Below are 57671 nucleotides of genomic sequence, written 5' to 3'. Positions count from 1 at the left end.
CGAAGTCGGCCTTGTAGTCGGACACGACATCGACGAAGTACTCCACGATCGACAGAAACTCCTCGAACGAGTCGACGCGCCGCTGCATGTACTGCACGGCGGCCACACGCACGGTGTCCGGCATGTGCATTCCGTACTGTTTCGATCGGAGGGCGGACTCTTTATCCTGAATGGCCGGGTTCTGCCAGACCATGCGGACGGCGTAGCCCATCGACTCGCGGTCGTACGGCAGGTAGTCCTTCATGACGCCGAGGATCTCGAATCCGTTGCGCAGCTGGAAGGAGAGCACCGGGTCGCGATGCAGTTTTTTCTGGATCTTGTCGACGTAGTCCTCGACCCTCGGGTATTGTTTGATCCGCCGATGGAGTGTGGGGATGCGGCCGGCGATGATGATGCCCCGCAGCCCCCAGTCCTTGCACAGCTGCTTGCGCGCGTTGTAAAGCCGCTGCCCGATGCGGAAACCGCGGTAGTCGGGGTCGACGAACACATCCATGCCGTAGAGGTAGTCGCCGTTCGGGTCGTGCCGCGAGGCAAACCCGCCTCCCGTGATCTCCACCCAGGTGTGCGGCTTCATGGCGACCTCGCCATCGACGATGAACGTCGCGCAATACCCGATCACCCGGTCGTCGTGCGTCACGACGATCTGGCCTTCAGGAAACTGCGTGATCTGGCCGCGGAGCATCGCCTCCGGATAGGCCTGCATGCCGCTGGAGGCATAGGCGCGCGAACTGAGATCGCTGATGGCCGGGATATCTTCCAGCGTGGCCTTGCGGACCGTGATCGGGGCGTTGTTCTGGGGAAAGGTGCGGGCCTTTTGGGACATGGGCTTGCGGGGATTCAGGATTCAAAAAACGGCACGAGTAATCCGGGCGATCCGCGCGCGGACCGCCTCTTCGACAGGAGGAGCAGCGTATGCGATCAGGCCGGCGTCCGGTCTTCCAGCCACTGAAGCAGGGCGGGAAGAAAGAGCAGGGCGGAGACGAGGGTGGCGCCGATGCCTACCACGGCGAGCATCCCGATCGTTTCGAGTCCGGGATGGAAGCTGAGCAGCAGGCCGGCGAAACCGATCATGGTGGTGATCGATCCCATCGCCACATGTTCGCCGGTTGATTTGAGCACGTGCCGGAGGCTGAGCCGGCCTTCTTCCATATACCGGTGGACGATATGGACGCCGGCATCGTTTCCGATACCCAGCACGGCGGGGAGCACGATGAGGTTGTAGAAGTTCAGGCGGAGCCCCAGCAACTCCATGATCAGCAGCATCCACAGCACCCCGACGATGAGCGGGACGGTGGCGAGGGCGGCCCACTTCACGGAGGAGAAATTGGCGTACATCAGCACGATCACGATCACGAGGGTGGCGAGGACCATCCAGGGCGACTCGTTGCGCATCAGGCGCAGCATGTCCGCCGCCACAAGCGACGAGGAGCCGGCGTAATAGATCGCGCCATCGGCCGTTTCAATGCGGCCGATGTCGTCGGAAAAAGCGATCGATTGCCGGCCGTCGGACAGGCCCACGGAGGGGTACACGATGATGAAGTTGCCGATGCCCCCATCCTTCGAGGTAAACCGATCCTTCAGGTATCCGGGCACCGTGCTCAGGGCGATCGGCGTCCGGGTGCCGGCGGCGCGGCGCAGCTTGACCATGCCGTCCGACGTGTCGGCGCTCAGGAACGGATCTTCGAGCAGTTCGCGGATGTGCGCGATCCGTCCCAGCTTATGCGCCTGCCCCTCGGGCAGCGTCGGGAAGCGTTCCTGCAGGCTTTCCACCTCGCGAATCGTCGGCGAGATGGTGTCGGCGGCGGCGCGCGCGCGGATGGCCTGGACGACGGGGAGCACTTCTTCCGGGCTGTCGACGACGATATAGGCCGGGTTGCGGCGTTCGCGGTCGTCAAACACGCGGCGGATGTAGTCGCGCCGCTGGTTGTAGGATTCGTACGTGGGTTCGAGGCTGCCGAAGTCGTACTCGAACGTCACCCGGGGCAAAAAGACGAGGGCGAGGATGACCGCGGCGATGCTGCCCGTGAGGATGGTGCGCACCGCGGGGAACGGCTTTTTGGAGGCCGGCTCCGGGGCGACACCCTCGTTGCTCAGGTTGAGCAGATGCATCCGCTCGAACAGCGAGATCAGCGCCGGCATGACCAGCAGCATGGCGAACAGCGCCAGCACGATGCCTGTGCCGGCGATGAATCCGAACTCGCTAAAGCCCCGGAAATCGGCGAGGACGAGCACGAACATCGCCGCCGCCGTCGTCAGCGCGCCCACGGTGATGGCCTGTCCGGTGCTCGTGAACGTGAGCTCGGCCGCATCGATGACGGAGAGGCCCATCGCCCGTTCTTCCGTATACCGCGCGTAAAAATGGATGCCGAAGTCGATGCCGAGGCCGAACAGCACGAGCCCGAGCGTCGAGGTCATGAGGTTCAGCGTCGAAAAGGCGACATAGGCGATGCCGAAGGTCCACGCCAGGCTCATGAGGAGCGGGATCGCGATGAGCAGGGCGAGCACGGGGATGCGCAGGAGGTGCTGCAGCAGCATCGGCAGCGAAAAACGCCCGCCGCTGCGCGCCCGGTAGCCTTTGTAGAAAAAGTACAGCACCACCACCATGAGCACCGTAAACACGCCGGCGCCGAACGAGCGCCGGACGTCGTTGGTGATGGCGGTGACTTCGGTGTACTGTCGAAGCAGGCGGCCGGCGGTGACGATCTGCATCTCCGGATGGAAGCTGGCCGGCGCCAGCGACGCGATCAGCGAGTCGACATCGGCATAAACCCGCTCGATAAACCGGATATTGGTGGCCGACCCCGTGGGGATGAGGCGGAGGACCAGCGTCGTGCTGTCGTCGGAAACCGGATAGTCCTTCCCGACGAGGTCCTTGTACACGCGCTCCATGGTGGCGGCCGTCGTATCGGGAGCCGGCTCCTCTTCGTCGTCTTCGAGATCGAAAAAGAAGGGATTGGCCGCCAGGCGCGACTCTTCGATCTTCTGATCCAGGAAGGTGTCGAGTTCGTCCAGCTCCGCCTCCGTCGCGAAGTAGAGCGCATTGTCCTTCACGAATTCCGTTTCGCGGCGGTAGTCGACGCGCGAGAAATCGGGTTCGTTCTGGCCTTTGCCCTGCAGGGACAGCGCCCGGGGGATGAAGGCTTCCGCGAAGCGCCGGTTCGCGTCGAACGACGGGCTGACGATGGCGATGTCGACGCCGCTTTCGCTGCCGACGGTACTGCGGAGCCGCTCGAGGGCCTTGACGCTGGGGTAGTCGGGCGGGAGCAGCTTGGAGAAGTCCGTATCCACGCGCAGCTGGGCGGCATTAAACAGGCCGAGCGCCGTGAACAGGGATGCGATGAGCAGCACCCAGAGGGGATGCTTGATGGTAAAACGTATAAGCGGCCGTAACGCCACAAAAAGTCGGTGCATAACCCTCCTTAAGACCGCCGGCGTAACCCTGCATGGGTCAGGGCGGCGCGCCGGCAGCACGCGCAACGCTCACGCGCTACCGTGGCGCGAGCGCGATGTTGTCAAAATCCCCTTCGCCGTATCCGTTTGTGTTGTCCGAGTCGCTCCAGAGGCGGATGGACAGCGGCCGGTCGGGGGGATCTTCACCGAAAACCGCTCGGTAGTCGTCGACCACGTTGCGTTCGAAGTGGAGCCACTTGCCGAAATCCTCGGCGCCGTTGGCCACGACGATGACGCGCAGCTTGTCCTGTTTGAGCACGGTGCCGACAGGGAGCGACGAGCTGTACGAGTATTTGATGCCCTTGGGGCGCTTGATGATAAAACCTTCGAACGAGAAATAAACGTACAGGCCGAGGCCGGCGTCGTTTTTACTGTCTTCGTCCTCGCGGGCGTCGGCCGGCAGCTGGAGCGCGCGCCAGTCCCACCGAAGGATCGGATGCGTGCGAACGTCCCAGTCGAAACCGTCGACTTCATTCGCCATCGTGAGGTGCACGGCTTCGCCGTGGGTGAAGGCGCGCAGAAACTTGTTTCCCTTCTCCTCCGCTACGTAGAACTTCTCGTTCTCGCGCATATGGGTCGGGTTGACCCAGACGAGCTGTTTGTCCTGCAGGTACTTCCAGCGCGTCGGCAGGCTTCCGTCGGAGTACGACTCGAAGTCGTCGATCGTGACGGTCTTGCCCGGAGGCGGTTCCAGGGTCTGGGGGGCCATGCCGGCCAGCGTGAATAGCAGCGCGACCGGCAGTAGGAGTTTTCGAGCCATGTAGTGTCGTTCTCTCGTTAGATCGACGATAGAGGTGGCAACTCGGGTACCAATCGTTCCGTGGTGGTTGCGTTCTTGAAGGGCGATGGGGGCGCCGATGTTTCCAAACCGCCCAAAAAGGATGTTATTCAGGGGGTTTTTGCCCCGGTACCCCGGACGGAGTAGTAACTGAACAGCACCAGGTTGAGCAGCTTGTCCACGGCGCTGGATACGGCCAGCATGCTGAACATACCGGCTTCGGATACGCCCAGCATGCTGGACATTTCGACGCCGATGCCGAGAAAGATGAGATCCTGGCTGGGGACGATCGGGATGCGGCTGAGGATGAGCGAGGCGGCCGCGAGGGAGAACCAGACCTGCAGGGGGACGTCGGGCATCGCGACGGTCCACTGCCCGATCCGGAGCGCCTGGCCGAGCAGCAGGCGGGCGCACTGGATGGCGAATACCGTCAGGGCGAGGCGGCGCGGCATCGCAAAAAGGTACCGGCGAAACCGGATCGCCACGGGAATGAGGAGCACGAGCACGCCGGCTGCGACGAGCGCGCCCATGAGCGCCTTGCGATCAAAGAGATCGGTGAGCCGGACGTGCCCGATCCCCAGGAACAGCGAGATGAGGGCGATCGCGATCAGCGTGGAGGCGAGCGACGAGAGGATGTTGATGTCGCGCACCGTGCGGAGGATGTTGGACAGCGGCAGGCGCAGCTGCTTTTGCGCCCAGCCGGCGAAATACACCTCGCCCGAATAGCCGAGGACGTCCTGGTTGTAGATGCGCTTCTTGATGAAAGCCGGCATCCCGAACCACAACGAATGCCCCCACGTCTTCCCGTACGTGATCACGTCGGTCAGGGGAATGGAAATGTAGACGAGCAGCCCGAAGAGATAAAAAAGCGGGTTGACCGGAAGGGTGGTCCAGATTTCACGCCACCCCACCTCGCGCAATTTGGAGAAGAGATAACCGAGTACGGCCAGCGTGAACGCGTACCGAACCGTCCGGATGGCTATCCGTCCGCCGCGCGATTCCGCAAACGCGGTCCATCGCTCGCGTAGAGATACTGTGTGCATCCTTCCTGTTTCGCTCCCGTAACGTCGGTTGTCCCGAAAGGCTCTTAGAGCCGCTTGCCGTCGTAAGGATCCACCCGGCTTTTGACGTGGTTGATATACTACCGAACCACCAAAAGCCAGGGTCTAATTTCCCTGCGCTTTATTCTAGACGCTGAAAACCGATGCGCCCTCCTGACCACGCCAAAGCGCGCCGGCTCCTGATAGGTACGATCGTAGTGTACGCCCTTCTGGTTGCTACGCACCTCGGCGAGTTCTGGCCCTTCAGTATTTATCCCATGTTCTCGCAAGGCGGCCGCACCTGGACGCGCGCCGTCGTTCGCGATGTCAGCGAAACGCCGGATTCCCTGCTCTGGCGCACAACCACCCTGGAAGACCTGCCCGGTGCGGTCTTTCCGATCAATCCCACCGGGATCAATCAGAACGACATCGCCAACTTCATCGCCAAGTCGAGCACGTGGAACGCCGAACGCGTCGCCTCGTTGCGCAAAATCTTCGGGGATAATCTCGCGAATAACTCGCTGCTTATCATGCGAGTGCAGGGGCGCCTCGACGCCTCCCGGCAGGTCGATGTGAGCTATACGCCGTTTATCGTGCTCGCGCCGGACACCACGCGTTTTAATCCGACCCTCGACATTGCATCGGACTGAACCCATGGCCACCTTTACCGCCAAACTCTTCGCCCTCGACCGCGAACTCACGCCGGGCGAAATCCTGTATCACCGAGCCTTCGAGGCCTTCATCGTATACTGGGTGGTGTATTTCGCCTGGACCTGGGGCTTCTACATCGGCCGCATCGGGGAAGTCGTCCTCCCGCTCGGCATCGCCTCGCACATCGACATCTCGTTCATGTTTAACCGGACGGCGCCGCTGGTCGTCGCCGGCCTCATGACGGCCGCCATGCTGATGGGCTTCCTCGGGAAGTGGAAATACGGCTACGCCGCCGGCCTGCTCCTGATGCACCTGCAGTACACGGCGCGGTATTGCCTCGGGGAGATATCTCACGGGTCGAACATCATCGGTTTTTGCCTGCTCGCCCTCGCACTGGGGGCGCTCGCTTACCAGAGCCGCGTGCACGCCCTGCGGTTCGCGCTCGGATTCTCCTTCTTTTTTGTCGGGCTCGGCTACTCCTCCGCCGCGCTCTGCAAACTCATCGCCACAGGTCCGTCGTGGGTCGACGGCAGCCACCTCTGGATGTGGATCGCCGAGCGAACCGTGGACACGTTCTCGATGACGGGGGTGGTCGAATACAACGCCCTCCAGGAGCTTGCGCTCAGCTACAAGCCGGTGGCGACCCTGATCCTCACGTTCGGGTTGCTGACGGAGGCTTTTGGCTTTCTCATGTGGTTTCCGAAGACGCGCCCGTATATTGCCATCCTGCTTATCGGCATGCACATCGGTATCCTGCTGTCCATGAAAATCAACTTTCCGGCGAACACCTATACCCTGCTGCTCCTCGGTTTTCCCTGGGATCGCTGGGCGGATGCGGCGCTGGAATCGTTGCCGCGGCTGCCGTTGATCGATCGGATGTCCCGGTACGACATGGAGTGGCGGTAAGGATGCGGGCACGTTGATGCGGTTATTATTTGTATCGCAGGATTTCCCTCCTGTGCGGGGCGGCATCCAGACGTACGCCGGCGAACTGGCGACGCGGTTTGCCGCCTGGTCCGACGCGTTTGTCGTCATCGCCCCCGATCATCCCCGGGCCGCGGCCTACGATGCCGGCCTCCCGTTCGACGTCTGCCGCGTCGCCACGTCGTCCGATCTCTTCCCGCTCACCGCCGTCCCCCACGTGCGCCGCCTCGCCCGGGAGCACCGGCTCGACGCCGCCTTCAGCACTCAGTGGTCTTCCGGACTCGCCGTACACCTCGCGCGCCGGTACGGGGGACCGAGCCGGCTCTTCGTCGCGGCACACGGACGCGAAGTGCTCTTCGAGCCGGAGCGGCTGCCCCGCTTTGTGCGGTCGGCCTACGACCGGATGCGCCGACGGGTCTTCGGCAGCGCCGAGCGGCTTTTTCCGGTCAGCGGGTACACCGCCGGGCTGCTTCATGCCGCCGGCGTGCCGGCGGACCGCACCACCGTGATTACGAACGGGGCGGATCCCGGACGGTTCAGCCCCATCGACGCGTCGCCGCTCCGCGAACGCCTCGACCTGAACGGGCACGCGGTCATCCTGTCGGTGTGCCGGCTGGTGCCGAGGAAAGGCATCGACACCACCCTGCGCGCGCTGCCCGGCGTCATGCGCGACGTGCCGCACGTCCGCTACCTCATCGTCGGCGACGGTCCCGATCGCCCCCGCCTCCAGGCCCTCGCGCAATCGCTCGGCGTGGAGGAGCACGTCCGCTTCATCCCCGGCATCGACAACGACGAACTGCCCCATTTTTACAATGTGGCGGACGTCGTCTCGATGCCTTCGCGCAGTGATCCACCCGACGTGGAAGGGTTCGGCATCGTTTTTCTCGAGGCGAATGCCTGTGAGAAACCCGTGGTCGGCGCGCGCACCGGGGGCATTCCGGACGCCATCCGGCACGGCGAAACCGGGCTGTTGATCGAGCCGGACGATGTCGACGCCCTCGCATCGAGTATCGTGCGGCTGCTCACGGCGCCGGAGTATGCCCGGCAACTGGGCCGGCAGGGCCGCGAGCGGGTGGTGAAGGAGGCGACGTGGGATACCATCGCCGAACGCATGTTCGCGGCGATGCATGCCGAATAACCGAGCGCATTTCCGCCCGATGTCGTAGTTTCGCGGCGCGTCCGCGTCGCGCAGGCCGGCCGCATCTCCCTTACCCTCTACGAACGCCCATTACCATCCCGGTCATGACTCGACACACCTACGAATCCCTCCAGGTAGGCGACGCCTTTTCGTTCACCCGCACCATTTCCCAGGCCGATGTGCAGGCGTTCGCGGACGTCTCCGGCGACGACAACCCGCTCCACATCGATCCCGAATTCGCCGCCACCACCCAGTTCGGCAAACCCATCGTGCACGGGGTGTTCTTGCTGGGCGTCGTGTCCAAGGTGCTCGGGCGCGATTTTCCGGGTCACGGCAGCGTCGCCGTCGCCCTGTCCGCCAAGTTTCTCCGGCCCGTCGTCGTCGATTCAGAGATTACGGTCGAGGTAAAGATTGCCGAGAAGGTGGAGAATCGAAAGCACATCCGGGCCAAGATCTACGTCTACTGCAACGGCAAAATGTGTGTTGGCGGCGAAGCAACGCTGATTCCGCCGTCCGACGCCGCCTGATCGGCCGTCTGGCATGGCTGTTGTCCGAGCGATGCCGTTGCGCGTGGCTGATCCCTTCAGCGTGGACCCCGCGCCTTCGCCTCCTGACAACGCATAGCGCGAGGTACCCATGACGACACATACCGAGCCCGCCATCGCCGAAGATCGCCTCTATCAGTTGATCCGGCTCCGTTTGATCAAGGAATTCAACACGCAGCGCGCCGGCTTCAGCAGCTACGACTTCTCCGGAATGGACTTCCGGGGGCTCGACCTCCGCGGCATCGACGCCGAAAATATCGACTTCTCGAACTGCTATTTCCGTCAGGCCGATCTGCGCGGACTCGATCTGCGCACCTGTAACCTGGAAGGCGCGAGCATCCACGCGACGAAGATCTCGGGTGTGTATTTCCCGAAAGAGTTGAGTGCCGAGGAGATCCAGCTTTCCTTCACGCACGGCACCCGCATGCGGTACCGTTAGGCCGTCGATCGGCGCGCCGCGGCCAGGCGGGTTTCGACGAGCATAGCCACGGCATAACCCGTCCCGGATGCCGCGAGCGACAGGAGGTAGGGGTGGGGCAGATCCCAGACGTAGGCGCCCAGGACCCAGGAGACGATGCCGGCGATCAGGGCGCTCATGGCGCTGACGGGTCCGCCCCAGGGCACAAACAGGCTGCACACGATCACGACGAACAAGCCGGCGCTGCCGAAGGCGGAAGCCTCCTCGACGAGGTCGTGCACCCCCTCGGCGTTCAGGGCCATGATGTAGGCGAGCAGGCCGCAGCCGGCGACCGACAGCCGGGCGACGCGTACCTTCTGCCGCTCCGTGTACTCGGGCCGCAGCGGCACGATGATATTGTGGGAGAGCATCGACGCGGCGACCAGGAGCACGCTGTCGACCGTCGACAGGATGGCGGAGACGAGGGCGCCGTTGAACAGGGCGTAGAGGACGGTGGGGAGGTGCTCCTGCGCCATGCGCGGCAGCAGTTGTTCGGGATGCTCGAGCCCGGGCATCAGGGTGGCGCCCATCAAACCGATCACGGCCGGAATCATCCCGATGGCCAGGTAGAGCCCGCTCGCCATGAAGGCCGACCGCTTGGCGACCTGCGGCGATTTCGCCGCGATGGCGCGGGTGAGCAGCTCCGCGGCGGTGACCGACCCGACGATGGGGATCGCCCAGGTTTCGATGAGGTCCATCCATCCCACGTCGGGGCCGCCGAAGAGCGCGAGTTGTTCGGGCTGGATGAGTTCGCCCAGGCCGGCGGACTGGTCCTGCATCAGCAGCACGAACAGGGTAACCAGGCCGGCGATCAGCACGATGCCCTGCAAGAGGTCCGTCCAGGCGTCCGCCAGCAGGCCGCCGAACATGGTGTAGATCACGACGATGCCGGCGGCGATCGAGATCGACATCGTCACGTCCCACCCCGACGAGGCCGACAGCACCTGTCCGAACGCCCGGATCTGGGCGGCGGCCCAGAACATCGAGCCGGGGATCATGAGGGCGATCGCCGTGCGCTCTACGAGGGTCGAGTACCGCTCCCGGTACAGGTCGGCCAGCGTCGTGAGTTTTCGCTTCCAGATCGGGATCGCGAATACGATGCCCATGAAGAGGATGCACAATCCGTAGCCGAACGGGTCGGCGCTGCCGCCGGCCAGGCCGTCGGTGTAGATCGCGCCCGCCGCGCCGATGCACGTTTCCGCGCCGAACCAGGTCGCGAACAGCGTAAACGTGGTGAGCCCGTAGCCCAGGCTGCGGCCGGCCACGAGGTAGTCGTCCTCTGTCTTGATCCGACTGGATATAAACGCGCCGATGCCCAGCTGCGCGAGGATATATCCCAGTATGGCAAGCAGCATCCAATCCATTGACATGGCCGATCGCGTTACGCGCCGGAATTAACGGTGGGGGGAGGACGCGTTCAAGGGGCCGCGTCGCGAAAGGCCGTCCAGGCGAGGCCTTCTGGGGCAATTAACCAGGTCTTGAACCCTGACCGGATAACAAGTACTTTGCTTACTTTGTGTCGCAACAACCTTAGCGTGATCTCCTATGCGCCTTTCCCATGCCGCCCGTACCGGATTGCTGGCCCTGGTTCTGGGTCTATTGCTTGTTTCTGCAGCGTTTGCCCAGCCGGGCCCGCAGCAGCAGCAAAAACCCGAAAACCTCAAGGTACTGCCTGAAGACATGCCCATCCAGCAGGTGCGCCGGGTGATGGGCGGTTTCACGCGGGCGCTTGGTGTGCGCTGTCTGTACTGCCATGTGGGGGAGGAGGGTAAGCCGCCTTCGACCTACGATTTTGCCTCGGATGACAAGGAGGCGAAAGAGGTGGCGCGCGTCATGATGCGGATGGTGCACAGCATCAACGAGGACTTCGTCAAGACGGCGCCGGGCGACGGCGAAAAGCTCAGCGTGAACTGCGAAACCTGCCATCGAGGCGTTGCGCGTCCGCAGATGCTGGAGGACATGCTGGCCGACTATGTCGCCGAGAAAGGGGTAGACGAGGCGGTGGCCGAATACAACCGCCTGCGCGAACAGTACTACGGCGGCTTCTCGTACAACTTCCAGGAGCCGACGCTCATCCGCACGGCCCAGCAGCTGCTGGACGCCGAAAACCCGGATGCCGCGCTGCGTTTCCTCGACCTCAACGCCGAGTTTTTCCCGAACTCGAGCCAGACGCATGCGGCGATGGCCGAGGCCTATCTGGCGAAGGAAGACAAGGCGGCGGCGATCCAGCACGTCGAAAAGGCGCTCGAACTCAATCCGAACGATCGCCGGCTCCAGCAGTGGCTGGAGGATCTGAAAAATCAGTAGACCGGGCCGGGTACCGGATGCTGGATTCAGGGTAACGCCGGATCCAGCATCCGCTCACCCCCGCATTTCCACGACGACGGCGTCGGCGCCGACGGCTTCGCGGACGTAGCGCAGGAGCATCTCCATCTGGTCCTGGCTCAGGACCTGGCCGGCGAGCGCCAGGCCGTACACCACGCCCCCGAGCACCACGGCGCCGGCGACGAGCCAGAGCGCCGAGGGCGTCATGTCCAGCATCCACTGGGACGCCGCGAAGAGCAGGCCCATCAGCACGAGAAAACCGGAGATGGCGTAGAGCGCCATCACCAGCGTCCAGATGTCCGGCCGCGGTCCGAAATGGCCGTTGATGATCGCGCCCGGCCGATCGCCCACGACTTCCAGGTTGAGATGCGGCGACCAGATCTTCTGGAGCAGCGGCCGCATGTTGAGATGCAGATGGTTGCCGGCCAGCGTGCCGGTGCACGGGCATTCGTCCCGGTCGAGCCGGTCCTTCAGCCGGTCCAGGGTTTCGGTGGCCGAGAATGGAACCCGCATTTCGAATCGCGGGCGGATGCGTGGACTGAGCATGCGGTTTGCCTGTACGTGGTGAACCAGTGCGTTCGGTCGACGGATGCAGGTTACCCGGGCAAACCGCGGTGTCTGTAGGGGCGCCCCTCGCAATGGGGCGGCATAGTCGGGAACAGTAGCGGAGCGGCGGCGGCATGAGGCGGTTTTCGCGCGATTTTTCGCCGGCGTACAGGCGAAAATACATCGCTCGCCGCGCCTGCGTCAATTGTGTATGAGCGGTTTTCGCGGTACTATTCTACTGTCGGGACTCTGGAATGAACGGGCTTCCGATCCTCCGATCTCAGGAACTCTGGCGCCTCTTTTCCACCAACTACTCTTATATCCGTATGAAACGCAACGCTACGATTTTGTCACTGCTGTTTCTTGTGCTCGCGGCGCTTCAGCCGGCGCGCGCCCAGGAATGCGCCCCATCGTCTGCCGCCCGGTATTTCAGCCAGGGCATCGAATCCTATGTCGGCGTCCAGCCTCAGCTGACGGAAAAAGCCCGCGTGCAGCGCGTGGCCGCCATTGAATCGCATCTGCCGGCCGACGCCGCCTCGCGCTGCCTGGCCCTCGCCGGCATGAACCTGTTGCCCGAATCACGCCGGGTGGCTGCCGACGGCGATCTGACCAGCATCGTGGATCAGGAATGGACCGGTGTCGCCTGGGTCGATACCGCACGCGTGCTTCTGACGTACTCCGACTCGGATTTCCCGTCCGAGTGGATCTCGCAAATGTGGAACGGCACGGAATGGGTGAACGAATTCCGCGCCGAGTTCACCTTTGAAAATGGAAACGAAGCCTCGTTCCTGTTCCAGACCTGGGACGGAACGGACTGGGTAAACGAGACGCGTGGTCTGAGCACGTTTTCGCCGGATGGCCTCGAGACCTCGTCGTTGTCGGAAGTGTGGGATGCGGATGCCGGCGAGTGGATGAACCTCTCGCAGTCGACGACCACGTACGACGAGGGCGCCCTGGAATCCGTTACGACGACGCAGTTCTGGGACAACGGCGTCTGGATGAATGCCTCGCGAACGACGACGCAGCTGGATGACCAGCGAAGGGAGATCGAGATCGTCTCGGAAACCTGGAATGATACGGACGAGGTGTGGGAGTCCTTCCAGTCTACACAGACGGAGTGGTCGACGGACGGCCTGACGGCTACGGCGACGACCAAATTTGTTTTTGACGGCATTGAGTTCAATTCCACGCGCATCACCACCACTTACGATGCAATCGGGAATGTCCTACAGGAAGTTTATGAGGTAGCGGATTTTATAAGCGGCGACTTCACACCGTCGTCGCGCACCACGTACGCGTACGACGGTGTCGGAAACGACATACAGGTGCTGACCGAGTTGTGGGATAGCATGGCCAGCGAGTGGGTGAATGAGGAGCTCGAAACCAACGTCTTCGACGGCGACAACGACATCACGGAGTCGATCTGGCAGGTGTGGAGCGAGGATGTCGCAGGGAAGCAGGGCGCGGCCGGCTGGCTTAACGACAGCCGCAGCCTGTACAACTACGGCACCTCGACCGCGCGCGAAGGCGTGCCGGGCGGCTTCGCCGTGTCGGCTATCGACCTGTTCCCGAACCCCACGCGTGATCGCGTGACGGTGGACGTGACGATGGCGAACCCGGGCTACCTGCTTGTGGAGGTCTACGATCTCCTGGGTCGTCGCGTGGCCACGCTCTCGGACGCGACGGCTCCGGCCGGCGTACAGCAGCTCCGCTGGAACGCCGATGGGCAACCCGCGGGTCTGTACCTGGTGCGCCTCGAAGCGGCCGGCGAGACGCAGACGCACGCGGTTACCGTGATCCGCTAGGGTCGCAACGTTTGACCGGATCTGGAGTATGCACGGAGGTGCGGGCGGTCTGCGCTGCCCGCACCTCTTATTTTTTAGCGAATCGAAGATAACATCATGGGAGCTGCAGCAGGCGCCGCCGGTGGCGCCGCGGCATCGGCCGCTATCGCGAACGCCATCAAGGCGAGCGGCGTGCTGGTGCGGGTCGAACCCGAGGAATTCATGCGCCTCCTCCGGCGCGCCGAAAACCCTTTGATCGTCTACCACGAAGGCGGCGTTTTCGCGACGAAGCATCAATATCTGATGTCGTACAAAGGCTTCGCGTTTTACGTCAAGACGAAGGAGCCGCTGTTCATTCCGGCCACGGCCGAGGTGGTGGTAGCCAATTCGATCTGGATACCCGGTTGATGCCGGCCGGAACGCGATGCGGGTCGGATGTGTAACGGAAGGATATTTCACGCGCCAGAGTATCCATGACCTTTCTGAACCCGCTTCTTTTGCTGGGGCTGCTGGCCGCCGCCATCCCCCTCATCATCCATCTCTTTAATTTCAGGCGGCCCCGAAAAGTCGACTTCAGCTCGCTGGCCTTTCTGAAGGAGCTTCAGAAAAGCACGATGCAGCGCGTACGCATCAAGCAGCTGTTGCTGCTGGCGCTGCGGATGCTGGCTATCGCGTCCCTCGCGCTCGCGTTTGCGCGTCCGACGCTGATGGGGAGCCTGTCCGGCGCGCTCGGAGGGCGCTCCCACACGTCGATGGCGCTGGTGATCGACAACTCCCGTTCCATGGGCGTACGCGATGCGCAGGGGGCCTACATCGATCAGGCCCGGGAGCTCGCCGCCGGCGTGGTGCAGTACGCGCAGACGGGCGACGAACTCTTCATCGTGCCTACGGGCGCGCTGACCGGGGGCGCCGCGGAGCCCATCACGACCCGCTCGCTCGCGCAGGATGCCGTGGAGGACATCGAGATTCAGCCGGCATCCCTCACGCTGTACGAGGCGATCGACCGTGCGCAGGGTTTGCTGGCCAACGCGTCGCACATCAACCGGGAAGTCTACGTCATTTCCGATTTCCAGCGCTACATGCTGGCCGATTCGAGTGCCCGGTCCGCCGCCGGCGACGGTGCGCGCACGTATATCCTGCCCGTCGGCGAGCGGGTGGAGCCGAATATCGCCATCACGCAGGTGCAGGTGGCCAGCCGGATCATCGAGGCCGGCCAGCCGGTGCGGATCGAGGCGACGCTCGTCAATTACGGCGACGACGACGTGGAGGGCTATGTCGCCAGCGTGTTCCTCGATGGCGAACGCGTCGCGCAGAGCGCGGCCGATTTGCCCTCGCGGGTGCCCAAGACCGTGTCGTTCACGGTGACGCCGCAGCGGAGGGGCTGGTTGCCGGGCGAGGTGCGGATCGAGGATGACGCCTTCGAAAGCGACAATGTCCGCTTCTTCACCATCAATGTGCCGGAACAGCGCAGCGTGCTTGTCGTGGCGGGCGAGGGGCATTCCACCGATTTCATCGCGCTGGCGCTCTCTCCCCAGTTGACGCGAGGCCGGTCGATCTTCAACCTGGAGACCATTCCCGAAACGGCGCTGGCGACCCGGGCGCTCGGCTCGTACGACGCCGTGGTGCTCGTCGGCGTCCGTTCGCTGTCCAGCGGCGAGGTCGGCGCGCTCGCGCAGTATGTGGCCGACGGCGGCGGAATGCTGTTTTACCCCGGCGAAGCCGGCCAGGCGGCCGATTACAACGCCCTGTTCGAAAGCCTGGGGGCTGGCCGGTTCAGCGGGTTCAGCGGCGCCCTCAACGGAGAGCAGTCGATCGCATCGTTCGACCGGGTCGACCTCGAACATCCGTTGTTCGAAGGGGTGTTCGAATCGGCAGGTTCGCCGTCCCGGATCAACGTGGAACGGCCGCTGATCGCCCACGCGATGAATTATACGCCGGGCTCGGGCAACGAACAGACCCTCATCCAGCTCTCCAACGGCTTTCCGTTTCTGCAGGAGGTGCGCCACGGCGACGGCATCGCGTTTCTGATGGCGGTGGCCCCGGATGTGCGGTGGAGCGATCTTCCCCGGCGCGGCCTTTTCATCCCTCTCGTCTACCGGTCGATGTACTACCTCACGGCGGATGAGTCCGTCGCCGGCGAGCAGCTCATCATCGGGGAGCCGGAGTCCCTGCGCCTGGCCGGTGTCGCCGATGCGGAGCCGGTGCGTCTGAAAGCCCCGGACGGGGTGGAGTTCACGCCCGAGCAGCGCAACCTGTTCGGCGCCATGCTGCTGGAGATCGATCGCTCGCTGACGACGCCCGGCATCTACGATGTCATGGCCGGCGAGGTCCTCGTGCGCCGCATTGCCTTCAACGTGCCGACCGACGAGTCCGACCTCGGGGTCTGGCCGGTGGACGAGGCAGTGGAGCGGATCCGCGGCGGGTCCGACGCGTCCGTGCGCGTCCTCGACGTGGACGCCGCCGACGGCATGGCCGGCGTGCTCCAGCGGCTGGAAGAAGAGCGGAGCGGTATCGAGTTGTGGAACGTCTTCCTGATGCTCGCGTTGGCTTTTTTGGTAGCGGAAATGCTGGTTGCCCGTCAGTGGCGGCCGGAAGCCGTATCGGCGTAACCTGCCAACCCGCAAGCGGGCTATTGCGGGGTCTTACCGTTTGCCCGGCCATGCGCCGTGTTCCCCATGATACCGTCTACTTCCATTCCGAGCATGTTGGCGGTCTTGCAGATGTCGCTGCTTGTCGCTTTTCTGCTGGCGACGGGTGCGTTGATGACCCTGGCGGCGCTGAACCGCCTTCGGGTTCGCCCGATCCGGTTCTCGTGGTATAGAGGGCGCTCGTTTATCTTCTGGCCGGGCGGTTTTCTTTTTGTCGTGCTGATCCTCACCGTCTACGCCGCGTTCGAGCAGGATTACCGGTTGATGGGGCTCGGTCTGGGCTATACGCTGGGCGCGCTGTGCTGGTGCCTGGCCGTACGGATGTCGTGCGCGGTGATGGTCACCGATTTCAGGCTCATCCGCTCGCTCGGCGATCCGCGCGATGTGCTGGACTGGCAGCGGGTGGAGGACTTTTTTGTGACCGCGGGCGAACGCTCCCAACAGTACGTCTTCTTTTTCAGGGACGATTACGGGCAGCGGATGCGGTTCGAGCTGGATGTGCCCCGCGCGCATGAAGAGCGGTTCAGAAAACTCGTCTCGCGCCTCGTGGAGAATCGCGACATGCACACGATCGCTCAGGCGTTCGGATGATGCGGCCGGGCCTTCTGCAACTCCCCGGGGCCGGCCCGGTATAAAAGCCTGCACCATTTTTCGTCGATCGCCGACCCGCGAGCCGGGCGAGCGTACGGCGGAATGATAGAGGAACTCGTTGACAGAAAGTAAGCCGCAGCAAGAGTCTGCGATTATCGTCGGCGTCGTCCACGCCGGCCATACACGCGAAGAGGTAGAGGATTCGCTCGACGAGCTGGAGCTGCTTGCCGACACGGCCGGCGCGCTCGTCACCGACCGGCTCGTCCAGGTAGCGCCCAGGATTCACGCGTCGACGTACATCGGCAGCGGGAAGATGGAGGAACTCGCCGCGCTCGCGGCGGAACGGGGTTCCGACCTCGTGATCTTCGACGACGACCTCTCGCCGGTGCAGTTGCGGAATATCGAGAAACAGGTCAAGTGCAAGCTGGTCGATCGCTCGGCGCTCATCCTCGACATCTTCGCGCGACGCGCCAAAACCGCCACCGCGAAGACGCAGGTCGAACTGGCGCAGCTCGAATACTTGCGGACGCGGCTCACGCGTCAATGGACGCACCTCTCCCGTCAGAAAGGGGGTATCGGGACGAAAGGCCCCGGTGAAACCCAGATCGAAACCGACCGCCGGCTCATCTCGAACCGCATCGCGACGCTGAAGGACCGTCTCAAGAAGATCGAGAAACAGCGCACCACGCAGCGGAAGGGCCGGCAGGCGTTCACGCGCGTCTCGCTGGTAGGGTACACCAACGCCGGGAAGTCGACGCTGATGAACACGCTGACGGACGCCTCCGTGTTCGCGGAGGATCGCCTGTTCGCCACGCTCGACGCGACGACACGGCAGGTGGCGATGGCGCCCGGCAAGGACATTCTGATTTCAGACACCGTCGGGTTCATCCGCAAGCTGCCGCACGGCCTGATCGAAAGCTTCAAGAGCACGCTGGACGAGGTGCGCGAGAGCGACGTGCTGCTTCATGTCGTCGATGTGACGCATCCCTGTTTCGAGGACCACATCAGCGTCGTCAACCAGACCCTCAAGGAGCTGGATGCACAGGACAGACCGACGCTCATGGTGTTTAATAAAGTGGACATGCTGGAGGAGCGCGGACTGCTGATGGCGCTGCGCGAAGAGTATGAACACGCTGTTTTTATTTCCGCCTTTCGCGGGATCGGCATCGAGCAGTTGAAGCAGGAATTGCTCGATCGCATCGAGGACGATTTCGAGGAGCACGTGGCGTACGTGCCGGTAACCGAATCGCGCACCATCGCGCTGCTGCACCAGCTGGCGCACGTGATGTCCGAAGAGTACCTGTACGTCACCCAGAACGGCTCGGACGCGACGCCGGTCGCCGTGGCCCGGTTAGGTTTCCGTATCGCCCGGGAGCACATGAATGAAGTGCGGCGGCTTATCGATAAGTTTGCCGGTTTTACGCCGATACCATCCTGAACGCGGCGATTTTCGCGTTCGGCAGATGTACCATCCAGCACCTGCTGTACAGCCATATTGTGCCGCCGGCAGGCGCCGCTGGCGCATAAGTGGTGATCCACAGGGTAAATATTTTGTCGCTTGCCAGAGTTGCCAGAGCCTGAAGAATTCGTTAAGCTTTTGGCCGGAGTTCAACCCCTCGGTATGCGTCTGAATTCGTATCTCAACGCTTTGTGTTGACCGGCGACGCGGTGATTGCATCGGGTGCGTCGTGTGTAACTCATCGGGAGCTGCGTCAACGAAGTAACTGTCTCCATTTCCGTAACCAGACTCAGGGGCTGCCAGGTCTTCCCGTCGTCAATGTGGCATACCGATTGTTTTTCGTACAGCGTGGTTGCTACGACAGCGTGACGGTGCTCTGTCATCCAGGAGGCTAAACCATCGTGATCGCTTCGCGATTTACCGCTTTCCCGACGTCCGCTCGCGGGCGTCGATCTACGCTACAGGAGGCTCCGTAATGACCATTCAAACGTTGATCAGTGAAGATACCCCTCCGATTCGCCCCGGCGATACGGTTGAGCATGCGCTGGGTTTGCTGCTCGAGATGCGGGTGCGTCATCTGCCCGTGGTGGATGACGAGGGTGTTCTGGTTGGTATGGTTTCCGAGAATATGCTCCTCGACGCGTTCGGACCGGATGCGCCCGTATCCTCGTTGCTCGGCCTGGCGCCGATCAGCGTCCGGCCCGATACGCACATTTTCGACGCCACGAAAGTGATCGTGGATCACGAACTGACCGCGCTGCCGGTCGCCCGTGAAAACGGGCAGTATGTCGGCATGGTCAAGCGGCACAACTTGTTCGATCAGTTTGCACGCATGCTGGCCACGCAGGAACGTGGAGCCATCATCGCGCTCGAAGTCAATCCCCGGGATTATTCACTCGCCCAGCTCGCGCACATCGTGGAGCAAAACGGGGTGAAAATCCTCTCCTCCGCCGCGGAGCATACCGCCGCCGGCGAAGAGGGCGACACCATGCGCGTCACCCTGAAGCTGAATGTGATGGATACGTCCCGCGTTCGCCATCTGCTGGAGCACTACGGTTACCACATCGTAGCGTATTTCAGCGACGATCAGGACGACGACGAATTCAAATACCGGCTCCAGGAGTTTATGCGCTACCTCGAAGTGTAAACCGGTCTGTCCGCCGCGAGGCGGAGGGATTTCCGCGTCGGACTTCGTATCGCTACTCGCGTAACATCAGGCAGGATCTCGAGATCACGTGGCAGGCATGCCCCGGACGTCTCGGGATCCTGTTTTTTTTGTGGGATGCCGATCAATCGCCGGCCGGCGCGTTCTTCCGGAATCCTCTGACCGCCGCCGCGACGAGGAACAGGAAGCCCAGCATGGCAACGATGGAAGACCCTGCCGGGAAATCGAACCGGACCGAAAAGAAGAGCCCGAAGAAACTGCCGAGCACGCTGATGATCAGCGCGGCCACGACGACGGCGCCCCGGTTGCGCACCAGCAGGATGCCGGCCACCGGTGGCACCACGATAAACGAGAAGACGGGAATCACCCCGCCGGCACGAACCGCCAGGACGATCGCGAGCCCGATCGAGAGGTAGAAGAGGAAATTCCAGAGGTCGAACACCCCCACCTCCTGCGCCTGATTGTGCACGAACCGATCCGTGAGCTGGAAGAAGGACTTTCTGAAGAGGAACTGGATCAGACCGATCAGTGCGAAAATGCCCGTCATGACGAGCAGGCTCGTTTCGGTAACCGTGAACAGGCTACCGAACAACACCTCGGAGATGTCCGCGTCGCCGTGCGCCGATTTGGAGATGAGCAGCACCGTCAGCGCCGACGTGAACGCATACACGATGCCGATGATCGCCTCCTGTTTAAGGCGTTTGTCGCTCACCTTGATGAAGGACAGGATAAACGCGCCGACCATCGTGAACAGGATGGAGATCACGGTCGGGTCGCGCTCGAAATAGCCGGCGACGGCTACGCCGAGCATCGAGATCTGCCCCAGCGCCAGATCGACGAATACGATGCCTCGCGCGACCACGTGTACGCCCAGATAGGCAAGCAACAGACCCATCACGATACTGACGAGCAGGGCGTTCAGGATAAATCCCTGGGTAAACAGGTCGAGCATAGGGCAGCAGGGAGCGCTTGGTTCAGTGAGGCGCCGCCGAGAAGGCGGCGACCAGCTTGTCGATGTTGTAGTCGAAGAGGTCGAAATACGTCTTCACCTCCTTGAACGCCTCAACCGAAGACGCCAGCGTCACCACTTCGCCGCCCGTCTTTCGGGCGACGAGCGAGGCGGAGTCCTGCTTGAAGTACGGAGGGATGATGATGACGCGAATGTGCTGGCTCTGCATCGTGGTGATGATCTTGGCCAGCTGGGACGGCGTCGGCGGTATGCCGGGCTTGGGTTCGAGGAAGTCGACGATCTCCAGCCCGAAGCGCTTCTCGAAGTAGGGCCACTGGTCGTGATACGCCATGATCTTCGTGCCGGCGTAGGGTGCCATGCGGGCCATCCAGTCGGTCATCCGGCGGTCGATTTCCTGCTCGAACTTCGCGAGATTCGCGGCGAAATAAGCCTCCCGGGCGGGGCGCAGCCGCACCAGCGCGTTGTAGATGTTGCGCGCGACGATCTTCCCGTTGAGCGGGTCCACCCAGTAGTGCGGATTGCCGTAGATATGGATGTCACCCTGCTCGCGGCTCACGCTGCTGGGCACATTGAGCAGGGCGATGTTCTCCGACGCGTCGACATAGCCCGGACCGCCCTTGAGGACTTTGTCGTTCCGGGCGCTGTTGAGGAGCGGCGGCACCCAGCCGAGCTCGAGGTCCAGGCCGGCCGTGACGAACACGTCCGCCCGCGACAGCTTGAGGATGTAGCTGGGTTTGGGATCGACGAAATGGGGGTCCTGGTAGCCGGTGGCGATCGCGAAGGCGTCGACCTGATCCCCGCCGATATATTCGGCGATGTAGCGGAAATCCGGCAGCGTCGTCACGACGTTGAGTTTGCCCTGGGCCCACGCCGGCATCGCGCCACTAGCGGCGATGAGCAGCAGAACGACCAGGCGTAAAGAGTGACGCATCATGAAGGTTGCCTGTTTAATCGGTACCCATCCTCCGCGGCGCCCGCCGCGGACGAACCAGGTAGCCGCGAATCAACGTATCCCGTAACTCGGTCCCGCATCCTAGTATTCGTGTGCCCCATGCGACCCGATGACAAAGATGGCTCGCACCAGGAGCTGGGCATTCCGCTCCATCCCGGAGGCCTCCGCGACCCGAAGGCCGAGCTCGAGTTTCTGAAATTCAGTGGCATACCAGCCCAGGGTGGCCGACACCGCGCGCTCGTTCCAATCTGGATCGTCCGGCAGGTCGGACGAATCAACGCGAGCGACCAGGAAGATGCGTTTGGCGGCCTGATAGCTGGCCAGGGCGTAAAACCCCATGGCGGACACGGCGGCCTCCGCGTCCGTTTCGGAGCGGCTGGCGATGGTCTCGGCCTGGAGCGTGAAGGAGTGGTAGGTGTTGAACTGGACGGGCTTCCATTTGAACGTCGCGTCGATTCCGCCGAGCCACGTCGTGAAGCCGGCCTCGTTCGGGCCGGCCGCGCCGCTGAAGCCGACTTCGAGCGTGGCGTCGGCGCTGAGGTCCCAGAAGTTTTTGAGGTGTCCCACGTAAAGCAGTCGGTCCGAGTCGCTTTTTACGTAGCTGACGTTTTCGCCGGGCCCGCGGGTCACTTCCACCGTCAGGTCCTGGAAAAACCGCGGGTTGGGGAGGAGCCAGCTCACCGAGAGGCCCTGATCGTTCAGCCCCTCATCCCCCAGGAAATTGGCGTACACAGATGGGGTGTCGATATAAGGCAGGGCGTGGGGGTGGAGCCGATTGATCTTGCCGAAGGCGCTGCGGAACTTGCCTGCCCTGGCCTGGAGCCGGAAGGGCAGCGACAGCGTGGTGAGAAACGCTTCCTCGAGCTCGAATTCGTAGCCGCCTTCGCCGTCGTGGCCGGCGGCGATAAAGAAGTCGCCGCGCGCATACGGGTCGACGACCGACTGCAGCACGGCCTCCATCTCGTGGAACTCGGCGTCGACATGGCGGTCGCCGGCAGAGGCGTAGCCGGCGCGGAAGTCGCCGATGACGCTGATGTTGGGATTGAGCGACGGCGCGGTGCGGGCGACGGCTGCCGGCGCAGGATCGGGCGCGACGGCGCCCATTTCGCGGGCGAGCTCTTCGATGAGCAGGGAATCCGCGGCCGAAAGGGTGGTATCCTGCTCCTGGGCCCAAGCCAAACCCGGTGCGATCCCCGCCAGCGCGAGGAGCAGCAAACAGAAGAGGGGCGCGCGGTACATAGGCTAAAAAACCCCAAACGATCTGGTTCGAGGAGAGCCAGCCGCAGTATGAATCGTGGTGGTTGGAGGTATTGTCGACCGGGGCTCCGGCGAACAGGGTCAATGTATGCGATTCAACCCCAGTTTTCAATGTAGATACCGCGACGAAACAGCACATGAGAGGATGATGAGAATGGCGCGGGGGATGAACGACCGTAGGCCGTGTCATGAGCGCCCTTTGGGCGCGGTCATTGCGCCCTTTGGGCGCGGTCACTGGGCATGAACGGCCGTAGGCCGTGTCATGAGCGCCCTTTGGGCGCGGACATTGCGCCCTTTGGGCGCGGTCACTGGGCATGAACGGCCGTAGGCCGTGTCATGAGCACCCTTCGGGCGCGGTCATTGGACATTGGTCATCGGGCACTGTGCATGGGGAACCTGTTTGGAGCGACGCGTTCGTCCAGTGTCCAGTGTCCAGTGTCCAGTGTCCAGTGTCCAGTGTCCAGTGTCCAGTGTCCAGTGTCCAGTGTCCAGTGTCCAGTGTCCAGTTTGTCCGCGATCGAATGCGAAGACGCGTCAAAAGCGTTGTACGTTAACGCATTTTGTCCGTACGTTCAGCGGCACGCTCCCGGCAAATCCACCCTACCCCTGTGCGTCGCTGCCGGCATGACGAATCACGCGTTCCGCAAGCCGGTCGGATATTCACCCAAAGGTTCTCTTCTGTTTTATGGATGTTCTCGATAAAGCGCGCGCGTACATGCAGGCGCACGCTATCGACGGCTGGTTGCTATTCGATTTTCGCGGCAGCAACCCCGTTTTTGCCCACGTGCTCGGCGGCCCGCAGGCTACGTCGCGACGCACGTTGATCTGGATTCCCGTGCAGGGCGAGGCGCGGATACTGGTCAGCAGCCTGGACAAGCAGCTGTTCCGCGACGCCGGCTACCCGTTGCTCATCTACAACGGATGGAGCGACATGCAGGCGTTGCTCCGCGACCTGTTGAAGGGCGCCCGGACGGTGGCCATGGAGTATTCTCCAGGCGGCGAGATTCCGATGAGTTCGTTTGTCGACGGCGGCACGCTGGAGTTGGTCCGCTCGATGGGCCCCGCGATTGTCTCGTCCGCCGATCTGTTTCAGGCGGCCGCAACGGCGTGGTCCAAAAAGTCGGTCGATTCGCACATGCGGGCCTGCCGGCTGGTCAACATGGTGAAAGACGAGGCGTTTGCCTACATCGGCGACCAGCTTCGTTCCGGGAAGCCGCTCACGGAATACGATGTGCAGCAGTTCATCCGGCGCGGATTCGACGCGCATGGGCTCTACATCGATCACGGCCCCATCGTGGCGGTGAACGCCCACAGCGGCGATCCGCATTACGAGCCCTCTGCCACGGAGCACGCTCCGATTCGCAAGGGGGACTGGGTGCTCATCGACCTGTGGGCGAAGGAGTCCGAGCCGCATGCCGTGTATTGCGACATCACCTGGACCGGCTACGCCGGCGCCACCGTGCCGGCAAAACATCTCGAGGTCTATACCATCGTCAACGCCGCACGCGACGCGGTCGTGGAGCGGCTCCAGGCCGACTGGAAGGCCGGCAACGCGCTGCAGGGCTGGCAGCTGGACGATGTGGCGCGCAAGGTGATCACGGACGCCGGCTACGGCGCGTACTTCACCCACCGCACCGGCCACAGCATGGGCGTCAGCCCGACTCCCCACGCACTCGGCATGAACCTCGACAACCTCGAAACCCACGACACGCGGGCCGTTCTGCCCGGCATCGGGTTTTCGGTCGAGCCCGGCATCTACATGCCCGAGTTCGGCGTGCGCTCGGAAATCGATGTGTACATCGACCCCGAACATGGCCCGACGGTAACGACCGCCATGCAGTGGGAACCCGTACGGATCTTAGATTGAGCGATTACCATGATTGGACGTAGAATGCGCCGCGTGCGCTGGATGGCGCCGGCGCTGGCGCTGCTGTTCACGGCGACGTCGTTCGCCCAGGTGCGGTTCGACATCGCCTTCCCCAACGCGGTGCACCACGAAGCCGAGGTCACGATGCGGATGGACCGCGTGCCGGCCGGCCCCCTCGAACTGCGGATGAGCCGCTCGTCGCCCGGACGGTACTCGCTCCATGAGTTCGCGAAAAACGTCTACAACGTGCGGGCGGTCGACGGCGCCGGCAAGCCGCTGACGGTCACGCGACCCAATCCGCACCAGTGGGATGTTTCCGGACACGACGGGACCGTGGTGGTGACCTATACGCTTTTTGCCGATCGGGGGGACGGCACCTACGCCCAGATCGATGAGACGCATGCGCACCTGAACATCCCGGCCACCTTCCTGTTTGCCCGCGACCATCACGACTGGCCCATCGAGGTCCGCTTTCATCCCCCCGAGGGCTCGAACTGGCGCATCGCGACCCAGCTGTTCCCTACGGACGATCCGATGGCGTTCACGGCGCCGGATCTCCAGTACTTCATGGACAGCCCCACCGAGCTGAGCGACCACGCGCTACGCACCTGGACGGTGCCGCGCGGCGCCGGCCAGGGCGGGACCTACGAGATGCGCCTGGCGGTCCACCACACCGGCACCGACGCCGAGGTGGATGCCTATGCCGAGATGGTCAAGAAGGTCGTGGCGCAGGAGATCGCCGTGTTCGGCGAGCCGCCGGCGTACGATTCCGGCACCTACACGTTTATCGCCGACTACCTCCCCTGGGCCTCGGGGGACGGCATGGAGCACCGCAACTCGACGATCATCAGCAGCACGGGCTCGCTGAAGAACAACGCGATGGGGCTGCTCGGGACGGTGTCGCACGAATATTTCCATTCGTGGAACGTCGAGCGCATCCGGCCGGCGGCGCTCGAACCGTTCGACTTCGAGGACGCCAACATGTCCGGCGAGCTGTGGTTCGCCGAGGGTTTCACCAGCTACTATACGCCGCTGTTCATCCGCCGCGCCGGCCTCGTTCCGGACACCGATTTTGCCCGGATGATCTCCGGGGATCTGAACCACGTGATCAACTCGCCGGCTCGGAACGTCTTCAGCGCGGTCGAGATGGCCATGCAGGCGCCGTTCGCCGACCGCGCCTCCTCCGGCGACCCGACGAACTTCGCCAACACCTTCATCTCCTACTACACCTGGGGCGCGGTGATCGGGCTGAACCTGGATCTTACCCTGCGGGGCCGGGGCAAGACGCTCGACGGCATGATGCGCCACCTGTGGTTGCAGCGCGGCAAGAAAGAGATCCCCTATGCGGTGGCGGATCTCGAGCGGGCGCTCGGCGAATACGCGGGCGACGCCGCGTTTGCGAAGGACTTCTTCGACCGCTACGTGCGGGGGCACCAGGTGCCCGACTACGACGCGCTGCTGGCGCAAGCGGGCTTCACCCTCCGCCCGGTCAATCCGGGCAAGGCGTTTCTGGGGCTCGTCCAGCTGGAGTACAGCAAAGCCGGCGCGGACGTGTCGTCGACCACGATCAAGGGGTCGCCGCTGTACGAGGCCGGCGTGGGTGCCGGCGATCGCATCCTGAAACTGGATGGCAAGGCCCTGACGTCGGATGCCGTCTATCAGCAGGCGAAGGATCGTCACAAGCCGGGCGACACGGTCGAGATCGTCTATGAGCAGCGGGGCCAGACCGTCACCCGCAGCCTGACCTTCGTGGAGGATCCTCGGGTGGAGGTAGCGCCGTTCGAAGACGCCGGCCGGCCTGTCACCGCAGCGCAGAAGGCTTTCCGTGCCGCGTGGTTAGACGGCACTCCTTAACCGCTTGCCTGTTCTGAACCGTCCTTGAACGGCGCCCTTTCCGGTGTGTTTTTCCTACCGGTCCGCCCAGTCGAGGCCGATCAGAAGGCCATCCTTCATCGATAGGATCCAGTACTGCGTACCCTCTTGTGAAATGACGCGGTAGACATGGCGTGTGGTGCCGGATGAGGCGTCTCCCTCTCGCTTGACGAGTGCGAAGGTCGTCATGGATTCGATGCCAGGTTTTAATGGATCACGAAGCGGAGCATAAGCGTCGTCCGTTGCGAAAGCCTGCATCCCTTCGCTCAAGAGCGATAGATCGTCGCCACCCAGTACGGCCTGTTGCAGCGCCGCGCGGCCCATTCGCGATTCGGATGAGTCGGCCGGCTGTTCGGGCAGCGTGCTATAGTCGAGCCCGGGGATGAAGTTGATCGCCAGGGCCCTTGCGACGGCGTTGAGCCGGCCGCCGTAGGTATTGGAAAGGACGAGAAGGCTTCGATCCGCGTCTGGATAGTGTTCGAATCGGCAGGTAAAGCCGGCGGTCTGGCCGGTATGGGTTTCCCGGCGCTCGCCCCGAAACCTGTCGGCGATCATTCCGAATCCGTAGTTCACATCCTCGCCATTCAGAAGCTTTGTGGGAGTGGTTGTCCGTATGATAGCGGCCGAATCCACAATAGCCTCCGCCCTGAGCGCGCGCCGCCATTTGCCCCAGTCTGCCAGCGTCGTTGCAATGCCACCGGCGCCCAGTGTGGTCTCCACAAAGATCGGGGGGACTGCCGTCAGGCCTGTATCTCCTGGTTTGTATCCCTGCGCACGCCGGTGCGACATCGTGGGAGGCCCGAGTTCGGTATCTGTCATACCGGCGGGTGCGAACAGGGTGCGTTGGAGGTATGTGGCGAAGGGCATGCCCGATACGCGCTCGATTGCGAGACTGAGGAGATAGTATCCCGTGTTGGAATAAGAGAACGCGGTGCCGGGTGGAAAATCGAGCGGTTTGTCGATGACGGAAGCCAGCACGACGTCGCGGTTGCCCGGGGCTTCGTATATCTTGTAGCCGGCCGCAGCCTCGTAGTCGGGAATCCCCCCGGTGTGGGAGAGGAGCTGCTTGAGGGTAACCGAACGCCAGGTTTCGGGCAGGCTATCGACGTAGGCCCCAATCTGCCCGTCCAGTGCGAGCCGGCCCTCGGTTTCCAGATTGAGGATGGCGATCGCTGTGACGTGTTTGGACAGGGAGCCGATCTCAAACAGCAGGTCGGGAGACGCCGGCGTGCGCGCGGCCGTATCGGCGAGCCCCCAACTGAATGTGGCTACCAGCTCTCCGGCTTCATAAAGGCCGGCCACTACGCCCGGCGCACCCGATTGCGCTGCAGCCTCGGCGAACGCCTCTGAGAGAGACGAGCTACCGACGAAGGGTGGTACTTCGGCGGGTGGAGCTGCCCTACAGGCTGCCAGCAGGGCACAGAAGGCGAGGAGGACAGGCTTGCAGATGTTCATAGAAGACGGCGATGACGAACGATGAGGAGAACATGAGGACCCTTACGGTTTACAGGCCTGGTCGTTGCGAAGGGCACGAATTGAGGGAGTAGTGCCTCCTGCCTGGCACGGCGCTGTTCGTTTCGCCGTTTACTTCGGGCTATCGCGTAGCATGGCTAAGCGATGCGCTGCGTGCTCAGATCTACAAAATGTATCCGGTTGGCCAAAATGCTTGGCCGGCGGCTCATGATGCCCCTTCCGCACGCCCTATCCCTCTGGCGTGTTTATTGTTTTGCGCGTAGCCCTTCCGCACGGCGTTTGTACACGTCACTGTCACTGATTTCCAGCGCTTTTTGGATGTGGAGGAACGCATTGGCGAAGTCGCCCTGGGATTCGTAGTAGTCCGCCATCGCTTCTTGAGCGCTCGCACTTTCCGGGTAAAATTGGATGGCCAGCTCGAAGACGGCCCGGGCTTTTTCAGACTGGTCCATCTGCATCGCCATATACCCCAGCATCGTCAGCAGCTCTTCCTCCATCGCCAGCGGGTACCCCATGTTCGCAGTCAGCTTCTCGCTGCGTTCCGTGATCAACCTGACCAGATCCTGCGTTGGCGTGTCAGGGTCGTTGTAGCGTGATGGGCTTTTTAATTCCCACCAGTCGTAGAGGTACATCAGGCCATCCCGCATGGAAGGGAGCGGCACGGACCCGTGTATATCCTTGTCGTAGTAGCGCCACGCGAAACCCAGTCCGTTCGATGTGTTGGCTTCAGCAGCATGTACAAACGCCAGCATGGAACGGATGCTCAGGCTGAAATCGGTTGTGTCACGCTGTACGGTATCGATGGTAAGCGTGTCTGAAAAGCGAATGATTTCGTTGGAGATAGATACAAAAAGACCTTTTCCATCAAAACGTTCGTCCTGAAGGGCCCTTGTTGCCTCATGCAGGAGGGTCTGATTGTCCCAGTCCAGGCTGGGATCCATGGCTATGTAGTTGGTAAACAGGTCCCGGTGGTGTACCAACGTATTGATCGTGAAGAGGCCGGCGTACGAGTGGCCGATCAATGTCCGGTGGCTGGACGTCGGGTACACGCTGTCGATGTGAGGAATCAGTTCTTCCGCGATGAAGCGCGTAAACGTTTCAGCGCCTCCCGAGGCTTCGACCGGTGCGCCTTGCCGAGACTCCACGAAGCTGGTGGTGAGATCTCGCGTCCTATTCATCCTGTTAGAGATGCCCACCACGATCATCTCAGGGAGTCTGAAATAGGTATAGTACGCTTGAACCATGGCCAGCCCACCCAGGTGGACGCCCCCGTCCAGGAGGTAGATAACCGGGTAGCGATGGTTTTCCTGCAGATGGCCATTATTGGGTAGATGGACCCAGAATACGCGTTCCTCTCCCAGAATCGATGAATAGAGGCTATCCGCCTGGCCAATCTCGACGAGGTGGGATGCGTTAGACGCGTCTTGAGCGACAGCCTCGCTGCAGGCAACGGATACAAGAAGGAGTGTCGCCAACAAGCGATTTGCTTTCGTCATGCGGATTCGATGCGGGGTGGTAGGCGGAGCAATCTGGACAAAAGGTTGCAGGGATGCAACCCGCCGATGGAACCGGAACACGCTACGCGGTGATCTCCCACCGATTCACCAGCCCGTCTTCGGGGTCTTCCACCTCACCCACAAACCTGAATCCCGCGTTGCGCAGCACGTGTTCTGACGCGGCATTGCCGGCCAGGGAATGGGCGCGCACGCGCGAAACGCCCTCGGCCGTAGCGCAGAAATCAACGAGCGCCCGAGCCGCTTCGGTGGCATACCCGTTACCGCGATGCGCATCGTCGACTCCGTACGCGATCTCGACGGCGCCCTCGGCGTCAGGGGGGCCTTTGAAACCGCACTGGCCAACGACGGAGCGGGTGTCTCGCGCCACCATGTCGAACATACAGATCCACGGGTCCGGACCTGCTGCCGATCGGAGCCGCTGGATGTACACCGGAGAGACTTCCGCTCTGGTTGCAGGATCGAGCGATTCGATCCAACGGAGGACATCTGCCGGGTTCTGCAATTCCAGGCGCAGGCGCGGGGTCTCCAGGATCACGGTTTTATAGGGGATATGGTTCAGCGGACGCCAGGAGGTGCGTTACTACGCACGCCGGCGATTCCGGGGTCGGGGCGGCATGCCGGCGCGTCAGGGCAGCGCGAACGCGACCACAAAGTCGCCGAGCGTCGTGCCGAGGTTGGCGTGTCCGCCGGCGGCGATGACCACGTACTGCCTGCCGTCCACTTCGTACGTCATGGGGGTAGCCTGGCCGCCGGCGGGGAGGTCGGCCTGCCAGAGCAGCTCGCCGGTCTCCACATCGAAGGCGCGGAGCGTGTCGTCCATCGCGGCGGCGGCGAAGACGAGGCCGCCGGCGGTGATGATGGGGCCGCCCATGGCGAGCGACCCCCAGGAGGCGGCATCCGGCACGTCCTCCAGTCCTTTCATCACCCCGAGCGGGAGATCCCACTTGACGTCGCCCGTCGGGAGGTCGATGGCGACGAGCCGCCCCCAGGGCGGAGGCGTGCAGGGAAGGCCGCTGGGCGACATGAACGCGGCGCGCGACATGTGGTACGGCGTGCCGATCTGGTTGCCTTCTTTCGAGCCGGCTTCCCGTTCGCTCAGCCGCACCCAGAACGGGATGCTGATGATGGTGGTGACGAGGGTCTGGCTGTCGCTGTCGACCGCCACGCCACCCCAGTTGACGCCGCCGGCGTACCCCGGGTAGATCAGCGTCCCGCCGATGGACGGCGGCGTGAAGGCGCCTTCGTAGCGGAAGGTTTCCATCTGGGCGCGGCAGAAGGCGCGGTCGGCGTCGTTGATGCCCCAGGCGTCTTCGGGGGCGATATCGATCGGGTGGAGGGGCGCCGGCCGCGTCGGAAAGGGCTGCGTGGGGGAAGCGACTTCGCCGGGCACGTCGCTGGCCGGCACGGGGCGTTCCTCAACGGGGAAGAGCGGTTCGCCCGTATCGCGGTTGAGGAAATACAGAAAGCCCATCTTGGTGGCGGCGACGGTGGCCGGGATCGACTGCCCGTCGCGCTTCATCATGAACAGCGACGGCTGCGCGGGGATGTCGTAATCCCACAGGTCGTGGTGGACCACCTGGAAGTGCCATCGGTATTCCCCCGTCGAGGCGTCGAGGGCGACGACGGAGTTGGCGAAGAGGTTGTCGCCGGGGCGCTCGCCGCCGTAGTAGTCGGGCGCGGCGCTGCCGGTGGGCACGAAGACGAGGTTGCGCTCGGGGTCCGCCGAAAGGGGTGGCCAGGCGTTGGCGCCGCCGGTCTTTTTCGCCCCCTCGGGCGTCCAGGTATTCCATCCGGGCATGCCGGCCTGGCGGGGGATGGGGTCCCAGGTCCATTTCAGGTCGCCCGATCGCGCGTCGTAGGCGCGCACGATACCCTGTTCCATCTCCACGCGCCGGTTGTCGCCGATAGACGTGCCCACGATCACCATCCCGTTGACAACGACCGGCGGCGAGGTCACGCCGTACTGGCCGACCTGGAGGTGGTCGATCTCATCCGTCAGATCGACCGTGCCGCGCCATCCGAAATTGCGGCAGAGGCTCCCGCTATCGGCATCCAGCGCGATCAGGCGGGCATCGACGGTGGGGAGGTAGATGCGCTTGCGGCAGACCGCATCCGCCGGCGCGTCCACATCTTCCCAGAACGACACGCCGCGCGAGACGAAGCCTTCGCTCCGCTCCTGATCCAGGTCGAGTTTCGGGTCGTAGCTCCAGATCGTTTCGCCGGTCGATGCGTCCAGCGCCACCGCCCGGTTCAGGGGGGTGCTGATGTAGAGCCTGTTGGCGACCTGGATGGGCGTCGCCTCGAACTTGCTTTCGGACGCGTGGCACTTCCCGCAAGGCCCCTGTCGGTCGGGCGCGGTGGTCGGATTATGGGGCAGGTCGCCGTTTTTGGCCGTCCAGGCGACCGTCAGTTGCGAAACGTTCTCGCGGTTGATCTGGTCGAGCGGCGCGTAGCGGGAGCCGCCGGCGTCGGCGCCGTAAGCCGGCCAGTCGGCGGGAGCGGGCGGCCCGGGCGGGGCCTGCGGTACCGGTTTGCAGGCCGCGACGACCAGCGCGCACGCAGCGAATGCGAGGGAGATCCGCATAGATTCGGGTAGGGTTTGTACGTCTGTGATGGCCGGCAACGCGTCGGTGTACGGTACCTGGTCGGGTTACCGGTCGCACGCACCCTGTTCGAGCAGCCATGCACGGGCGGTGTCCATCGTGGCATCCTCCGCGACGGCGACGTCAGGCGCAATCGGTCCGCCATAGGTTCGGCCTGTCCGGTCCGCATAGACCGATGTCGTGAGGTTCATGATGGCGCCGTCCGACAGCGTGAAGCTCGTGTTGCCCGTCGACAGCCCGGCGGTCGGTGCGCCGAAGCTTCGCGCATCGGCCTGACCGATGAAGCTGACGGCGATGATCTCTCCCGAGCTGGCGGTTCTGGGGCCCTGGAGGATGGCGACGGGCATGTGGCGTTTCGGCAGGTTCGGCGTTACGGAGAGCTGCGGGATTTGATTCAGGCCGGCTGTGCCGTCGGCATACCACCAGGACATTTTCGAGCCGTCGCGGTTGACCATGGCGCCGAGGGTGTCGGCATCGGTGAGCGGACCGATGCCGGCGAGCATGGGCCACATGTTGCCGCCGTCGTTGTCGCGCAGATCGAGCACCCAGCGGCACACCCCTTGCGCGGCCAGCGCCGCGATGATCGTCTGGAGGGTGTCGGCGAAGGCGGCATGCTGCGCCGGCGCCGCCATGCCTACGGTCGGCAGCCACAGGTACCCGATGCGGTCATCCAGCCGTTCGCCGCGCGGGCGGGTGAGCCGGCCGAGCGGGGCGGTCTCGGGCGCCGGCGCCGTATCCCGGGCGATCGACATCGGCTCGATGAGATGGCTGTGGCGATCGCCGAGGCGGCCCAGCGCGTAGCGCAGTGCCGGGTAGGTATCGGCGGGCGTCTGCGCGCCGGCGGCGGCGCGGAACGTGTCGAGGCGGAGCTGTGGCCAGTCGACGGAATCACGCCGGAGGGCATACTGCTCCATCGCGTCGAGGGCCTGGTTCACATAGCGCGTTGCCGCATCGCTGGTAGCGGGTAGGTCCGCCTCGGTGAGCACATCCAGCTCGAGGTCGTCGTACCACGCCGTGCCGCCGCCCATTAGATAGACGCCGATGGCGACGGCCGTGGCTTCGGGTGGTATCGGCGCGTCCATCTCAAACGGTTGCCAGTCCGTATCGCCGGACGGGCCCCTGCCCATCATGAGGTCCATGGAGAGGGTCGCCGGCCCGTTGTCCATGCGAATCCACATGCCGGCCTGCCCTTCGGTGACCTGGCGGGTCGCGATGTACCCGCGAAGACGGATGCGGAGGCCGCGCAAGGCCTCGCGCGGAATCGTCTGATAGAGCGTTCCATACTGGCCCGGTTTGATTCGCTCGATACGCAGGCTGGCCTGGCCCGAACGCCGTTTTTTCGTATCGCGAGCGACGAGATAAAACCCTTCCTCGTAGCCACCGATACCGTCGCTTCCGGAGCGCCAGGATGCGGGCAGATCCTGGCCGGCCTGCGGCGATTCGAAGCCGGCGTTTTGCAGGGGTTGCGCCACGACAAGAGGGGCTTGCATGGCCGTGAGAAGGAGCATGCAAAAAAGTCCGTAGCGCATGGGTTGGAACATCGGTACAGGAAGATAGGACGATTACGGATCGACTAGGCGAGCAACGCATCCACCACCTTGCCGTGCACATCCGTGAGGCGGTAGCGCCGGCCTTGATGCTTGAACGTGAGCCGTTCGTGGTCGACGCCGAGGATGCGCATCAGCGTGGCCTGGAAGTCATGGACGTGGACGGGATCCTGGGCGATGTTGTACCCGAATTCGTCGGTCTCGCCGTAGGAGAGTCCGGCGCGGACGCCGGCGCCGGCCATCCAGAGGGTAAAGCATCGCGGATGGTGGTCGCGCCCGTAGTTGTCGATGGTGAGCTTGCCCTGGGAGTAGTTGGTGCGCCCGAACTCGCCGCCCCAGATGACCAGGGTGTCGTCGAGGAGGCCGCGTTGTTTGAGGTCGAGCACGAGGGCGGCCGAGGGCTGGTCGACGTCGCGCGTGAGTTTCGAGATTTCCGTGGGCAGGTTGCCGTGCTGGTCCCATCCCTGGTGGTAGAGCTGGACGAACTTGACGCCGCGCTCGACGAGCCGGCGAGCGAGCAGGCAATTCGCGGCGTAGGTGCCGGGGATCTTCGCCTGGGGTCCGTAGAGATCGAAGATGGATTCGGGTTCGTCGCCCACATTCATCGTATCCGGCACGGAGGTTTGCATCCGGTACGCCATCTCGTACTGGGCGATGCGCGAGCTGATTTCGGGGTCCATGACGCGGGCTTCCTGCGCCTCGTTGAGGTCGCGCAGGTAATCCAGCATCCGCCGGCGGCTGGCGCCCTTCATGCCGGGCGGGTTGTTGAGGTAGAGCACCGGCTCCTTGCCCGACCGGAACTGGACGCCCTGATGGAGAGACGGCAGAAAGCCGTTGCCCCACAGGCGGGCGTAGAGCGGCTGGTCGCCGTTGTTGCTCCGGGAGAGGAGGACGGTGAACGCCGGCAGGTTCTCGTTGTCCGACCCCAGGCCGTAGCTGATCCACGACCCGATGCTGGGCCGGCCGGCGAGCTGCGAGCCGGTCTGGAAAAAGGTGATGGCGGGGTCGTGGTTGATGGCCTCGGTGTACATCGACTTGACGATGCAGAGTTCGTCCGCGATGCCGGCGATGTGGGGGATGCGGTCGCTGAACCAGTGGCCGGCGCCGCCGCGCTGCGTGAATTCGAACTGGGAGCCGGCCATGGGGAACGACGCCTGATGGGCGGTCATGCCCGTCAGGCGCTGGCCGCCGCGGATCGAGTCCGGCAATTCTTCGCCGTTGCGTTCACGCAGCAGGGGTTTGTAGTCGTAGAGGTCGAGTTGAGACGGACCGCCGCTCTGGAACAGGTAGATCACCCGCTTCGCCCGGGGAGGGAAGTGCGGTGTGCCGAGGATACCGCTCTGGGGGTCGGCCAGCAATTCACGCGGGCCGAGCAGCGCCGCAAGCGCCGCCGCGCCGAGACCGAGGGAGGTCTTCGACAGGAAGTCGCGGCGGGAGTAGTTGGGCGTGTAGTTCTGGCAGTGGCTCATGGTGGGAGCTCGCTTCGCGAGCGGTCAGTTGCGCCCGTTGGGCGCGGTCATTGCTCGCTTCGCGAGCGGTCAATTGCGCCTGTTGGGCGCGGTCATTGGTCATTGCGTGCTTGGTGAGTGGCTGAGACCACTCAGTTTGCACTGTGCGATGTACATGTTGCCATGAATGAATCGCTTCATCGCTTCATGTAGGCTTCATCGTAATTCAGCAAGGTGCTGGCGAGGACGGTTCGGGCGGCGACTTCGGCGATCGGGAGGGACCGGTCTCGCGGGTGCTCGCCGATGGCGAGGAGGTCGCGGGCGTCGGCCGGCTCGGCTTCGAAGGCGTTGTGTTCTTCGTCATACAGGGCGGCGAGCATGTCCGTCTCCGCCGGCTCGGGGTGCCGGCTGGTGACGAGCCGGAAGGCGAAGACGATCTGGTCGTTCAGGGTCGGGCCGCCTTCCTTCATCATGCGCTCGGCGAGCATGCGGGCGGCTTCGACGTACTGCGGATCGTTGAGGAGGACGAGCGCCTGGAGGGGCGTGCTGGTTTTCTGCCGGCGCACCGTGCAGAAGCTGCGCTCCGAGGCGTCGAAACTGATCATCGCCGGCGGGGGCGTCGAGCGTTTCCAGACGGTATACATCGTGCGCCGGTACAGCTTGTCGCCGGTATCCTGTTTATATGTGGTCTCGTTGCGGGTGGCCAGTTCCTCCCAGAGCCCTTCGGGCTGGTAGGGATGCACGCTGGGTCCGCCGATCGTGCGCACCAGCAGGCCGCTTACGGCGAGGGCGTTGTCGCGAATCATCTCGGCGGACATCCGGTAGCTCGGGCCGCGGGCGAGGAGGACGTTGGCCGGATCTTGTTCGAGCAGCTCCGGCGTGGCGGTGGACGATTGCCGGTAGGTGGCGGACATCACGATTGCTTTCTGGAGCGCCTTCACATCCCACCCCGATTCGCGGAAGGAGACCGCGAGCCAGTCGAGCAGTTCGGGGTGCGAGGGCAGCTCGCCCTGGCTGCCAAAGTCGTCCGGGGTGACGACGATGCCGCGTCCGAAGTACTGCTGCCAGTAGCGGTTCACCGCTACGCGGGCTGTGAGCGGATGCTCCGGAGACACCAGCCACCGCGCGAGCCCGAGGCGGTTGCGGGGGGCGTCTTCGGCCAGCGCGGGGAGGGCCGCCGGCGTGCCCGGTTGCACCTCGTCGGTCGGCGCGTCGTACTGGCCGCGGTTGAGGACGAAGGTCGGGCGGGGGACGGCGCGGTCGCGGGTGATCATGACTTCCTGCTGTTCGCTCATGATCTCGTTTTCCTGCCCGCGGAGTTCGGTGATGCGGTCGAAGGCCTGCCGGTAGCGGGTTTCGTGGCGTTCGGCGTAGTACGTGCGGAGGGCGTTCCGCTCGTCCGCCGTCCACGTTGCGGCCGGCTGCGCGGCGAGGGCCCCGAGCGCGGCGGCGTCGCCGGCGAGCTGGCGGACTTCGGGCAGCGTCAGCCGGCTGCCGAACACGCGCCATTCGTCGAACGCCACTCCTTCGAGGCGGGTCTGGTTGGCGTCGACCATCCCGAGGCGGAGCGTGCCGGCGCCGCCCCAGTTCTCGCGTTTATTCTGGTAGAAGTTGTACGAGAAGGTGATGCTCTTCTTAAGGTGGTCGATCACGAGATCGGTCGTCATCGGCTTGCCGTTGAGGTAGAGGCGGATGCCGGCGGCGGTGCTCGATCCGTCGTACGTCATCGCATAGTGCACCCACTCGCCGAGCGGCACGGCGTCGACGGTTTTTACCTCGATGGAGTTGTCGGGGAAGACGTGGTTGAGGCTGGCGGAGAGCGTCTTGTCCGGGTTGAGCATCGTCATGTAGCCCCGGTTGCCGTTGAAGTAGCCGCCGCTTTTCCCGACGAGGGGGCCGGTAGCGCTGTCGCTCACGACCTTGAACCAGATACTGATCGAAAACGGCTGGTTGCGTTCGAAGAAGTAGGTCTCGTCGGGGAGCGAGACCCAGCTGTCGCCCTGCAGCTCCACGGCCTGCCCGAAGCGGCCGGCGATCGACGCCGGCGGCTTCTCGCGGTCGCCGTCGATCGAGGCCGGTTTGCCGGGATCGAGCGCGTTGGGTGTTTTGTCGGTCGTCCATTCGTCGAGCGGATAATAGCCGAGGAGGGCCTGCGGCGCCGCGTCCGTCTTCGGGTCGATCGAGGCGATCCACCGGTCGAAGCCGGCGTCGTACGCCGGGTTATCCACATTCAGATCGGCCGAGAGCTTGTCCATCGCTTCCCGCAGCCGGGCGACCTCGGCTTCGGCCTCCGGCGTGGGGAGGATGACGGTGGGCGATGCTTCGCCCGAGTAAGGGATGTTGCCGAATTCGTTGACGCTGTTGAAGAAGCCGAACAGCTGGAAGTACTCCTTCTGCGAGACCGGGTCGTACTTGTGGTCGTGGCAGCGGGAGCACTGGAGCGTGAGCCCGAGGAAGGCGGTGCCGAGGGTCTGGACGCGATCCGCCACGTACTCCACGCGGTATTCTTCCGGGACGATGCCGCCTTCCTGGCTCTGCATGTGGTGCCGGTTGAAGGCGGTGGCGAGGAGCTGGTTTTTTGTGGGATTCGGCAGGAGGTCGCCGGCGAGTTGCCACGTGATGAACGCGTCGAACGGCTGATTTCGGTTGTAGGCATCGATCACCCAGTCACGCCAGGGCCAGACGTTCCGCATCCCGTCGTCCTGGTAGCCGTGGCTGTCGGCGTAGCGGGCGATGTCGAGCCAGTCGGTCGCCATGCGCTCGCCATAGGCCGGCGAGGCGAGGAGGCGATCGACGACTCGTTCGTACGCGTCCGGGCGGTCGTCGGCGAGGAACGCGTCGATCTCCTCGATGGTGGGCGGCAGGCCCGTGAGGTCGAAGCTGACGCGGCGGATGAGCGTTTCGCGCGGGGCCTCGGGGGAGGGATGGAGGCCGGCGCGCTCGAGCCGGCCGAGGACGAAGGCGTCGATGTCGTTGCGGACCCAGGCCGGGTCGCTGACGGCCGGCGGCGCCGGCTTCTCGGGCGGGATAAACGCCCAGTGCGGTTTGTAGACAGCGCCCTGTTCGATCCAGCGGATCAGGACGGCCTTCTCCTCGCTGGTCAGCGCGAGATTGGATTCGGGCGGCGGCATCATGGTCTCGGGGTCGTCCGAGAGGATGCGATGGAAGAGCTGGCTCTTGCCGGGCCTCCCGTCCACGATGGCGTAGCGCCCGGGCGACTCCGACAACTCCGCCTTGGCCTGGGCCTCGAGGTCGAGCCGGAGGCCGGCTTCGCGTTTTTTGGCGTCCGGGCCGTGGCAGGCGAAACAGCGGTCGGACAGGATCGGCTTCACGTCGTAGTTGTAGTCGATCGTCGCCGGAAGGCGCTGTTCGGCTTCCAGGATGTCAGCCGGCTTCTGGGGGGCGCAGCCGGCCCATAGCGCGAGAAAGAAGAGAGGTAAAAGGCGCATAACGGTATGACGGGGACGATTTCGGCGGTTCGCAGCGCGTGGGTCTCCCGTGTGGCAGGGACCACAAGATACGATCTCCGCCCGCCGGAAGCGTATGTTTTGCATCGGGGTAAAGGCAAAACGCGGCGTGACCCACAGTATACGAGACGATTCCTTCAGATTCAGCGTCGGGGTCGGGCACTTTGCCTTCCGACGCGTCGTTCAACGCCCACGCACTTGACGCGCCCTGTTATGACGCCATCCGACACCGGATCTTCGAATCCTACGCCTTCTGACCGCCTGGCGTTTTTACGCACCCTCACCATGCTGGCCGTGTTGACGACCGCGAGCGAGGTGCGTCACGCCATCAGCGAGCGACGGGCCGGCCGCGATCCTTCGGACCAGGAGGAGCCCGACCGGGCTATCGAGGCCCTGGCGCACGCCGGCGACGAGCTGGCCGGCCAGTTGATGCAGATACGCTCCAGCCTCGTGATCTCCGTCGTCGAGGGCGACGAGACCGCCGTAGCGCCGACGCGGCACATGATCATCGTGCTCCGCTTCAACCGGGTCTTGCGGCTGCTCCAGCGGATCCACCAGCGGCTGCTGAGCCTCTATCCGGCCATCCCCGAAGATCTCGTCGAGGAAGCCCGCATGTTCATGGCGCGATGCCAGCGGATCATGAACGACGAGCTGGAGGCCAGCTACGAGGAACAGGTGTTGCTGATCGACCATCTGCTCGATTTTGCGGTGCGGATGGAGCGCTCGGTGCGCATCGCTTCCTGAGGTCTTACCCACCCACCCCGCATATACGCATGACGACGAAGCCGTTCGAAGTCGCCACGATCGGTGGCGGTTGTTTCTGGTGCATCGAAGCCGTTTTTTCGCCGCTCAAGGGCATCGAGAAGCTGGTTTCCGGCTATGCCGGCGGCCACAAGCCGAATCCCACCTACAAAGAAGTGTGCACCGGCGCCACCGGGCACGCGGAAGTGGTGCAGGTGACCTTCGACCCCGAGGTCATGCCTTATGAAGACCTCCTGGAGATCTTTTTCGCCATGCACGACCCCACGACGCTCAACCGCCAGGGCGGCGACAAAGGGACGCAGTACCGGTCCGTAGTGTATTACCACGACGCCGCGCAGCAGCATACGGCCGAAGCCGTCGTAGCCCGGCTGACCGCCGACCAGGTGTTTGACGATCCGATCGTGACGCAGGTGGAGCCGCTGGACGTGTTCTGGCCGGCGGAGGACTATCACCAGGACTACTTTGCAAACAACGCCTATCAGCCGTATTGCATGGCGGTGATCGCGCCGAAGGTGCTCAAGCTGCGCGAGAAATACGCGGCGCGGCTTGCCGGCTGAGATATTTTGGGGCCGGATTGTACGGCTCCGGGACGCGCTGTAGCTTTGTCGGAGGTCTCGTTCCATGATCGGAACGGGACCTCTTTCGCATTATACGGTGCTATCGGTATGGATCGTCGCGCGTTTCTCGGTGATGTCGGCCGGCTCGGCTCGGCCGTTTTGATGACCCCTTCCCTCGAGCGCTTCGTAGCGCCCGGTCCCAAAGCTCCGGAGGCCATCCGGGTGGGCATCATCGGGTGCGGGAGCGTCTCGGGCGTGTACCTGCCCCATCTGACCAAGTCGCCGTACGTAAAGGTCGTCAGCCTGTGCGACCGGATTCCGGACCGGGCCGAGCGCCGGGGCGAGCAGTTTGGCGTGGCGCACCGGTACCCGAGCATCGATGCGATGCTGGCCGGCGAGCCGTTCGACCTCTTGCTCACGCTGACCGACATGCAGGAGCATGGGCACCTCAACCGGCAGGCGCTGGAAGCCGGCAAACACGTCTGGAGCGAGAAGCCGCTGGCGAATACCTACGCCGAGGGCTGGCGTCTGCTGGAACTGGCCCGGGAGAAGAGTCTGCGCATCTGGGGCGCGCCGGCGGTGGTGACGAGTCCGCATTTCGCGTTCATGTCCCGGCAGATCCAGGCCGGCGCCCTCGGCCGCGTGGCCGCGGCGCACGCGACCTACGGGCACCTCGGACCCACCTGGTCGTCGTTTTTCTACGAAGAGGGAGGCGGCAGCCTGCCCGACCTCGGCGTGTACAACCTCACGACGCTCACCGGGCTGCTCGGTCCGGTCCGTGCCGTGATGGCGATGACCGGGGTCATCACACCGATGCGATCCATCGACGACAAGGGCGATGTGCGCGTCACGGCCGAGGACAACGCCATGGTGCTGATGGACCACGGGGGCGGGACGTTCTCGCATGTCCAGTGCGGGTTCAACTATTTCGATCCGCACGGCCACGAGGGCGCCGGCCAGGACCGGGCCACGATATCGCTCGTGGGCACGCACGGCGCGATGCAGCTGATCGGGTACGACTGGGAGCCGAACGGGGTGGATCTCGCATCGGCCGATCACGAGGCGTTCGAGCGCCACGTCACCGACGCCGAGGGCTACGTGTGGGAGCAGGGCGCGTCGTACGTGGCGGAATGCCTGGCGACCGGGAAAGAGTCGCTCATCCGGCCCGAACATGCCCTGCACGTGCTCGAAATCATCATCGCCGCGCGCGAGTCGCAGTCGACCGGCCGGCGCATCCCGATCGAGTCGTCGTTCAGGTGGCCGGTGTTGTGACGCAGGCGCCTCCATGCTCCCACGGTTGGACCGGGGGGCGCTGAGGGCAGGCCTAGAGTTCGCCTCGTTTCAGGGCGCCTACGGCATAATCGACGGCGCGGGCCGTCAGGGCCATGTAGGTGATGGACGGGTTCTGGCAGGCGGCGGACGTCATGCACGCGCCGTCGGTCACGAAGACGTTCGGCACCTCGTGGAGCTGGTTGCGGCCGTTGAGGACCGAGGTCTTCGGGTCGCGCCCCATGCGGGCCGTGCCCATTTCGTGGATGCCCAGGCCCATCTCCGCGCCGATGCCGCCGGGGACGTAATCGTCGTACGATCCCACGTTTTTGGCGCCGCAGCGTTCGAGCATCTCGGCCATCGAATCCGCCATGTCCTTCCGCATGGCCAGCTCGTTCGGTCCCCATTCGGCGTTAAACCGGAGTTTGGGGATGCCGAAGGGGTCGAGGTCGTTCGTGTCGAGGGTGACGTAGTTGTCGTGGCTCGGCAGGGTTTCGCCGAAGCCGGTCATGCCCACCATCCAGGGGCCCGGGTCGCGCAGGCTGGCCTTGAGGCCGGCGCCGAATCCCGGCGTATCCATCCCGCGCCCCCAGCTGGGCCGGTAGGCGTCGCCTTCGATCCCGTAGCCGCGCACGAAATCCTTCATGTCCGTTTTTCCGCCGATATTGCGGTAGCGGGGGATGTAGAACCCGACCGGGCGGTTTCCGTGGTAGTAGTGCGCTTCCAGACCGGGGAGTTCGCCATAGGCGCCGACGTGGAAGTGGTGATCCATCAGGTTGTGGCCCAGTTCGCCGCTGGAGTTGCCCAGTCCGTCGGGGAAGCGGTTAGTCCGAGTATTGAGCAGGATATGGGTGGAGCCGAGGGTGGAGCCGCAGAGGAAAACGACCGGCGCGTTGAACACGAGGTCGGATTTGGTCTCGGCGTCGATGACGCGGACGCCGGTAGCGCGGTCGGTTTGCTCGTCGTAGACGATGCTGTGGACGATGCTGTGGGGCCGGATGGTCAGCTTGCCGGTGGCCCGGGCGGCGGGCAGGGTGGAGGTCAGGCTGCAGAAATAGGATCCGGTGGAGCACCCGCGCCAGCAGGGGCCGCAGTAGTGGCAGGGCTGGCGGTCGCCGATGGGTTCGGTGAGGATGGCGCAGCGGGCGATGGTGAGGTAGCGTTCCGGGTAGTTGGCGCGGATGCGCTCGCGCAGCATCAGCTCGCCGGCGTTGAGGGGCATCGGCTTCTGGAACTGCCCGTCCGGCAGGTGGGCCAGGCCGAGTTTTTCGCCGGAGACGCCGGCGAAGCGCTCGACGTAGTCGTACCACGGCTCGATGTCCTTGTAGCGAATCGGCCAGTCGACCGCGATGCCCTGGCGCAGGTTGGCCTCGTAGTCCAGGTCGCTCCAGCGGAAGACATACCGGCCCCAGGTGATGGATTTCCCGCCGACCTGATCGCCGCGGACCCAGGTAAAGGGTTTGTCCTCGTTGTAGGGGCTTTTGGAGTCCTTGAAAAAGAAATGGTCGATCGTGTCGTCCAGGAAGCCGGTGCGTTTCTGGATGAAGTAGTCGCGGTCCCGAACCTCCGGGTCGAGCCGGCCGCGGAGGGGAAACTCCCAGGGCGCCTTGTGCTCGGTTTCGTACGAGGCGATGTGTTCGACCGGCCGGCCGCGCTCGAGGACGAGCGTGTTCAGTCCTTTCTCGGTGAGTTCTTTGGCGGCCCAGCCGCCGGAGATGCCGGAACCGACGACGATGGCGTCGTACGAGGTGGATTGTTGTGGCATGGTCGTTTGATGGGGTGAGCGAGAGGTTGGATCACAGCTACCGGATTCAAGGTACAGATCCCCGGAGAAAATGACACAGAGGCGCAAAAATGTCGCGGTACCGTGCGCGTTTGCGCATCAGGAAGCCGTGCAGGGTTCGATCGCTCACGCTGGAGGCGACGCTCGAACCGTGCAACCCGGCGTGTGATGCGAGGGTACACCGGTCCGTGCCACGCGGAGGCGGCCGCGAAATGCTGCATGGCCCTTCGGGTGTAACGAAGAGGTAACAGGCGGTATGTATTTCCCGCCGAATGTGTCTGGTTACGTCAGAAAACCGTACGCGCGGGGGAGACCCTGCGGGTCTTCTATGCGACTGCCCGCTACAGACTTAATGCCCCGAGACCCCCAGGGTCTCCGGCGATGTGGATGCGCATACATCAGTGGATAGCCGGCGTCGTCCTGGCGCTCATCGTTGCAACGGCCGCGGCGGCGTTCCTCGCCGGCCCGCTGCTGCCGTGGTCGCCCGTCCGCCCCGGCTATACGGGGCAGAAGGCCGGCAAGGCCCTGCTGATAGTCCCCCGCGAGACCCCGTTGCCCCCTGGTTTCGTGCGACTGGATGCGCTCATCGGGATGGTCGAGGAGCGCACCGGGTTGTGGCTCGAATCGCCAGTGCGCATCGTGCTGGCCGGTTCGTGGGGGCAATTTAACCGCGGCGCCTTGCTGGGCTTCGATGCCAGGCCGGGCGAGGTGCTCGGCGCGACGCTGCCTACCGGCACCATCGTCTACCTCTCGCCCCGCGCCCTGGAGCCGGACCGGAATGCCAGCGAAGTGCTTCTGCACGAAATGACTCACGCGGTGCTTTTCCAGCATATGTCGCTCCCCAACAGCTTCGCGTTCAGGAAGCTTGACTGGCTGGAGGAGGGGCTCGCGGAGCATATCGGCGATGCCAATCCCATCCTGTCAGACAGTGCCTGGAGCCGGCTGGCGGTCGACGAGGGCTATTTATATCCCGTGACCCAGGGCGTCGGATCGGTCGCGATACCCGATGCGGAGCGCTATCGCTTTGTGCTGGAGTCGCAGCGCCTCTTTGTGCAGTACCTCATGGTGCGTTTTGGCTCCGAGACCTTCTATCAGTTTCTGGATCGCGTCCTCGCCGATCCGGAGCGCCATGCCGAGGCGTTCCAGTCCGTTTTCGGGCTTTCGGAGGAGGAAGCCGATGCCGCATTTGCCCGCGAGGTTTCCTCCGGCGCCTGGCCCATCTTTTCACAGCTCCGGATGCGTCCGTGAACACCCTGGAACGCCCCGCCGTCGTGGAAGAGGCGACGGAGCAGCGCGACGCCTACATAACGGACTGGAACCAGGGGAGTACACTTCGCCGCGCACTACGCCCGCCGGCGTAGTTTTTACGCCGCATGTCCAGATTTGCATGACATCTGTCGCCAGACAGGGTGTGTCTAACCCTAATCTGCCATTCAATGTCATGCCGTCGTTATCTGAATCCAATCGCCATTTTGATTCTGCATCCAGGGTTTTGCCGCTCGGCGTTACATCCAATTTCCGCTACTGGTGCCCCTCCAGCACGCTGTATGTGGACCGTGGGCGCGGCGCGTATGTCTGGGATGTCGACGACAACCGGTACATCGACTACCGTCTCGGCTTCGGGCCCATCATTCTGGGGCATTCCGATGAGCGGGTCGATCGGGCCGTCATCGAGGCTATCTTGCATGGTGGACAAACGTTTGGGCTCAGCCTGCCCCTCGAACAACGCGTCGCCGGTCAGATCGCGGCGATGGTGCCCTCGGTGGAGATGGTCCGCTTCGCCAATTCGGGGACGGAAGCAACCATGCACGCGCTCCGGCTTGCGCGGGCATACACGGGGCGCGACAAGGTGGTGATGTTCGAGGGCCAGTATCACGGCCTGCACGATCAGGTGATGTTTACCCCGATGGTGCGCAACGACTGGATGACGAGCTGCCGGCGGAGCCCTGTCGCGTCACCGGTATGTTCGGGGATCCCGCAGGCCCTCCAGGAGCTACTCGTCATGTTGCCCTACAACGACCCGGAGACGCTGGAGCGGACGATGCGCCAGAGAGGACACGACGTGGCGGCGATCATCGTCGAGCCCGTGCTGGGAAATTGCGGCGGCATCACGCCGCAGTCCGGCTGGCTGGAGACCGTACGCGCCGTGTGCGACGAATACGGCATCGTGATGATCATGGATGAAGTGAAAACCGGATTTCGGCTGGCGCGCGGCGGTGCGCAGGAGGTATATGGGGTCCAGGCGGATCTGGCGACCTTTGCGAAAGCGCTGGGCAACGGGTACCCCGTCGCGGCCTTTGGTGGCCGCCGCGAGATCATGGAGCTGATCGGGAACGGCGTGGCGCACGGCGGAACGTATTGCGGCAACAGGGTCGGGATGGCCGCCGCATCGGCGACGCTGGAGGTCCTCCAAACGACGCCGGCACTGGAGACGATCGCGGCGCGGGGACGCGCGCTTCAATCGGCGATATCCGACGTGCTGAACCGGTTCGGTCTTCCCCATACTATCGTCGGTCACCCGTCGCTGTTCACCTTCTGGCTGACGGAGTCGCCGCCGGCGGATTTCCGCGATTGGTTGCGGGCGGATCATACGACCTACGAGCGCATCATCCAGGCGATGAACCGGCGCGGCGTGTTGCCCGACCCGGATATGCGGGAGCCCTGGTTTATCGCCGAAAGCCACTCGGAGGACGACGTGGCGCGCACGGCATCGGTGCTGGAGGACGCCGTCGCCGATGTGCTGGGGCGGCGGCCCGCGGATCGCCACCTCGCGAGCTGGTTTCGGCCGGCGAACCGGCTGAAGCGGTCCACGGCGGCCTGAGGGGCGACGAAGGGGTACGCGGAGGGACGGCGATGGGGCCGCGACGGATTCGTTCCCTCATCGCATCGGCACCGGGCCCGGCGCAGATGCCGAGGGGCTTTTGGGACTATCGTGGGCGCCGCGTATACTGCGGCAGGATTGCACGAAACCCTGAAAACCATGCTCCCTACTCCACTCCTGGTGCGTCGTGTGGTGACGCTGCTTGTTCTCCTCATCGCGCCGGCGCTGCATGCGCAGGTCAACCGTACGCTCATCGAGGTATCGGTGACCCCGGATCATCCGGGATGGGTGTATAAACCCGGTGAAAAAGCGCGATTTAACGTCGCCGTGCTCCGCGCGGGTTATCCCGTAGAAGGCGCCGCCGTGCGGTACGAGGTGGGTCCGGAGATGATGGATCCCGCCGCTTCGGGTCCGCTGCAGCTCAAGGAGGGACGCGCCACGATCGACGGCGGAACCCTCCGCGAACCCGGGTTTATCCGGATGCAGGTTATCGTCGACTATCAAGGCAAGGAATACCGCGGCGCCGGCACGGCCGGCTTCTCGCCCGAAAGCATACAGCCCACGGCGGTCTTGCCGGACGATTTCATGGCCTTCTGGGAGCAGGCCATTCAGCAGGCCCGCGAAGTGCCGCTGGATGCGAAGATGACGCTGCTGCCCGAGTATTCGACTGTCGACGTCAACGTCTACCACGTCTCGTTCCAGAACGACCGGCGCGGGGGCCGCATCTACGGTATGCTGTCGATGCCTGCGGCGCCGGGTCGGTATCCGATGGTACTGCAGGTGCCAGGGGCCGGCGTGAGGCCCTACTCGCCCAACGTCGGCGTCGCGCAGCGCGGCGTCATTCATCTGGCGATAGGCATCCACGGCATACCGGTCAATCTCGACCCCCAGGTCTACCGGGACCTCGCCGGTGGGGCCGTCGCCAGCTACTGGACCTTCGGTCTTGATCGGCGCGATGCCTATTACTACAAGCGGGTGATCCTCGGCGCCGTGCGCGCCGGCGATTTCCTGAACAGCCTGCCGGAGGCCGACGGCTCCCACTACGGGGTCTATGGGGGAAGCCAGGGTGGGGCGTTGTCCATCATCACCGCCGCCCTCGACCCGCGCATCACGCGGCTCTCCGCCATCCATCCCGCCATGGCCGACCATGAAGGCTATTTACATGGGCGCGCCGGCGGGTGGCCGCACCTCTTCGCCCCCAGGAATCACCAGAACACACCGGAAAAGGTCGAGACGGCGCGCTACTACGATGTGGTGAACTTCGCGCGTCACCTGCGTGTCCCCGGCTACTACACGTGGGGATTCAATGACAACGTCTGTCCGCCGACGTCGATGTACGCGGCGTACAATGTCATCGAAGCCCCCAAGCAGCTGGTTGTGCTGCACGAGACGGCGCACTGGACGTATCCGGAACAGTGGGAGGCGGCACTCGATCATCTGATCGAAGGATTTACCCCCTGAACGCCTTCCGCGCGGGGGGCATGGGGGTGGCGTGCGCGGCCGGAACGCTGGGCGCATCGAAGAGGCTGAATTGTGACGAACTTGTGCCGGCGGGTACGAATTCGCCTGCTCAAACGTCTGGCATGTAGAGCCCTGCGACGAGGGGCTGCAGCAGACCCGAAGGGTCTCCAGCCGATCGCCCTGACAAGCTCGAACGCCGCAGACCCTTCGGGTCTTCGGACCCGACGCCCCGTTTGGGCGTCTACCCTCCGCCAGCGTTCATCATTCCACGCCATGCGTTTGTCTACGATAAACCCTTTGCGATCCCTCCTGGCGGCCTTGCTGCTGTCCGCGACGCCCGTCGCCGGCAGTTACGCGCATTGCTCCCTCGTCTACCCGACCGGCGGCGAGACCTTTTTATCCGGCAGCACGATCTCGCTGGCATGGCAGATCGACATCCCGCACAACCAGCTCAACTGGGATCTCTACTTTTCGGCGGACGGCGGCGCCTCCTGGGAAGTGATCGCCGAGGATCTCCCGGTGACGCAGCTGCTGTATCGATGGAAGGTGCCGGCCGGCGATGTCGCGGATGCGCGCATCCGCATCGTCCAGGACAACGAGACGGTCGATTACGAGAGCATAAAAACGTTTTCGATCCAGGCCACGGCCACGGCCTCCGAGTCGGATCGCGGCCTGCCGACCCGATCGGCCCTCCATCCGGCGTTCCCCAACCCGATGCAGTCTGAAACCACGATCGGGTTCACGGTCGCGACCGCCGGCCGCGTGTCGATGGACGTGTTCGACGCGCTGGGAAAACGGGTGGAAACCGTGGTCGATGCCTGGCACGCTCCGGGCACCTACGCGGCCGAATGGCGACCCGATGCGTTGCCGAGCGGTGTCTATCTGGTCCGGATGAAGGTGGGGGATTTTGTAGAGAGCCGCCGGCTCGTGGTGCTCCGGTGATGCGCTACCGTCTGGCCCTCGTCCTCGCTCTCCTGCTGGCCCCGGCCGCCGTTCCGGCGTTCGCCCAGGATCACGACAGCCGCGTCCGCGACCTCCTGCGGCAGATCGGCATCGTCGACGAGGCGCGACACGCCGTGGAGCAGCACCTCTTTGCCCTGCGGGACGCCCGGCAGGACGTGTACGGCGAGTTCTGGGTCGAGTTTATGTCGACGGTCCGCCCCGGCCGGCTGCTCGACGCGCTCACCACCCATTTCGCCGCGCGGCTGACCGACGACGAAATCGAGGCCCTCGAACGCCTGTGTGAGGAGCCGGAGGGGGTGGAGGCCCTGCGCGCCTGGACGGGCGCCATGCCGGAAGCCGCCGCCATCCGTGTCGCCTGGGAAACGCGTGTCGATGAGGAGTTGGAGGCGGAACTCGCGAAGCGCGGCTACGATTGAGAGGACCGGTTTACGCGGCCGTCAAACGATTCGCAAAATGCGCGGTATATTCCGGCATACCGTGCATAACGACGAAGACCGCCATGAAACCTGCCCTTGCATTTGCCTTCCTGCTCCTGGTAGCCGGCTGCGCCGACCAGCCGGCGCCCGTCGAATCGACCGAATCGGACCCGCTCGTGGATACCTACACGCCGTTCAAGCTCACGGCCGACCTGAGCGGCCTATCCGAAAACCAGCACGCCGTCATCCGGCTCCTGGTCGAAACAGGCGCGCTCGTCGACGACATATACTGGCAGCAGGCCTATGGTGACCGGGACGGTCTCCTGCAAGGCGTCACCGACCCGAAGGTGCGGGAGTACCTGGAAATCAACTTTGGTCCGTGGGATCGGCTCAACGACAACGCGCCGTTCTTGCCGGGCGCCGGCGCCAAGCCGGCGGGCTCCAATCTGTATCCCGCCGATATCACGAAGGAAGAATTCGATGCTGCGGCCGCCAGGAATCCTGAACTGAAGGGGCTCTATACGATGGTGCGCCGCGACGAGAACGGCGACCTCAAGGCCATTCCCTACCACGAGTTCTTCGCCGAACAGACGCGACAGATCGCCGATAAACTCCGCGAGGCCGCGCGGCGCGCCGAGGATCCTGACTTCAAGCACTACCTCACCCTCCGCGCCGACGCGCTGCTGTCGGATGACTACCGCGCCAGCGACATGGCGTGGATGGACATGAAAAACAACGACATCGACGTCGTCATCGGGCCCATCGAGAACTACGAGGACCAGCTGTACGGCTACAAGGCGGCCCACGAGCTGTATGTGCTGCTGAAGGACCAGGTATGGAGCCGCCGGCTCACGCGCTACGCCGAACTGCTTCCCGGCCTCCAGCGCGGGCTGCCCGTGCCCGAACCCTACAAGACCGAAGTGCCGGGCAGCGACTCCGACCTCGGCGCCTACGACGTCCTCTTCACCGCCGGCGACGCCAACGCCGGCTCGAAGACCATCGCCATCAACCTGCCGAACGACGAGCAGGTGCAGTTGGAGAAGGGCACGCGCCGGCTCCAGCTCAAAAACGCGATGCGCGCCAAATACGAGAAGATCCTCGTGCCCATCGCCGACGTCCTTATCGCCGAGGATCAGCGCAGCCTGGTCACCTTCGACGCGTTTTTCGGCACCACGATGTTCCACGAGGTCGCCCACGGCCTGGGCATCAAGAACACCGTCACCGGCAAGGGATCCGTCCGCACCGCGCTGCGCGACCACGCTTCGTCCATCGAGGAGGGCAAGGCCGACGTGCTCGGCCTTTACATGATTTCCTCGCTCATCGATCAGGGCGAATACGACGGCGACCTGATGGAGCACTACGTCACGTTCGTCGCCAGCATCTTCCGGTCGATCCGCTTCGGCGCCGCCAGCGCGCACGGGCGCGCCAACCTCGTCCGCTTCAACTTCTTCGCCGAGCGCGGTGCCTTCACGCGCGACGAAACGACCGGGCTCTACCGCGTCGATCCCGAGAAACTGGACGCCGCCTCGCAGGCGCTGTCCGAGCGCATCCTGACGCTGCAGGGCGATGGCGACTACGACGCGGTCGCGGCGTTTGTCGACCGCTACCAGGTCACCGGCCCGACACTCCAGGCCGACCTCGACCGCGTAGCCGCCGCCGGCATCCCGGTGGATATCGTCTACGAGCAGGGGCTTGACGTGCTGGGGTTGTGAAGGGGATAATGGGATGCAGGATCCGGGATGCTGGATGCTGGAAAGATGAGGTAATCCAGATCGGAGATTCATACGCGAATCCTGCATCCTGTATCTTGCATCCTCCTTAAACCTTGATCCTCGAACCTTGACCACAACCCCCCATGACCCTCCACGACATCCGCCGCCTCTTCGCCTACAACGCCTGGGCCACCGCCCGCACCTTCGAATCCGTCGCTCCCCTCACGGAAGAGGAGTGGAGCCGCGAGCTGGGCAACAGCTTCCCGACCCTTCGCGACACCGTCGGCCACATCGTCAGCGCCGAGTGGATCTGGCTGCGGCGCTGGCAGGGCAATAGCCCCATGCAGCCTGAAGCCTGGATGAAAGAGCCGACGCGCGAACTCCTGCTCGAGAAGCAGCGCGAGGTGCAGGACGACCGTAACGCCTTCATCGCCACGCTCAGCGAGGCGGATCTGGCGATCGAGCGGTCCTATACCTTCATGAGCGGCAAGGGCGGCAGCCTCCCGCTCGGCACGCTGTTCCAGCATCTGGTCAACCACGGCACCTACCACCGCGGTCAGGTCACCACGCTACTCCGGCAGATAGGCCGGCAGCCGCTCATGAGCGACCTGCTCTTTTTCGCCATGGAAAATCCGGAGTGATCGCCCATCGTCGGAACTACCCATGCAGAACGATTTCCCCCGCGCTTCAGCGCGGGGTACCTCCACCCCGCCGCCGCTCCAGAGCGACCTGCTCTTTTTGGCCATGGAAAATCCGGAGTGATCGCCCATCTCGGAACTGCCGATGCTGAACGATTTCCCCCGCGCTTCAGCGCGGGGTACCGCCACCCCGCCGCCGCTCATGACCAACCTGCTCTTTATCGCCATGGAAAATCCGGAGTGATCGTTCATCTCGGAACTACCCATGCTGACCACATTCCCCCGCGCTTCAGCGCGGGGTACCGCCACCCCGCCGCTGCTCCTGAGCGACCTGCTCTTTATCGCCATGGAAAATCCGGAGTGATCACCTTTCGCCGGCTCTCCCCATGCTGACCACGTTCCGCCGTGCTTCAGCACGGGGAAAGCCGTACAACCGCCCCGGACCACTTTCCCGTACACGATGCGACAAGATTTTTGCTGACACCCCTGCTCCGGCTTGGTATATTGGGACGCTACCTCCCCGCCATCACGTCCCGCCGCCGCCATGCATCGCTCCCGTATTCTGTCCGGATTCCTCCTCTTCGCCGCCCTCGTACCGCTGGCGTGCCAGCCGCCTGCCCGCGAGCCGGTCGCCGAGCCCGACCTCCACACCTTCAGCCGCGCGCCCCTCGCCGAGACGCCGTATGCACTCCTCCCCATCGGCGCCGTCAAGCCGGAAGGCTGGCTGCTGGAGGAACTCCGCCGGCAGGCCAACGGCATGACGGGCCGGCTCGATGAATGGTACCCGACCGTCGGCGCCACGAACGGCTGGCTCGGTGGCGACGGCGACGTCTGGGAGCGCGGCCCGTACTGGCTCGACGGCCTCGTCCCGCTCGCCTATATCCTCGAAGACGTCCACCTCATCGAAAAGGCCCGCCCCTACATCGAGTGGACCCTCGCCAGCCAGCGGGAGGACGGGTTCTTCGGGCCGGCCCCCGAGGAAGCATCCACCGAAAACACCGCCCAGCAGCAACGCAAAAACGCGGCCGACTGGTGGCCGCGCATGGTGATGCTCAAGGTGCTCCAGCAATGGTACGAAGCCACCGGCGACGAACGCGTCCCGGCGTTCATGACGAACTACTTCCGCTACCAGCTCGCCCGGCTCGACGTCGAACCGCTCGGTCACTGGACCGGCTGGGCCACCGCGCGCGGCGGCGAGAACCAGGCGAGTATCCTCTGGCTCTACAACCTCACCGGCGAGCCCTTCCTGCTGGAGCTGGGCCAGAAGATCTTCGAGCAATCGAACGACTGGACGGGCGACTTCGAGAAGGGCAAGGTATCCACGGACTACTGGTACACGCACGTCGTCAACGTGGCGATGGGCATCAAGCAGCCGGCGATCGAATACCTCCAGACGGGCGATATACGCTACCTGAACGCTGTTCGAACCGGACTCGCCGGCCTGATGGAGAAACACGGCCAGGCCTCTGGCATGTTCTCGGGCGACGAACTCATCCACGGGACCGAACCCACCCGAGGGACGGAGCTGTGCGCGGTGGTCGAGCTCATGTTCAGCCTCGAAACGCTGATGGCGATCACGGGCGACGTCGACTACATCGACCGGCTCGAAAAGATCGCCTACAACGCGCTGCCCACCCAGGTGAACGACGACCACACCGGCCGGCAGTATTTCCAGCAGGTCAACCAGGTGCGCGTCAGCTTCGGGGATCACCAGCTCTTCTACGACGGCTACCAGGACGCCCTCTGCTACGGGCTCCTCACGGGCTACCCGTGCTGCACGACGAATTATCACCAGGGCTGGCCCAAGTTCACGCGCAGCCTCTGGCTGGCGAGCCAGGATCGCGGCCTCGCGGCGCTCGTCTATGCGCCCAGCCACGTCACGGCCCGGGTCGGCGCCGACGGGCGGGAGGTGACGCTGCGCGAAGAAACCAACTATCCGTTCGAGGAGCAGGTGCGGTTCGTGGTCGAGACCGACGCCCCGACGACGTTCCCGCTCCATCTCCGGATACCGGCCTGGGCCGAGGGCGCGCGGCTGCGGATCAACAGCGCCGAGTGGGAGCCGCAGATACCCGGCCGGATCGTGACGGTCGACCGCGAGTGGCGCGACGGCGACGCCGTGACGCTCGAACTGCCGATGGCGGTGCGGATGAGCACCTGGTACGAACGCTCCGTCGCCGTCGAGCGCGGCCCGCTGCTGTACGCGCTGCCGGTCGACGAAAACAAGCGCCTCGTCGATGCCCCAAAGCCCGGCGCCGACGAGCATGCGCGTTGGGAGATGACGCCGACCGCCGCCTGGAACTACGGCCTCGTATTCGACCGGAGCGATCTCGCGGCCTCGTTCGAGGTGGTGACGACCGACATGCCGGCGTATCCGTGGACCGCCGACGCCGTGCCCGTCCGGATCAAGGCGAACGGTGTTCGAATCCCTGGATGGCACGAATACAACGGTTCCGCCGGCCGGACACCCCCCAGCCCGGTGCGCGTCGAGAACGGTGTCGCCGAGCCGATCACGCTGATCCCCTACGGCGCCTCGACCCTCCGCGTGGCCGCCTTTCCGGAAATCGCCCGCTAACCCGCTCACTCACTCGTGACCCGCATGATGGCCCGTAAGATGGCCCCGTTGGGAGTACGCTTCTGCGCACTCCTGCTCCTCCTTTCGGGCTGCGCCGCCCCCGAGCGTACCGCTCCGACCGGCGCGCCTCCGCGTCCCTTCGCCGGCGACCCCTGGCCCGATATCCGCCGCGACCGGATCCACCGCCTGCTCCCGGAGGCGATGGATCGCGCCGGCGTCGACGCCTGGATTGTGGTGTGCCGCGAGAACAACAACGACCCGATGGCGCGCCATGTCGGCTGCGAAAACGCCGGCGGCCAGGCGGGCTTCCTGTTTTTCCGGACGGCCGACGGCATCGCACCGATCGCCATCTCCCCGCAGGGTGAGTCCACGGCGCTGGCCGAGTTGAAGGAGCATGACGAGGTGCTGGTCATCGAGCGCGGCTCCGGGATCTGGGATCATACCCGCCGCCTGCTGGAGCGGTATGGATCCCGCGCCATCGCGGTCAATACGGGGGAAAGCCCGATCGCCGACGGGTTGTCCCACACCCAGTATCTGGCCATGGCGGAAGGACTCGGGCCGGCGTGGATGGCCCGGACGACCTCCGCCGAGCCGCTGATCGTGGAGTGGCTCTCGGTCAAAACGCCGGCGGAGATCGCCATCATGCGCCGCGCCGCCGAGCTGACCGCGCAGTGGCAACAGGATGCCTACCGGGCGGCCATCCCGGGCGTCACGACCGACAGGGATATCGCCGATATGCTTGAGGCGCGCATCGCCGAATACGGCGTCGGCGACGGCTGGGCCGCCGATCAGAATCCGGCCGTCAATTCGGGCATGGATCGCGGCCATTCGCATCCGACCGACCGGGTCATCCAGCCGGGAGATTTTATCCAGACGGATTTCGGCATCATGGTGCACGGCATGTGGGTGACGGACATCCAGCGGTTCGCCTACGTCCTCGCCCCCGGCGAGACCGAAGCGCCGCCGGAGGCCGTGGCCAGATGGGAGGCCGCGCGACGCGGGAGCCGCGCCGCCTTCGCGGCGATGAAGCCGGGCGCCATGGGATTCGAGGTCGATGCCGCGCAGCGCCGGGTGATGGACGAGGAGGGATCGCTTCCGGTCATGTGGAGCACGGGCCATCCGGTGGGCTACTGGGCGCACGACATGGGGCCGAGCCTCGGCGGAGGCCAGCCCGGCCGCACGCCGGCCGGCCGGCAACGCGCCGAACTGCGCCCGGGCATGACCTTCGCGTACGACGGGTTTTTCTCGTGGCCGCTGACGGACAGTACGACCAAAACGATCTCGGTAGAGGAAATGGTGGTGATTACGGAGACCGGGGCCGACTGGCTGACGCCGCCCCAGGAAACGCTGCTCCTCATACCTTCTCGCTAACCCGCACGCCGCCAACCCCATGCCCGAACCCTCGCCCGACGTCGACGCCTACATCGACCACGCCGCGCCCTTCGCGCAACCCATCCTCCGCCGGCTCCGCGCCATCTTTCATGAAGCCAGCCCGGTGCTCGAAGAGAGCCTCAAGTGGGGCGTCCCGAGTTTCGGGTACAAGGGCATCGTGGTCGGCATGTCGGCCTTTAAGGAACATGTGGGTTATGGATTCTGGAAATCCGCCATCATGAACGACCCGGCCGGCCTCTTCGGCGATGCGCCCCGCTCGTCGCCGATGTTCATCAAGCTGACGCACGTCGATGACGTGCCGCCCGCCGCCGTGTTGATCCCGTACGTCCGCGAGGCCATCGATTTGAACGAGCGCGGCGTGAAGGTGCCGAAGGCGCGGAAGCCGGAGCCGCCGGCCGTGCCGGCCGACCTCGCCGCGGCGCTCGATGCGGCGGCCGCGGCCCGTGCCAGATTCGATACCTTGAGCCCCAGCCTTCAACGCGAGTACATCGATTGGATCGACGAGGCGAAGCGCGAGGAGACGCGCGCGCGGCGGATCGCGAAGACGGTGGCCTCGGTGACCGAAGGAACATCGCGCACCGGGAAGCCCCTGTGACCGGCTAACAGATCCTTCGCGCACGGGCGCTATTCTCTTTCGCTGCAGGATCCCCGATCAAAGACACGGTTTTTCGGTAAACATCCTGCATCTTGTATCCTGCATCCATAGATCGCCTCGCTGCAGGATCCCCGATCAAAGACACGGTTTTTCGGTAAACATCCTGCATCTTGTATCCTGCATCCATAGATCGCCTCGCTAACGTGGCTAACGTCACCTCCTAAATCCCCCCGCAGCCATGATCCAGGAATACGCCCGGGCCGAATACGCCCTCCGCTACCTCGCCCGTGCCGACGGCATCCCGCACCGCACGGAAGGGGAATCGGTGCTGCTGTCGTTTATGCCGCCCCAGGCCATGCGCATTCTCGACCTGGGCGCCGGCGACGGGCGGCTGCTCCATCTCGTGCTGATGGACCGGCCGAATGCAGAGGGCATCGCGCTCGACGCCTCGCCCACCATGCTCGACGCCGCCCGGTCGCGCTTCGCGCGGCATGCCGGCGTCCAGGTGCTCCACCACGACCTCGACGAGCCGCTCCCCGACCTCGGCCGCTTCGATGCCATCGTCTCGGGCTTCGCCATCCACCATTGCACCGATGAACGGAAGGCGGCGATCTATGGGGAGATCTTCGATCGGCTGGAGCCCGGCGGGGTGTTCTGCAACCTCGAACACGTCGCCTCCGCCACGCCCGAGCTGCACGCGATCTTTCTGAACAACCTGGGCATCGGTCCGGACGACGAGGACCCGTCCAACAAGCTGGCTCCGCTGGGCACCCAGCTGGAGATGCTCGAAGCCGTCGGCTTTGCGCACGTCGACTGCTTCTGGAAATGGATGGAGCTGGCCCTGTTCGGTGGATGGAAGCCCCTGGAAGAATGAAGAAGCTGCGGCATATCCTCCCCCTCGTCCTGGCGATGACCGCGGCTGCATGCGGCGGGCCGGCCGGCCCGGATCCCGGCACGGCGTTCGTCAACCCGCTCCTGCCCGCCGGCGCCGACCCGTGGGTGATCCACCGCGACGGGTTTTACTACTACATGCACACCACCGGCCGCAACCTGACGCTGCGTAAAACACGCAAGATGTCCGAACTCGCGCAGGCCGACCCGGTCGTCGTCTGGTCGCCGCCGGAGACCGGGCCGTATTCGCATGGCATCTGGGCGCCCGAGCTGCACCATCTGGATGGCGCCTGGTACATCTACTTCGCCGCCGACGCCGGCCAGAACGCATCGCACCGCCTCTGGGTGCTCGAGAACCGGTCGCCGGACCCGACGACGGGCGAGTGGACGATGAAGGGGAAGCTCGCCGATCCGGCCGACCGCTGGGCGATCGACGGGACGGTGTTCGAACACGCCGGCCGCCGGTACCTGGCCTGGTCGGGTTGGGAAGGCGAGACGAACGGCGTCCAGCACCTCTATCTCGCTCCGATGGCCGACCCGTGGACCCTCGCCGGACCGCGTGTGCGCATCTCCACGCCCACGCTGCCGTGGGAGACGGTCGGCGACATCCCCAACCCGGGCGACGGGCCGGCGCACGTGGATGTCAATGAAGGGCCGCAGTTCCTGCGTCGCGGCGATCGTGTGTTCATCGTCTATTCGGCCAGCGGATGCTGGACCGACGCCTACACGCTCGGCCTCCTCTCGGCCGACGCCGGCAGCGACCTCCTCGACCCCGCGTCGTGGACGAAACATCCGGAGCCGGTTTTTGCCTCCGCGCCCGGGGCGCACGCCGCCGGCCATAACTCGTTCTTCACGTCGCCCGACGGCTCGGAGGACTGGATCCTCTACCACGCCAACCCAGAACCCGGTCAGGGCTGCGGCGGCCGAAGGTCGCCGCGGATGCAGCGGTTCGACTGGGACGCCGACGGCCTGCCGCGCCTGGGCGCCGCGCTGACGCCTGGAGACACGCTCGCCGGCCCGTCAGGCGAATGACCCGGTCAGTCCGGCACGTGCACCAGCTTGCGCGTGTACTGCCGGCCGGCCGCGCGGAGGTGCAGGACGTACACGCCCCCCGCCAGCCCCGAGGCGTCGACACGCAGTTCGTAGATACGCCCCGGCGTGGCGCGCTCCTCGAAGAGTCGCATCACCGATTGCCCCAGCATGTTGTACAGCGTCAGCGCGACGGGTCCTTCGGCGTCGACCGCAAAACGAACGGTCGTTTCGTTTGCGAACGGATTGGGGAAGGGTGCTTCGAGGCCGGCCTCGGGGACCGGGGCTTCTTCGCTGACGGTTACACCGGTGGCGGGATAAAGCCGGTCCGACGGG

The 57671-nt window shown here is 64.3% G+C and carries 47 protein-coding genes (1 of these 47 running past the window's edge); 29 read left to right on the top strand and 18 right to left on the bottom strand.

Annotated elements, in window-relative coordinates:
- The 4 genes from R2834_09075 to R2834_09060 all read right to left on the bottom strand — a co-directional run.
- Window positions 1–823, bottom strand: the 5' portion of a protein-coding gene (locus tag R2834_09075; GenBank protein MEZ4700470.1) for a bifunctional GNAT family N-acetyltransferase/carbon-nitrogen hydrolase family protein. The gene continues 758 nt to the left of window position 1, outside the view; the window shows 823 of its 1581 coding nt (coding positions 1–823); its start codon is at window positions 821–823; its stop codon lies beyond the left edge, outside the window.
- Window positions 824–918: 95 nt separating this feature from the next.
- Window positions 919–3348 (bottom strand): MMPL family transporter, encoded by a 2430-nt coding sequence (locus R2834_09070; protein ID MEZ4700469.1) that lies wholly within the window; start codon window positions 3346–3348, stop codon window positions 919–921.
- A 139-nt stretch (window positions 3349–3487) separates the two neighbouring features.
- Window positions 3488–4210 (bottom strand): DUF3047 domain-containing protein, encoded by a 723-nt coding sequence (locus R2834_09065; GenBank protein MEZ4700468.1) that lies wholly within the window; start codon window positions 4208–4210, stop codon window positions 3488–3490.
- Between the two features lie 128 nt (window positions 4211–4338).
- Window positions 4339–5271 (bottom strand): hypothetical protein, encoded by a 933-nt coding sequence (locus R2834_09060; protein ID MEZ4700467.1) that lies wholly within the window; start codon window positions 5269–5271, stop codon window positions 4339–4341.
- A 161-nt stretch (window positions 5272–5432) separates the two neighbouring features.
- Between R2834_09060 and R2834_09055 the strand changes: the two genes are divergently transcribed.
- The 5 genes from R2834_09055 (at window position 5433) to R2834_09035 (ending at window position 8965) form a co-directional block, all read left to right on the top strand.
- Window positions 5433–5918 carry a hypothetical protein gene (locus R2834_09055; GenBank protein ID MEZ4700466.1) on the top strand — a complete coding sequence of 162 codons (486 nt, stop codon included), beginning with the start codon at window positions 5433–5435 and terminating at the stop codon, window positions 5916–5918.
- A 4-nt stretch (window positions 5919–5922) separates the two neighbouring features.
- Window positions 5923–6825, top strand: coding sequence for a hypothetical protein (locus tag R2834_09050; GenBank protein MEZ4700465.1), 903 nt, complete (start codon window positions 5923–5925; stop codon window positions 6823–6825).
- 16 nt (window positions 6826–6841) lie between these two features.
- Window positions 6842–7981, top strand: a complete 1140-nt coding sequence (locus R2834_09045; protein ID MEZ4700464.1) for a glycosyltransferase family 4 protein — start codon at window positions 6842–6844, stop codon at window positions 7979–7981.
- Between the two features lie 104 nt (window positions 7982–8085).
- Window positions 8086–8508, top strand: a complete 423-nt coding sequence (locus tag R2834_09040) for a MaoC family dehydratase (GenBank protein MEZ4700463.1) — start codon at window positions 8086–8088, stop codon at window positions 8506–8508.
- Window positions 8509–8617: 109 nt separating this feature from the next.
- Window positions 8618–8965: a pentapeptide repeat-containing protein gene (locus tag R2834_09035; GenBank protein MEZ4700462.1), complete on the top strand. Its 348-nt coding sequence runs from the start codon at window positions 8618–8620 to the stop codon at window positions 8963–8965.
- On the opposite strand, the gene R2834_09030 is transcribed toward R2834_09035, so the two are convergent.
- Complete coding sequence (locus R2834_09030) at window positions 8962–10353, bottom strand: sodium:solute symporter family protein (GenBank protein MEZ4700461.1); 1392 nt, start codon at window positions 10351–10353, stop codon at window positions 8962–8964. The two genes, R2834_09035 and R2834_09030, sit on opposite strands and share 4 nt — an antisense overlap.
- A gap of 175 nt (window positions 10354–10528) precedes the next feature.
- On the opposite strand from R2834_09030, the gene R2834_09025 reads away from it, so the two are divergent.
- Window positions 10529–11290 carry a c-type cytochrome gene (locus tag R2834_09025; protein MEZ4700460.1) on the top strand — a complete coding sequence of 254 codons (762 nt, stop codon included), beginning with the start codon at window positions 10529–10531 and terminating at the stop codon, window positions 11288–11290.
- A 54-nt stretch (window positions 11291–11344) separates the two neighbouring features.
- On the opposite strand, the gene R2834_09020 is transcribed toward R2834_09025, so the two are convergent.
- Entirely contained in the window at window positions 11345–11854 is a 510-nt protein-coding gene (locus R2834_09020; GenBank protein MEZ4700459.1) for a hypothetical protein, read from the bottom strand.
- A 326-nt stretch (window positions 11855–12180) separates the two neighbouring features.
- Between R2834_09020 and R2834_09015 the strand changes: the two genes are divergently transcribed.
- From R2834_09015 to R2834_08990, 6 genes are all read left to right on the top strand, one after another.
- Window positions 12181–13659 carry a T9SS type A sorting domain-containing protein gene (locus tag R2834_09015; GenBank protein ID MEZ4700458.1) on the top strand — a complete coding sequence of 493 codons (1479 nt, stop codon included), beginning with the start codon at window positions 12181–12183 and terminating at the stop codon, window positions 13657–13659.
- A gap of 96 nt (window positions 13660–13755) precedes the next feature.
- Window positions 13756–14046 carry a hypothetical protein gene (locus R2834_09010; protein ID MEZ4700457.1) on the top strand — a complete coding sequence of 97 codons (291 nt, stop codon included), beginning with the start codon at window positions 13756–13758 and terminating at the stop codon, window positions 14044–14046.
- A 65-nt stretch (window positions 14047–14111) separates the two neighbouring features.
- Complete coding sequence (locus R2834_09005; GenBank protein MEZ4700456.1) at window positions 14112–16247, top strand: BatA domain-containing protein; 2136 nt, start codon at window positions 14112–14114, stop codon at window positions 16245–16247.
- A gap of 93 nt (window positions 16248–16340) precedes the next feature.
- The gene (locus tag R2834_09000; protein MEZ4700455.1) at window positions 16341–16877 is read left to right on the top strand and encodes a hypothetical protein; all 537 of its coding nucleotides are present in this window, start codon (window positions 16341–16343) and stop codon (window positions 16875–16877) included.
- A 118-nt stretch (window positions 16878–16995) separates the two neighbouring features.
- A complete protein-coding gene (gene hflX / locus R2834_08995) occupies window positions 16996–18315 on the top strand; it encodes a GTPase HflX (GenBank protein MEZ4700454.1) in 1320 nt (439 codons plus the stop codon).
- 496 nt (window positions 18316–18811) lie between these two features.
- A complete protein-coding gene (locus R2834_08990; GenBank protein ID MEZ4700453.1) occupies window positions 18812–19483 on the top strand; it encodes a CBS domain-containing protein in 672 nt (223 codons plus the stop codon).
- Window positions 19484–19625: 142 nt separating this feature from the next.
- Here the strand turns inward: R2834_08990 and R2834_08985 are convergent, their stop codons facing one another.
- From R2834_08985 to R2834_08975, 3 genes are all read right to left on the bottom strand, one after another.
- Window positions 19626–20453 (bottom strand): metal ABC transporter permease, encoded by an 828-nt coding sequence (locus R2834_08985; GenBank protein MEZ4700452.1) that lies wholly within the window; start codon window positions 20451–20453, stop codon window positions 19626–19628.
- A 22-nt stretch (window positions 20454–20475) separates the two neighbouring features.
- On the bottom strand, window positions 20476–21405 hold the full coding sequence (locus tag R2834_08980) for a zinc ABC transporter substrate-binding protein (GenBank protein ID MEZ4700451.1): 930 nt from the start codon (window positions 21403–21405) through the stop codon (window positions 20476–20478).
- Between the two features lie 99 nt (window positions 21406–21504).
- Window positions 21505–22602 carry a hypothetical protein gene (locus R2834_08975; GenBank protein ID MEZ4700450.1) on the bottom strand — a complete coding sequence of 366 codons (1098 nt, stop codon included), beginning with the start codon at window positions 22600–22602 and terminating at the stop codon, window positions 21505–21507.
- Between the two features lie 793 nt (window positions 22603–23395).
- On the opposite strand from R2834_08975, the gene R2834_08970 reads away from it, so the two are divergent.
- Window positions 23396–24547 carry a M24 family metallopeptidase gene (locus tag R2834_08970; GenBank protein ID MEZ4700449.1) on the top strand — a complete coding sequence of 384 codons (1152 nt, stop codon included), beginning with the start codon at window positions 23396–23398 and terminating at the stop codon, window positions 24545–24547.
- A gap of 9 nt (window positions 24548–24556) precedes the next feature.
- Entirely contained in the window at window positions 24557–26401 is a 1845-nt protein-coding gene (locus tag R2834_08965) for a PDZ domain-containing protein (protein ID MEZ4700448.1), read from the top strand.
- A gap of 54 nt (window positions 26402–26455) precedes the next feature.
- Here R2834_08965 and R2834_08960 read toward each other — a convergent pair whose 3' ends face one another.
- The 7 genes from R2834_08960 to R2834_08930 all read right to left on the bottom strand — a co-directional run bounded on the left by R2834_08960 (window position 26456) and on the right by R2834_08930 (window position 38456).
- Window positions 26456–27874, bottom strand: a complete 1419-nt coding sequence (locus R2834_08960; GenBank protein ID MEZ4700447.1) for a serine hydrolase domain-containing protein — start codon at window positions 27872–27874, stop codon at window positions 26456–26458.
- Window positions 27875–28137: 263 nt separating this feature from the next.
- On the bottom strand, window positions 28138–29388 hold the full coding sequence (locus R2834_08955; protein ID MEZ4700446.1) for an alpha/beta hydrolase-fold protein: 1251 nt from the start codon (window positions 29386–29388) through the stop codon (window positions 28138–28140).
- A gap of 82 nt (window positions 29389–29470) precedes the next feature.
- Entirely contained in the window at window positions 29471–29944 is a 474-nt protein-coding gene (locus R2834_08950) for a GNAT family N-acetyltransferase (protein MEZ4700445.1), read from the bottom strand.
- A gap of 90 nt (window positions 29945–30034) precedes the next feature.
- Window positions 30035–31993 carry a pyrroloquinoline quinone-dependent dehydrogenase gene (locus tag R2834_08945; GenBank protein ID MEZ4700444.1) on the bottom strand — a complete coding sequence of 653 codons (1959 nt, stop codon included), beginning with the start codon at window positions 31991–31993 and terminating at the stop codon, window positions 30035–30037.
- Between the two features lie 66 nt (window positions 31994–32059).
- On the bottom strand, window positions 32060–33502 hold the full coding sequence (locus R2834_08940; GenBank protein ID MEZ4700443.1) for a S41 family peptidase: 1443 nt from the start codon (window positions 33500–33502) through the stop codon (window positions 32060–32062).
- Window positions 33503–33585: 83 nt separating this feature from the next.
- Window positions 33586–35028 carry a DUF1501 domain-containing protein gene (locus R2834_08935; GenBank protein MEZ4700442.1) on the bottom strand — a complete coding sequence of 481 codons (1443 nt, stop codon included), beginning with the start codon at window positions 35026–35028 and terminating at the stop codon, window positions 33586–33588.
- A gap of 176 nt (window positions 35029–35204) precedes the next feature.
- Entirely contained in the window at window positions 35205–38456 is a 3252-nt protein-coding gene (locus R2834_08930; GenBank protein MEZ4700441.1) for a DUF1553 domain-containing protein, read from the bottom strand.
- A gap of 303 nt (window positions 38457–38759) precedes the next feature.
- On the opposite strand from R2834_08930, the gene R2834_08925 reads away from it, so the two are divergent.
- The 3 genes from R2834_08925 (at window position 38760) to R2834_08915 (ending at window position 41065) form a co-directional block, all read left to right on the top strand.
- Window positions 38760–39218, top strand: coding sequence for a hypothetical protein (locus R2834_08925; GenBank protein MEZ4700440.1), 459 nt, complete (start codon window positions 38760–38762; stop codon window positions 39216–39218).
- A 29-nt stretch (window positions 39219–39247) separates the two neighbouring features.
- Window positions 39248–39793, top strand: coding sequence for a peptide-methionine (S)-S-oxide reductase MsrA (gene msrA, locus R2834_08920; GenBank protein MEZ4700439.1), 546 nt, complete (start codon window positions 39248–39250; stop codon window positions 39791–39793).
- Window positions 39794–39901: 108 nt separating this feature from the next.
- Window positions 39902–41065 carry a Gfo/Idh/MocA family oxidoreductase gene (locus tag R2834_08915; GenBank protein ID MEZ4700438.1) on the top strand — a complete coding sequence of 388 codons (1164 nt, stop codon included), beginning with the start codon at window positions 39902–39904 and terminating at the stop codon, window positions 41063–41065.
- 52 nt (window positions 41066–41117) lie between these two features.
- Here R2834_08915 and R2834_08910 read toward each other — a convergent pair whose 3' ends face one another.
- Entirely contained in the window at window positions 41118–42827 is a 1710-nt protein-coding gene (locus tag R2834_08910) for a GMC family oxidoreductase (GenBank protein ID MEZ4700437.1), read from the bottom strand.
- Window positions 42828–43232: 405 nt separating this feature from the next.
- Here R2834_08910 and R2834_08905 point away from each other — a divergent pair, with 405 nt between their 5' ends.
- The 12 genes from R2834_08905 (at window position 43233) to R2834_08850 (ending at window position 57338) form a co-directional block, all read left to right on the top strand.
- On the top strand, window positions 43233–44093 hold the full coding sequence (locus R2834_08905) for a hypothetical protein (protein MEZ4700436.1): 861 nt from the start codon (window positions 43233–43235) through the stop codon (window positions 44091–44093).
- Window positions 44094–44232: 139 nt separating this feature from the next.
- Window positions 44233–45666, top strand: coding sequence for a guanitoxin biosynthesis PLP-dependent transaminase GntE (gene gntE / locus R2834_08900; GenBank protein ID MEZ4700435.1), 1434 nt, complete (start codon window positions 44233–44235; stop codon window positions 45664–45666).
- Window positions 45667–45825: 159 nt separating this feature from the next.
- Entirely contained in the window at window positions 45826–47127 is a 1302-nt protein-coding gene (locus R2834_08895) for an acetylxylan esterase (GenBank protein ID MEZ4700434.1), read from the top strand.
- Window positions 47128–47424: 297 nt separating this feature from the next.
- The gene (locus R2834_08890) at window positions 47425–48069 is read left to right on the top strand and encodes a T9SS type A sorting domain-containing protein (GenBank protein ID MEZ4700433.1); all 645 of its coding nucleotides are present in this window, start codon (window positions 47425–47427) and stop codon (window positions 48067–48069) included.
- A complete protein-coding gene (locus R2834_08885) occupies window positions 48069–48506 on the top strand; it encodes a hypothetical protein (GenBank protein ID MEZ4700432.1) in 438 nt (145 codons plus the stop codon). Before R2834_08890 ends, R2834_08885 begins: the two co-directional genes overlap by 1 nt.
- Before the next feature lie 83 nt (window positions 48507–48589).
- The gene (locus R2834_08880) at window positions 48590–50218 is read left to right on the top strand and encodes a Zn-dependent hydrolase (protein MEZ4700431.1); all 1629 of its coding nucleotides are present in this window, start codon (window positions 48590–48592) and stop codon (window positions 50216–50218) included.
- Between the two features lie 143 nt (window positions 50219–50361).
- On the top strand, window positions 50362–50859 hold the full coding sequence (locus tag R2834_08875) for a DinB family protein (GenBank protein ID MEZ4700430.1): 498 nt from the start codon (window positions 50362–50364) through the stop codon (window positions 50857–50859).
- A 541-nt stretch (window positions 50860–51400) separates the two neighbouring features.
- Entirely contained in the window at window positions 51401–53428 is a 2028-nt protein-coding gene (locus tag R2834_08870) for a glycoside hydrolase family 127 protein (protein MEZ4700429.1), read from the top strand.
- A gap of 24 nt (window positions 53429–53452) precedes the next feature.
- Window positions 53453–54799: a M24 family metallopeptidase gene (locus tag R2834_08865; GenBank protein MEZ4700428.1), complete on the top strand. Its 1347-nt coding sequence runs from the start codon at window positions 53453–53455 to the stop codon at window positions 54797–54799.
- 19 nt (window positions 54800–54818) lie between these two features.
- The gene (locus R2834_08860) at window positions 54819–55415 is read left to right on the top strand and encodes a YdeI/OmpD-associated family protein (GenBank protein MEZ4700427.1); all 597 of its coding nucleotides are present in this window, start codon (window positions 54819–54821) and stop codon (window positions 55413–55415) included.
- Between the two features lie 238 nt (window positions 55416–55653).
- Window positions 55654–56289 (top strand): class I SAM-dependent methyltransferase, encoded by a 636-nt coding sequence (locus R2834_08855; protein MEZ4700426.1) that lies wholly within the window; start codon window positions 55654–55656, stop codon window positions 56287–56289.
- Window positions 56286–57338: a glycoside hydrolase family 43 protein gene (locus tag R2834_08850; GenBank protein MEZ4700425.1), complete on the top strand. Its 1053-nt coding sequence runs from the start codon at window positions 56286–56288 to the stop codon at window positions 57336–57338. Before R2834_08855 ends, R2834_08850 begins: the two co-directional genes overlap by 4 nt.
- 5 nt (window positions 57339–57343) lie before the next feature.
- On the opposite strand, the gene R2834_08845 is transcribed toward R2834_08850, so the two are convergent.
- The coding region (locus R2834_08845; GenBank protein MEZ4700424.1) for a T9SS type A sorting domain-containing protein at window positions 57344–57671 on the bottom strand (328 nt) is incomplete at its 5' end.

It is taken from the genome of Rhodothermales bacterium, assembly GCA_041391505.1.
GTDB lineage: Bacteria > Bacteroidota > Rhodothermia > Rhodothermales > JAHQVL01 > JAWKNW01.
The sequence above is the reverse complement of the archived record's forward strand: the minus strand, read 5'-3'. Positions and strand labels throughout refer to the sequence as shown.

Coding starts and splice junctions, on each gene's coding strand:
- gntE (MEZ4700435.1), top strand. CDS start 44,233: ATGACATCTGTCGCCAGACAGGGTGTGTCTAACCCTAATCTGCCATTC.
- R2834_09055 (MEZ4700466.1), top strand. CDS start 5,433: ATGCGCCCTCCTGACCACGCCAAAGCGCGCCGGCTCCTGATAGGTACG.
- R2834_08990 (MEZ4700453.1), top strand. CDS start 18,812: ATGACCATTCAAACGTTGATCAGTGAAGATACCCCTCCGATTCGCCCC.
- R2834_09015 (MEZ4700458.1), top strand. CDS start 12,181: ATGAAACGCAACGCTACGATTTTGTCACTGCTGTTTCTTGTGCTCGCG.
- R2834_08980 (MEZ4700451.1), bottom strand. CDS start 21,405: ATGATGCGTCACTCTTTACGCCTGGTCGTTCTGCTGCTCATCGCCGCT.
- R2834_09050 (MEZ4700465.1), top strand. CDS start 5,923: ATGGCCACCTTTACCGCCAAACTCTTCGCCCTCGACCGCGAACTCACG.
- R2834_08885 (MEZ4700432.1), top strand. CDS start 48,069: ATGCGCTACCGTCTGGCCCTCGTCCTCGCTCTCCTGCTGGCCCCGGCC.
- R2834_08880 (MEZ4700431.1), top strand. CDS start 48,590: ATGAAACCTGCCCTTGCATTTGCCTTCCTGCTCCTGGTAGCCGGCTGC.
- R2834_08960 (MEZ4700447.1), bottom strand. CDS start 27,874: ATGAACATCTGCAAGCCTGTCCTCCTCGCCTTCTGTGCCCTGCTGGCA.
- R2834_09020 (MEZ4700459.1), bottom strand. CDS start 11,854: ATGCTCAGTCCACGCATCCGCCCGCGATTCGAAATGCGGGTTCCATTC.
- R2834_09000 (MEZ4700455.1), top strand. CDS start 16,341: ATGTTGGCGGTCTTGCAGATGTCGCTGCTTGTCGCTTTTCTGCTGGCG.
- R2834_09065 (MEZ4700468.1), bottom strand. CDS start 4,210: ATGGCTCGAAAACTCCTACTGCCGGTCGCGCTGCTATTCACGCTGGCC.
- R2834_09030 (MEZ4700461.1), bottom strand. CDS start 10,353: ATGTCAATGGATTGGATGCTGCTTGCCATACTGGGATATATCCTCGCG.
- R2834_08970 (MEZ4700449.1), top strand. CDS start 23,396: ATGCAGGCGCACGCTATCGACGGCTGGTTGCTATTCGATTTTCGCGGC.
- R2834_08935 (MEZ4700442.1), bottom strand. CDS start 35,028: ATGAGCCACTGCCAGAACTACACGCCCAACTACTCCCGCCGCGACTTC.
- R2834_08875 (MEZ4700430.1), top strand. CDS start 50,362: ATGACCCTCCACGACATCCGCCGCCTCTTCGCCTACAACGCCTGGGCC.
- R2834_09025 (MEZ4700460.1), top strand. CDS start 10,529: ATGCGCCTTTCCCATGCCGCCCGTACCGGATTGCTGGCCCTGGTTCTG.
- R2834_09045 (MEZ4700464.1), top strand. CDS start 6,842: ATGCGGTTATTATTTGTATCGCAGGATTTCCCTCCTGTGCGGGGCGGC.
- R2834_08895 (MEZ4700434.1), top strand. CDS start 45,826: ATGCTCCCTACTCCACTCCTGGTGCGTCGTGTGGTGACGCTGCTTGTT.
- R2834_08855 (MEZ4700426.1), top strand. CDS start 55,654: ATGATCCAGGAATACGCCCGGGCCGAATACGCCCTCCGCTACCTCGCC.
- R2834_08860 (MEZ4700427.1), top strand. CDS start 54,819: ATGCCCGAACCCTCGCCCGACGTCGACGCCTACATCGACCACGCCGCG.
- R2834_08865 (MEZ4700428.1), top strand. CDS start 53,453: ATGATGGCCCGTAAGATGGCCCCGTTGGGAGTACGCTTCTGCGCACTC.
- R2834_08940 (MEZ4700443.1), bottom strand. CDS start 33,502: ATGCAAGCCCCTCTTGTCGTGGCGCAACCCCTGCAAAACGCCGGCTTC.
- R2834_08915 (MEZ4700438.1), top strand. CDS start 39,902: ATGGATCGTCGCGCGTTTCTCGGTGATGTCGGCCGGCTCGGCTCGGCC.
- R2834_09060 (MEZ4700467.1), bottom strand. CDS start 5,271: ATGCACACAGTATCTCTACGCGAGCGATGGACCGCGTTTGCGGAATCG.
- R2834_08955 (MEZ4700446.1), bottom strand. CDS start 29,388: ATGACGAAAGCAAATCGCTTGTTGGCGACACTCCTTCTTGTATCCGTT.
- R2834_08965 (MEZ4700448.1), top strand. CDS start 24,557: ATGATTGGACGTAGAATGCGCCGCGTGCGCTGGATGGCGCCGGCGCTG.
- R2834_09035 (MEZ4700462.1), top strand. CDS start 8,618: ATGACGACACATACCGAGCCCGCCATCGCCGAAGATCGCCTCTATCAG.
- msrA (MEZ4700439.1), top strand. CDS start 39,248: ATGACGACGAAGCCGTTCGAAGTCGCCACGATCGGTGGCGGTTGTTTC.
- R2834_08930 (MEZ4700441.1), bottom strand. CDS start 38,456: ATGCGCCTTTTACCTCTCTTCTTTCTCGCGCTATGGGCCGGCTGCGCC.
- R2834_09005 (MEZ4700456.1), top strand. CDS start 14,112: ATGACCTTTCTGAACCCGCTTCTTTTGCTGGGGCTGCTGGCCGCCGCC.
- R2834_09040 (MEZ4700463.1), top strand. CDS start 8,086: ATGACTCGACACACCTACGAATCCCTCCAGGTAGGCGACGCCTTTTCG.
- R2834_08910 (MEZ4700437.1), bottom strand. CDS start 42,827: ATGCCACAACAATCCACCTCGTACGACGCCATCGTCGTCGGTTCCGGC.
- R2834_08870 (MEZ4700429.1), top strand. CDS start 51,401: ATGCATCGCTCCCGTATTCTGTCCGGATTCCTCCTCTTCGCCGCCCTC.
- R2834_08925 (MEZ4700440.1), top strand. CDS start 38,760: ATGCTGGCCGTGTTGACGACCGCGAGCGAGGTGCGTCACGCCATCAGC.
- R2834_08905 (MEZ4700436.1), top strand. CDS start 43,233: ATGCGCATACATCAGTGGATAGCCGGCGTCGTCCTGGCGCTCATCGTT.
- R2834_08985 (MEZ4700452.1), bottom strand. CDS start 20,453: ATGCTCGACCTGTTTACCCAGGGATTTATCCTGAACGCCCTGCTCGTC.
- R2834_08945 (MEZ4700444.1), bottom strand. CDS start 31,993: ATGCGGATCTCCCTCGCATTCGCTGCGTGCGCGCTGGTCGTCGCGGCC.
- R2834_09010 (MEZ4700457.1), top strand. CDS start 13,756: ATGGGAGCTGCAGCAGGCGCCGCCGGTGGCGCCGCGGCATCGGCCGCT.
- R2834_08850 (MEZ4700425.1), top strand. CDS start 56,286: ATGAAGAAGCTGCGGCATATCCTCCCCCTCGTCCTGGCGATGACCGCG.